A 57,671-nucleotide genomic window follows, 5' to 3' on the forward strand; every position below is an offset into this window, starting at 1 on the left:
CAAGCACCTGGACCACCTATTGGAAGGTGATCTTCCCGCTCATGAAGCCCATGCATGCCACCGTGGCAGTCATCACCGGCCTGGCTGTGTGGAACGACGTCATGACCCCGCTTGTCATCATGGGCGGTTCGGGCGTCAACACGCTGCCGCTTGCGCAGATGAACTTCCAGACCGCATTCTCCACGAACTACAACCTGGCGTTCGCCTCGTACCTGCTGGCCATGCTGCCCATGATCATCTTCTACATCGTGGCTCAGAAGCAGATTATCGGCGGCGTTACCAACGGAGCTGTGAAGTAGTAACGGGGATTGACGAAGCGTTAGGAATACGCTGGATATTCTAGATGCCGCAGCTATACTGATTCAGTTTCTCACCGCTGGCCGGGTCCCGAAAACGGGATCCGGCCAGGTGAGGTGCCGAAAATGCCAACACCCTGCGACAAACAGAAAGCCTGAGGAACCATGCCGCTTGTCTACGATGCAGAGTCCAAGACGTTCACCATCCATACGAGCAACACGACATATCAGATGCAGGTGGACCACCTGGGATATCTGCTCCATCTGTACTACGGGACCCGCAGCGAGGGCCACATGGGCTACCTCGTCACCTACGCCGACCGAAGCGGTATGTGCGCCTCGCCGCACGATGCGGGTACCAGGACCTATTCTCTCGACGTGCTTCCGCAGGAATATCCCTTCCAGGGTACGGGCGACATGCGCTGCCCCATGCTTGAGGTGCGCGACGCCGAGGGGACCTTCGGATGTGACCTGCGCTATGCGCGCCACGAGATCCGCTCCGGCAAATACGGTCTTCCGGGTCTGCCGGCCGTCTATGCCGCAGACGATGAGGCTCAGACCCTCTCCATCACCCTGCGCGACGAGCGCCTGGGACTTGAGGTCGAGCTGCTGTACGGCGTGCTGCCCGCGCTTGACATCATCACCCGCGCTGCGGTGATCACCAACACCGGAGACGCCCGCGTGACGGTGGAGCGGGCGCAGACCGCCTGCCTTGATTTTGTGACCGGCGACTTCGACGTCATTTCCTTCAACGGCCGCCACGCCATGGAGCGGCGCCTCGACCGCCATCCGGTGGGCAACGGCGCCTTTTCGGTCGGTAGCCGCCGCGGCATGTCGTCCAACCAGTACAACCCGGCGATGCTTGTCGTCGACCACGACGCGACCGAGACCTCGGGCCGCTGCTGGTCTATGACCTTCGTCTACAGCGGAGGCTTCGAGGCCCAGGTGGAGCGCGACCAGTTCGAGCAGACCCGCATGCAGATGGGCCTCTCTTCGAACATGTTCTCCTATCCGCTTGAGCCTGGTGAGCAGCTCGTTGCCCCCGAGGTCATCCTTACTTATTCCAACGCCGGTATGGAGCGCGTGTCGCACAACTTGCATCGCTGCATTCGCAAGCATGTGTGCCGCGGTCCCTGGCGCGACAGCCCTCGTCCCATTCTCATCAACAGCTGGGAGGCTGCCTACTTCGACTTCACCGGCGACTCGCTGGTTCGTCTTGCCGCGAAGGCCGCCGAGCTGGGCCTTGACATGTTGGTCATGGACGACGGCTGGTTTGGCAACCGCATCGACGACTTCCGTGCGCTTGGCGACTGGACGGTGAACGAAGAGAAGCTGGGCGGCTCGCTTCACGACCTCGTGCAGCGCATCAACGACCTGGGGCTCAAGTTTGGCATCTGGGTCGAGCCCGAGATGGTGAGCGAGGACAGCGACCTGTATCGGGCGCACCCCGACTGGGCGCTGGCCGTGCCGGGCAAGGAGCCGGTGCTCGGCCGCGACCAGCTGGTGCTCGACCTGTCGCGCAAGGAGGTGCGCGACAACCTGTTCGAGCAGCTGTGCGCGGTGTTTGACCAGGCCAATATCGAGTATGTGAAGTGGGACTACAACCGCAGCATCGTGGATGTGTACTCCCACGTCGCAAGCGACCAGGGCAAGGTTGTCTACGATTACATGCTGGGTCTTTACGACCTGCTTGAGCGCCTGGTGCAGCGCTATCCCAACATCCTCTTTGAGGGATGCTCGGCGGGCGGTGGCCGCTTTGACGCCGGCATGATGTACTACACCCCGCAGATCTGGACGAGCGACAACACCGATGCCGACAACCGCATGACCATCCAGTACGGTACCTCGTTCTGCTATCCGTGCTCGGCCATGGGTGCGCACGTTTCGGCGTGCCCCAACGAGATCAACGGTCGCGACGTGCCGCTGGGCGCACGCGGTCTTGTGGCCATGTCGGGCGGCGGCTTCGGCTACGAGCTTGACCTGCAGGAGCTGCCCGACCGCGCCTGCGACATCATCAGGGGCCAGGTCGAGATGTATCGCGAGATCGAACCGCTCGTGCGCGAGGGCCTCTTCTATCGACTGACCACTCCCAAGGACGACATCGTTTCGTGGGAGTTCGCATCGGAGGACGCCTCGAAGGTCATGGTCTGCGCCATTGTCATGAAGGTGGAAGGCTACGGCGAGGCGGAGTACGTGGTTCCGCGCGGCCTGACGCCCGGCGCCATGTATCGCGAGCTTGGGTCGGGGAAGGCCTATGCTGCCGACGCTCTTATGGATATGGGTCTGCCCCTGCCTGTCTCGTGCGCGCCATACGCAAACCGCCTGTACCGATTTGAACGAATCGACTGACGTTCGCCGAGCTCTCGGCGAAGAAAGGAAGTCACGATGGACCGTACGTGGTTCTCGGGTCCCGAGGATGGCATCGCGGCGCTGGTCGCCTATGCCTTGGAGCGGGGCCTGATCGGAAAAAGCGATGTCACCTATGCGTCCAATGGAATGCTTGATGCATTGATGTATGAGCCATCTGGCTCCTTTGTTCCCAAGCAAGCGATCGGTCGTTTCCTTGCGACGTCGTCGGGACCCGCGCTTGAAGAGATCCTCGCCTGTCTGCTGGACGACGCGGTCGAGCGCGGTGTCATCGACGGCGGCATCGCCAGCCGCGACCTGCTCGACACCCGCTTGATGGGCTGCGTCACGCCCCGTCCCAGCGAGGTGGTGCGCGAGTTCCGCGACCGGCTGCGCGTGTCGCCCGAGAAGGCGACCGACTATCTGTACCAGCTCGCCCTCGACTCCGACTACATTCGCACCTATCGCATTGCGAAGGACCGCAAGTGGACGACCTCGACGCGCTACGGCGATCTGGACATCACCATCAACCTCTCGAAGCCGGAGAAGGATCCCAAGGCCATCGCGGCCGCTCTGGAAAAGAAGGGCGGGGACGATCCGTATCCGCGCTGCCAGCTGTGCCGCGAAAACGAGGGCTATGCAGGTCGCCTGGACCATCCGGCCCGCGAGACCATTCGCCTCATGCCGCTGCGCCTTGCCGGCGGTGAGCGCTGGTACCTGCAGTACAGCCCTTACGTCTACTACAACGAGCACTGCATCGTGCTCTCGGAGCACCATGTGCCCATGAAGATCGACCGCACCACGTTCGTGCGCCTGCTCGACTTCGTCGATCAGTTCCCGCACTATATGCTCGGCTCCAACGCCGACCTGCCGATCGTGGGCGGATCGATTCTCACCCACGAGCACTATCAGGGCGGGCGCTACACCTTCGCCATGGCCAAGGCGCAGCTGCGCGAAGAGCTGAGCTTCCCCGGCTTCGAGAACGTGCATGCCGGCATTGTGAACTGGCCCATGTCCGTTATCCGCCTGGACGCCGAGACGCCGACGCCGCTCGTGAAGCTTGCCGACAAGATTCTCACCGCTTGGCGCTCCTACAGCGACGAGTCGGTCGGGGTGCTGGCCGAGACCGACGGCGTGCCGCACAACACCATCACGCCTATCGCTCGTCGTCGCGGCAAGCTGTACGAGCTCGACTTGGTGCTGCGCAACAACCGCACGACCGACGAGTATCCGCTTGGCATCTTCCATCCGCATCAGGAGCTTCACCATATTAAGAAGGAGAACATCGGCCTCATCGAGGTCATGGGTCTTGCTGTGCTGCCGGCGCGTCTGCTGGGCGAGATGCAGCGGCTGCGTGAGGTCATCCTGGCTGGTGAGGACCCGGCGTCCGTTCCCGAGGTCGCGAGCCACGCTGCCTGGACGGCTCAGATCTTGGAGAAGTATCCGCAGTATGCGCCGGAGAACGTGGCAAAGATTTCCAAGGCAGACGCCGACGCGCTCGATGGCGTGCTGCAGGAGGAAATCGGCCAGGTCTTCGCCCAGGTCCTCGAGCAGTGTGCGGTCTTTGCCGACACCAAGGAAGGGCGTCGTGCATTCGCTCGATTCATCGCGAGTATTCAGTAACAGGGGAGGAAACGATGGGTAACGAGGAGAGCGTCATGCTCCCGCTGGTCTACGGCAAAGCCGCTGACAAGGCGCGGGAGCGTCTGAAAAAGATTGAAAGCTGGTATCACGAGCTGTACGGCGAGGCGGACGTTGAGTTCTATTCCGCGCCGGGCCGTACCGAGATCATCGGCAACCATACCGACCACAACGGTGGCAAGATTCTGGCAGCAAGCATCACGATGGACACCGTAGGCTGCGCCGCTCGTCGAGAGGACGGCCAGGTTCACATCATGAGCGAGGGCTACGACGACGAAGTGGTTATTGACCTTGCCACGGTGAACGACACGCCGCATTGCCAGGGGACGCTGTCGCTCGTGGCCGGCATGCTCGTGGCCGCGCGCGAGATGGGCTACGAGATCGGCGGGTTCAACGCGACGGTTTCCTCCGAGGTCATCCCCTCGGCGGGTGTGAGCTCGTCCGCGTCGTTCGAGATGCTCGTCTGCTGCATCATCGATCACCTGTTCAACGGCGACTCCATTCCGTGTGCCGACTACGCGCGCATCGGACAGTACGCCGAGAACCATTTCTGGGACAAGGCATCCGGCCTCATGGACCAGATGGCCTGCGCCGTGGGCGGTACCATTCTGCTGGATTTCTCGAAGGGCGTAAGCTATCGCAAGGTTGACTTCTCCTACGACGCACTTGGGTTTGACCTGGTGATCGTAAACACCGGCAAGGGTCATGCCGACCTCTCGGCCGAATATTCTGCGGTGCCGGGCGAGATGCGCGCCGTCGCCGCTGCGCTGGGCGTCAAGAACCTGTGCGAGACAAACGAGGCTGCGCTGCTGGACAACCTGAACGCCGTTCGCGAGCAGGTGGGCAACGACCGCGCCATTCTGCGCGCGCTGCATTACTTCGAAGAGTGTGGTCGCGTAAACAGGGCTGTTCGTGCGCTTGAAGCGGGCGACAAGGCGAAGGTGCTCGACATGATCGAGGCTTCGGGCAACTCGTCGTGGAAGTGGCTGCAGAACGCCTATGTGGCAAGCGACCCCAGCGAGCAGTCGATTCCGCTTGCCCTGGCGCTGACGGAGATCTTCCTGCATCGTGTTGGCTCCGGCGTATGCCGCCTGCATGGCGGCGGCTTCGCTGGCGTCATCATGTGTGCCGTCCCCAAGGACAAGACCGATGAGTACGTCGCCTATATGGCTTCGTACTTCGGTGCCGACAATGTGTATCGCACCGGCATTCGCCAGACCGGAGCGGTGTGCCTGGGTAGCTTATAGGCTACGTCTGGTCATGAGCGCGCGGCGATTCGTCGTCGCACGAGCATGGACATGGCGGCGCGTCGGGGAAGTGGACCCTCGGCGCGCCGCTTCTTGTTAAAAAGAGTCCAGCAACTACCTTTGACTACGTTTAGGCCTGATTTTGGCCCCAAACTTAGTCAAAGGTAGTTGCTGGACTGAAATCGGCTATCGCGGCCGGCCGTCTCGCGTGGCTATCGCGGCCGGCTGTGTCGAGCGGCCGTCGCGGCTGGCTGCCCCGTGCGGCCGTCACCTACAGCTGCCCCGCGCAGCTATCGCATGCGGCCGGCGCCCGCGGCTGTCACCTGTGGCTGGCCCGCGCAGCTATCGAATCTCGTCGATGTGCAGCAGGCCGCGACGCTGGTCGGACGAGGGAAGTTCGTCGTCGGGAATATCGATGATGTGCGCACCGCAGACGTTCACGATGGTGGTGCCGCACGGATGGGTGCGCGTGCGGGCGATGCGGCCGTATGCCAAATGAATGTGGCCGTGGAGCATGAAGCGCGGTTTGAGACGTGTGACCAGGGGCTCGAACGCCTCGAAGCCGCGATGGGGCAGGTCGTCCAGATCTCCATAGCCGCGGATGGGGGCGTGGGTCACCAGAATATCGACGCCGCCGGTTGACTGGGCGAGCAACGCCATGCGTGCCGCTCGCCATCGCATCTCCTGTTCGCTGAACCCGTACACGGTGTTGTTGTACTTCAGCGATCCGCCCAGCCCCATGATGTGCAGCCCGCGGAACGTGCGCAGGCTGTTCTCTATCGAGATGCAGCCCTCCGGTTTGTGTCGAGCATAGTCGGTGTCGTGGTTGCCCGGCACATAGATAAGAGGCACGTTGGCGAGCGTCACGATGTGTTCGAGATAGCTCGCCGGCAGGTCTCCACACGAAATGATAAGGTCGACGCCCTTCATGCGCTCGCGATCGTAGTAGGTGGTGAGCCACCGTTCCTCAACGTCCGAGATGCCTAGGATTCTCATTACACTGTCCTCGCGGATCCTGTCACTACCACGGTGGGGTCAAGCGGAATCACGCCTGCGACCTCGACCTTTTCCAGACCATCTTCGGAGAGTTCCTTTTGCTCGGGCAGCCTGCCAACGACGTTTTCGTTGAGCCAGCGCATACGTACGATTTCCTCGCTGGAGAGCTTTTCGTCGCCCTCCTCCTGGACGACGCCCGTCTGGCTCACGAGCTTGCCGGTGAAGGGGTCGATGCGCCCCGTGAGGATCGATTGGCGAATAACCTCGTTGAGCACGCGCTGCCCATGAGGGAGGTCTTCGGATAGCTTGACGTCCAGCACGCCGGTGCGCATGCCCCACCAGTAGTTGAGGGCTTTGTTGGGGCGCATATGGCTTTCGCGCACCCATGCGTCGTTGCGGATGGATTGGATGATGAGCTCGTAGTAGCGTCCCCACATCCATACGGGTTCGGCGAGGTGGGTGGTGCTTCCGTCGTCCTCGACGCGATACAGGCCCCAAGCCTCGTCGGGACGGGACGGCACGGGGTAGTCGCGCGCCGAGACGATGCGAACCCCTTCCTCGCGCAGCTCGCGTTTCCAGTCGTAGTCTTTGGCGGTGAACCATTTAAGGTAGATGGTCGCCTTGGGGTCGATCATGGACGCTCCGATGGCGAATGCGTTGATTTCGGAGACGGTGCTAAAGACCGGCGTCTCGGCGACATATCCCACTTTGTGGTTGTCGGCCATGGCGGCCGCAAGCGCCCCCAGCAGGAATTTCGCCTCGTACATGCGTCCGTAGAACGTGCGGACGGCGCTGTGGGACAAGCTGACCGAGCAGTTGATGACCGCGACGTCGGGATGCGCCACGGCGGCGCGCAGGGCTTGCGTCATCTGGGTGGGATGGATGGTCACAATGAGGTCGCAGTCGGCTTCGACGGCGGATTCCACCGCCCAGTCAAACTCGTCGTCGGCTTTGCAGTCGGGGAAGGTCATGGTTTTTACTGTCGCGCCCAGCCGATTCTCGAGTTTGACGCGCGCCTTGTCATGCAGCGCTTCCCAGCCGTCGATGACCGGGTTGCCCTCATAGATGAACGCAACCGAGAACGGCTTGGCCAAAACGGCGCCCTTGTAGAGCGTCTTAAGCTCGGGCAACAGCTTGGGCTTGGAGGGGGTGGGGTTTTCCAGGTAGTCGATGGCGTCCGGTTTGGAGGAAACCACGAACTCGCTCCAGATGCGCTGCACCTTCTCGTCGACATCTTGCTGGCTTGCGAGAGCAAGGTCGTCCAGGTTGTAGATCTTCAGATAGGTGAGCAGGCCTTCACCGATTGCCATGTCGAGGTATGTTCCGCCGAAGCGCCTCCAGGCGGAGGAGAACATATAGAACACCGTGGCAAGCGACCGTACCTTTTCTTCGGGCCAGGGCTTGTCGAGCGTCTCACCGAGGGCGGCCGCGAGCTTGGCGTACCGGCCCTCCTCGTCGAAAAGGATGCCATAGACGGGAGCGACGGAGTAAAACCTCGTGAACTCCTGGTAGATGTGGTAGCTCTTGGAATCCGACGGCATGGGCACGACACGCGTGATGCTGGCAAGGATCGAGGGCATGTTGAGATACCGCATCACCGAGACGCGCTTGTTGCCTTCCTGCACGTAAAAGCGCTGCAGGAACTCATAGACGATGATGGGATCCCGCAGGCCCTCTTCTCGCTGGGAGTCGATGAGATCGCTCCATTTGCTGGCAAACTCCGAGGTCGCTTCGGGCAGCGGCATGAAGCCGCTCGAAAACATGTTTTGGCGGCCGCGGGTCTTCGTGCCGGCGATAAGGGACATGTCGATCTCGGCGAGGCCTATGGGGATTTCTCCCTGGGAGCCTTCGCCCTTGAGGATGTCGTCGAGTGCCGGGGGATACGGATAGCGGCCGGCCGAGACATCGCGTTGGAGTTGTTTGATGCCTGCTTTGCGTGCCTTGCGGTAATCCTCCAGCATGGAACCTCCTCTTGGTCGAGCCCTTCGGGACGTTGGGCAGGCCGCAGCATCGGGGTGCTACGGGATGCTGTGCCCATCGTACAGAATCGGGCTACAAGGATGTGTGAGGTTTGCCACGATTCGGCAAATGGTGACATCTTCTACAGCGGTATCAGGTTAATAAGACGCATTCAATCATGAGACATACCGTAAAGATTGCTCTGTGAGTGCCGTTGCGTGATGGGGAGCAGCGGGGCTCGCTGCCCGCGCGATTGAAGTCCTCGATTTGGACGTTTTGAGCCTCTAAAACGTCCAAATCTAGGACTTCACCGGTGCGTCTCACAATGGGCGAGCGCATCGTCCGGCACATCGCGCTAACGGGCGGCCTCATCGTCCGGCATGCCGTACCAACGCAAATCTATTCACGCCGTAAATAAGGTATTGAAGAAAAAACTGGCGGAGGAGGAGGGATTCGAGGTGCCGCTTCGCGTCACCATCCGCTGCGACCGCTGCGCGGTCTTGCGTGCTGCGCTGGATAACGCTCAACGCGTTTTCTCAGCTCCGCACCTTCTCAGGATTCGAATTCCTCCTGCAAATAGCAGGTAGGGGCTCCGGTCCCAGGTGATTTGATTATAGAAAGAAAAAACTGGCGGAGGAGGAGGGATTCGAACCCTCGTACCCGGGAACGCCGGGTAAACGGTTTTCGAGACCGCCGCATTCAACCACTCTGCCACCCCTCCGCATTGGGGTGAACGGCGCGCCTTCTTGGAAAGGGCGCGCCGTCGGTAAGCAACTGGCGGAGAGTCAGGGATTTGAACCCTGGAGACGCTTTTGACGCCTACACGATTTCCAATCGTGCTCCTTCGGCCACTCGGACAACTCTCCGTTAAAGCACAGAAATTGTACCGTATCTTGCCGACAATGCAAACGCGATTTTTTCTGCCTGGAACATTCTTGGTTGATTGCGGGTGTTTTGTGGATGCGAAGCGGACCATGTCCCCGCGCGCTGCTTCCAAGTCGATTACTTAAGGCCGTCTTACGTCGCGCGAAAGCCCTGCTTAATACCGACCGATCAGCTCCGCGGCCTCGAAGGAGGCCGGTACACTCAGGTACAGGTAGACAAGGAGGGAGCATATGAACAAAGACCAATCGGCGTGCTCGGGCGTTGCTGCCGAGCCGTGGAGCTCCCGGCAAACATGTTTCAGCGGTGGGCACAACATGGACGGCGCGGATGCCCTCCAGGCGCCCGATGCGCTGGAGCTTGCGATTTCCCATGCGTTTTGGGAAGCGCGCGATCTGCTGAATCGTGACGGCGCGCTCATGCCGTTTACTGTCCTATGTACAGCGGGCGGCATGGAGGTGGCGGATCATCCAGCCGCGACGAGCGACGAGGTGTACGAGGCGGTAAAGAACCTGCTTGCGCGCGTAGATCCCGACGCATATGTGCTGTGCTACGACGGAACACTGAATGCCGACGGATGCACCACCGATGCTGTGGTCTGCGAGGCCGCGCGTCGCACGGACGCCGAGGCGCACTTGCTGGCGTTGCCGTATACAATCGGCGACAATGGCTACACGTTCGAGAATGCTTGTGTAACGGTTGGTACGACGCGGCAGCTTCAGTGGCGTCCGGCTTCACCGGCGTCGACGTTTGGCGTTCTTTCGGCCGCGGCGTTGCTGATCGCCTAGTACATAACACGATGTTCGGATTGTCGAGTGAGGAGAGGACATGCTTTCTCAGCAGTTGGGATTCACCTCGTCGTGGCGCATGTTGACGCGCGACAAGGGTTGGATCAAGCCGGTGCTCATCTTGGCTTTGGTGGGATGGATTCCTATTCTGGGACAGATGGCGGTGCTAGGGTTCGCCTATGAATGGGCGCGTCTGACCGCATGGGGCATCGACGCCGCGCCCAAGCAGCGCGGCGTGGACGTTGGCAAGGTGCTGGGCACGGGTGCCCGGACATTCATACTATTTGTGACGCTGTCCATTGTGATGAGCCTCGTGGTGGGCATCCTGACCGCCGGCGCCGTGACGGTTGCCTATGCTCCGCTTACCGTGGGCTTCAACATCTTTGAGTGGGCGACGCGAGACGTTGGCCTTCTGGGTGTGATCCTCGGTCTGTTCATGGGAACGTTCTGCCAGATCGCAATGCTGCGTGCCACGCTCTACGACAGCTTCGGCGCTGGCTGGCGGCTGGACCGCCTGTGCCAGATGATCGTCCGAGACTTCGGGGGCTTTCTCAGGGTGTTTGTGACCTCACTGATCGCAGGTGCGGTCGTGGGCGTGTGCATGGGCATCTTCTACCTGATTGCCGGTCTTTTTGCCGCGGGCGGCATCATGATGGTGTTCTCGGGCTCCGGCGCAGGGTGGTATCTGCACGGCGGCCTTGAGCATCTTATCTACCAGCTCTTCTCGCTGGGTCCCTCGTTCATGCTCATCATCGTGATTCTGTTCATTGCGGCCATCTATGCATGTGCGCTGGTGACCGTGGCGATGGAGCTGGTGAGCGTGAATGCGTGCGGGCAGTGGTTTACCCGCTTTGCCGTCGATCGTTGGGGCGTCTCGTCCGACCCGCTGCCGGACGGTGTGCCGATGTGGTCTGGTTGGAATCCGCTTGCACCCGATGGCGGTAGTGGTCCCGCGCAGGCTGCAGCGACGCCGACGATGCCAGCGGATGCGCCTTCGGGTCAGAACGGTGCTTCGGCGGCGACTGCCGCGTCTGCGCCCGCTGCGACTGCTGCACCCGCGCCCGCGACGGCCGCGCCCGCTGCGCCGTCCCCTGCGGATGTTCCCAGCGATTGGTCCCCAGCGGCCTATGCGGCGGCCTCGGCTAACAATCCGGCACCTGCTGCGGGGGCGGAGCCGCCTCAGGTTCACACTGATGACGCTGCGTCGTCTGAGGCGGATGAGACCGCTGCGGATTCTGCCTCGTCGGATGATGTGGGGCCCGTTGTTGCGGAGGTTCCGTCCGATGAGGGAAACGACCAGGGTCCCATCTCGGCGAGTTAAGCCTCCTCGGCTGTGGTGCTTCGGTTGTAGCTGGTGCCTAAGCGGTTCAGCGATTCATCCATAGCCGCACCGCGCTCGTGGCGGCTCGCTCAGATAGATACAGTGCAAGATGAATGGATAACCCTCTGCTGGGAACAGCCCGGCAGAGGGTTTTGCTATGCGACAGCTGTTGGCGAGGTACAAAACTGAGCGTCGGCGACCGCCGTTTTCTCCGACGCTCAGTTTCGTTTCAAAATCTGGGCTGATTCTGGAACATTACTGAGCGTTGACGAAGCGTCAGTACGTGCCAGCGGCAGATGTAACCGATGCGCAACGACCGCACACCCAGGCGGCAAGTGGAACCTGGCACAAAGGCTATTCGTCCTTTTCCAACAAGCTAACTTTTGTGACTTTTGGCACGTTACCCTGTTTCCTCTTTTGTTGACGCCGATCGAAAGGGGACAGCATGGAATTGGTGGGTGGACAGCGGGTTGCAGATGATCGACCGGATAAGGATGAGCGTCGAAAAGAGAAGATGTACGGGTATGCACGAGTTTCGTCGCGCGACCAGAATCTTGCTCGGCAAATAGATGCGCTTCGCTCGTACGGCGTGGAGCAGCGTCGCATTTTCACTGACAAGGCAAGTGGCAAGGATTTTCAGCGGCCGAGCTACCAGCGGCTCGTGCGTCGGCTTCATCGCGGCGATACCCTCGTGGTTAAGAGCATCGATCGGTTAGGTCGCAACTACGATGAGATACTTGAGGAATGGCGGCATATAACTAAGGTTGCGCAGGTGCACATCGTCGTCATTGACATGCCTTTGCTTGACACCCGCTGCACGCGCGATGGCTTGACCGGTGCTTTTATCGCGGACATGGTGCTACAGCTTCTAAGTTACATTGCGCAGGTAGAGCGCGAAAACATTCACCAGCGTCAGGCTGAGGGTATCGCTGCGGCGCGGGCTCGCGGGGTGCGGTTTGGGCGCCCGCGTGCCAAGCGCCCCGAGATGTTCGAACAAGTTTGCCGTGCATATCAGGAGGGGCGCATCTCGGGAACTGCCGCCGCTGAAGCATGCGGCATACCGCGGTCTACGTTCTTGCGTTGGGCGAACGAGGAGCGACCGTTCACAGATTAAAAATGAGCGTGGGGGTGTCCAAAATGTAGACATTTCGGACGGAGGCACCCTTTCTTCGCAGGCTCCAAAAACCGCAGCTCAAAGCCTGACAAACATGCACGTTGAATTTAAGCAGAGCCTGATCAAAATGTCTGCTTTCCGGGCGACAGCTCACTGGCTTCATGCACGCCGCTTGCGCCGGACCACTCGACAAAAGCGGTGGTCACACGGTTCAAACGACGTGGAAATGGAGAGGTGACTTGCTGTGAGACGAAGGGGATGGAGAATCGCTGCGATACTCTGCGCGTTCGTGACGATGCTCCTTGCATGGGGCGCTCCCGCACATGCGTGGGCGGATGAGTTGATGGTTGGTGAAGGCACCGAGTATTCTGAGTTAAAGGATGCAGTTGCTGCGGCAAAAGACGGAGACACAATCACGCTTACTGGGAATGCGACGCTTCCTACGACGAGTTTTTCGGCGGGTAAAACGCTGGTCATCGACGGGGCCGGCTTTACGATTGACGCGGATCAAGCGTATCTGAATATTGCCGGTAATGTTACTTTCAGGAACTGTACGGTGAATTTCCACGGCGTTCCCAACGGACACTGGATGTACATCTACATGGCATCAAACGGTAGCCTGACGTTTGAAGATGCCACTGTAACCATTGACGGTTCGGAGGCCGCCGATAATACGACTGCTATGTATTTTCCGGAGCCTAATACTCCGCCTGCTGACTTTGCTGCGAACAATACGACGCTTACCATTAAGAATTGCAGGGGAAATGGCATCAGCTGGGGCGGTTCGACGAGCGTGCGCAGGAACACTCTGTCGTTTACGAACAGCAATGTCACCATTCAAAATTGCGCCGAAAAGAACACCAACGGCGGCGGTGGCATCATCGGTACATTTGATGTCACGGTTACCGGCGGTTCTTTGAGCGTTTTGGGCAATAAGAGCTATGGTTCGAATGGCTCAAACTATACTATCTCCGGCGCCGTGGTGACTTATAACGACAACGGGACCCACGGGCTGTCTGCGACGGACCTTGTCATAAAAGATGGATCAAGGGTGTCTGCAGATAATAACGGTTACTATGGCGTTTACGCTAACGGTGCGTTCCTGGTCGATGGAACCTCTTCTTTGACCGTGACGCGGAATTCGAGTCGGTATGACTGTGCCGGCCTCAAGCTCACCTCCGGTGTGACCGACGGTCACGTGGAGAAGGGTGCGACCGTCACCATCACCGACAATTACTGCAGCGGCCTTTCCAACAACGGCAAGGTCGTCTTCGACGAGGGATCGCACCTCACCATCACGGGCAACATGAACGACAAGGGCACGACGAGCAACGGCGGCGGCATCTATAACAGCGGCGCCTCGGCCAACCTCACGATTCCGTCCGATACCGTGATCTACAACAACCATGCCAAGACCGCAGGCGACGACATCTTCAACAACACGACGTCCACCATCACATTCCCCGAGGTCGGCTCCGATTGGAAGCTTGACGGCAAGGGCATCGGCGGCATCAAAGATGATTGCGAGGACGCTATCGACGGCTGGTACGATGACTCCGCAGATGCTCGCTGGGAGGCGCACGCCGCTGACTGGAGCAAGAATCACGTTGAGCTGTTTGATTCTTCTACCACGGGGGTGACCGGCCTTACGACACTTAAGGCTGCGCATGGTCTTATCCCCTTTGATCCTGGTGAGGAGAATCCCAACTGGGATAAATCCAAGTCGAAGACTGCCACTAATCTTAACCAGGACTTTGAGTCCGACGTGACGCTCTCGCTTCCTTCTGCGAATCAGGAGCTCGTCTCGGATATTGTGTTCGTTATCGATGAGTCGAGCTGCAGCGAGCCTGTGAAGGAGGAAGTCGCCTCGTTGCTGTCCAACCTCTATGGTCGCATCGAAGACACTGACGCGACGATTAAGGTTGGAGCAGTTCAGTTCCGCGGTGAGGTGACCAAATTCCCGCTCGCTGCGTTGTCTGAAAAGACCAAGGACGACATTGCCGCTTTCATGGGTGATCGTCCTGACGTTGCGGGCTCAAACATGAGCGCTGGTCTTATCGCTGGCGAGAAGATGCTCGACGCTGATACCAGCGTCGACGCAGACCGTAAGTACCTCATCCTGGTGAGCGACGGCATCACCTATATCTGGGATGACGAGAACACGGACACCCAGGAGAACTACGGAATCAACTTTGCGAATGGGGATGCGCCCAACACCCCGATGGTTGCAGGCCCCGATGGCTGGGACGTCAAGTATGGCTCCAAGAAATATCCTGACGATTGGGACGTGTGGCTCCAGAGCGTGTCGGGAAGCGTTGACGAGACGATTGCCGGCAAGAAGAGTGACTACGACCGCGATGGATCTCAGGCCGATAAGCCCTTCGTGAGCTACGACGAGAAGGATGAGTATCTTTCTACGGTTGATGTCGCGCTGTACAAGTCCTATCAGGAGTACCGTCAGATTTCCGGTAAGTACCACACCTATGCCGTGACGGCTGGTGTCGAGGGTGAGATGGCCGACTTCCCCTACGGTCCTTCCTTCATGAGGTGGCTTGCCAACGGCGAGGACGTTTCCTTCAACTCCATCGAAAAGGACATTTACTACTTGCTCGACAAGGGTTCCTCGGTTACCGACGTCATCGGCTACGGCCAGTATGACGACGGCAGCGCCTACGACTTTTCGTTCATCGATGACGCGGGTCGTCTGAAGCTGACCGTTGGCGATGAAACCCTGTCCGCGACGAAGCTCGACGGCAGCCTTCCTGAGAACGCTACGAGTGGCTATACCTTTGGGAAAAAGCAGGAGGACGGCAACTACGACTACGAGCTCTACTACTACGCCAAGGGCCAGGACGGTATCTCCGACGAGTGCTTCGTCTGGAAGATTAATGTTCCGGTGAGCAACTTCGCCCCCGTCCAGCTGACCTACGGTGTCAGGCTCAACGACCCGAAGACCGCCGAGGGAACTTACGGCATCTATGACGCGGACGGCGACGAGAACAACGCCAACCTGTTGACCAACGTCTCCGCGACGCTCCATCCGGTCGATACGAACGGAAATGAGGGGAATCCTGAGGAGTTCCTCAAGCCTACGGTGAGCTATAAGGTTTCAAATCCGACCCCACCGACGACGCCCGGCCAGTCTGATAAGACCACCCCGGATATTGACGTCGACAAGAAGCTGAATGGGCGCGAGCTCAAAGCCGGGGAGTTCAAATTCAAGATTGAATACACCGGCACCTCGTCCGCCGTTAAGCCTAAGGTCATTTATGGCACCAATTCGGCCGATGGCTCGGTGATATTCGATGACGGGTTCGTTTTCAATGATTCTGGCTCCTTCACTTTTACAGTCAGCGAAGTTCTACCTGCCGATGACGATCAGACTCAGGCCGGTGTGCAGCACGATGGCGTTACTTACGACGAAACGACTTACACCATCACGGCAAACGTTGAAGTAGAAGGTAACAAGTACGTCGTAAAGAGTTGGAGCGGTGACACCGACATTACGTTTACCAACGTTGCTGAATCCGACGAGCCGAGCAACCCGGGTACGGAAGAGCCGGAGAATCCCAATACTCCCTCTGAGCCGGAGACTCCAACTGGCCCTGATACGCCGACCAGCCCGGAAACGCCTGAGAACCCCGAAACCCCTACCAAGCCGGTCAAGACCGAGGAAACGCTGCCGAGCACAGGCGACATTGCCCTCGGTGTTGTCTCGGCGGTTGCAGGCGTGGGAATCGTCTGCCTCGGCATCTCCTTCGCGCTTAAGAAGCGGAGCGAGTAGATGGGTGCGGCCACTCCCTCTGTTCAGGGATTCCTACCAGAGCAGATGGTTCGGTTGAACGGACGCCATGCGTTCGTCCACGAGCGCGTTCTCGCGTTCATCGTGCACGAGACTCAGGAGCGCGGGTCGGTGACGTTTTGTAAGGGAGACCTGGCAAAGCGCCTTGGCTGTTGCGACCGCTCCGTCGATCGCGCTCTTACGCGCCTGCGCCGCGAGGGGGACATTGTGTCGACTCCGGTATACGGTGAGTCGGGCGCGCAGCTGGGGAACACGTATCGGGCCACAAAGGACGGCATTAAACATGCCGGAATCTACGAGCGCAAGATGAAGCTCGACCTTCAGCGCTCATAGGCCCACAACGTGCCGAGCAAATCTACATAGGGGTAAGCCTCGATGGACCCGGTCGCATAGCGGCCGGGTCCAGTCATATGTGTGCAGCAAGTAATGCTGAGAACTGCAGGCCCTATCTAAGCAACCCGGGCAATTCGACAAGCCTCGGGTCGCATCCATGCCATCAAACCCCATGCCTATGGTGACACTGTGGAAGTATTCGAAGAAAGTTCCGCTTAAAGGAGTAGTTTCTAATACCAAGCAACGCAATGACCTGCGAAAATTCGGCCGCGGTAAGAAACAGGGGAGATTCGAGCAAGATTCTTGTAAGAACGGGCGCAGGTTTCGGTAAGACCCACATGCGACGATGGTTTTGGCGGCTATGGGCACCGATGCTTTGGCGCCTGAACGGCCGCAGACATGGCCAGGTGGAGGCCGAAATGTGGAGGTCATGATGGGCTGCAACGTTTTCTTGAGAAAGCCGGGTCAAAACGGTATAGTTGCTGAGTCCTTTCCTGCTTCAGGCGCACCTTCACGACCTGAAGCCGTATGTCCGGAGGAGGTGACCACATGAAGGCCTATGAACTGCTGTTCTTCGTCAACCCTTCCCTCGACCCCGAGACCCGTCTCGCCGTCATGAAGCGTATCGACACCACGATCGCTGAGGGCAATGGCAAGGTTGACAACGTTGACGAGTGGGGCAAGCGCAAGCTCGCCTACGAGATCAACGGTCTCACCGAAGGTGACTACACCCTCATCAACTTCCACGCAGATCCCACCCAGATCGCCGAGCTCGATCGCGTCCTGCGCATCACCGATGCTGTGGAGCGTCACATGATCGTTCGTCGCGACGACAAGGAGTAATCGAACGCGTCGGAGGGGGCGCCCAGCGCCCCGGCATGCTTATGCATGCAGTAGGTTTGAGAGGTAGTGAGCCACATGAGCATCAACCGAGTGAACATTTCGGGCAATCTCACACGCGATCCCGAGCTGCGCATGACAAGCGGCGGCACCCAGGTGCTTTCGTTTGGCGTGGCGGTCAACGACCGTCGTCGCAACCCGCAGACGGGTGACTGGGAGGACTATCCCAACTTCGTGGACTGCACCATGTTTGGCACCCGCGCTGAGGCCGTGAACCGCTTTCTGAGCAAGGGCTCCAAGGTCGCCATCGAGGGCAAACTTCGCTACAGCTCCTGGGAGCGCGATGGCCAGCGCCGCAGCAAGCTCGAGGTCATCGTCGATGAGATCGAGTTCATGAGCCGCGGTCAGCAGTCGTCGGATGGTGGCTATAGCCAGGCACCCGCCTCGGCCCCGCGCCAGTATGCTTCCCAGCCACAACCTGCGGCGCCCGTCCAGGCTCCGCCTGCGGTGGACGTCTACGATGAGGACATCCCGTTCTAGGGACGTCAGACTTCAGTGAAGGGCGCAGCGACATGTCGCCGCGCCGCAAGAAAGGTATTTTGACATGGCTAATGATTATTCAGCACGTCAGCCGCGTCGTAAGTACTGCCAGTTCTGCAAGGAGGGCACTGAGTACATCGACTACAAGGATACTCAGCTCCTCCGTAAGTACATGACCGACCGCGGCAAGATCAAGCCCCGTCGTGTCACTGGCGCTTGCACGCAGCACCAGCACGATATCGCGAACGCCATCAAGCGCGCTCGTGAGATGGCCCTGCTGCCGTACACCGTCCCCGTGGTTTCCTCCCGCGGCGGCCGTGACCGCGGCTAACAGACTGCACGCACGTTTCAGATGATTCAGGGCCACCAGAACACACCGGGAACCGAGCTGGCGCCTGTGAAGCCTCCACAGGCCGGCGGCAACGCGTCGCCGCTGTGGTACGTGGGCGTCGCTCTTTCGGTCCTGGTGATCGGGTGGTATCCGTTTCTGGGCGTCATGCTGCTTGCCGGTGTGACGCGCATCTTGGTCGATCGTTCCGGCCCGCGCGCATTTGTGGGTGCGGTGCTGGTGGCGATAGCAACCGTCGTCATCCTTTCGGTGACGTTTGGGCTGTCGTCGGGCTTGGTGGCGGTGCCGCCGCTGCTCACCACCTTGTTGCTCGTGGCATGTATGTGCCGCGGGGCAGCAGGTGTGACGAGCGTGAGCACCGTCGTGGCGGTAGGCACGCTGGCAAGTTTGGCGATTGACGCGTTCACCTTGTCGGGACAGGGCTATTCCGTTGCCGATGTCACCTGCGGGCTCCTCATGGAGACCGTGCGGGCGTCGGCGGGAAACGGTATCGACGCCAACATGGTGGTAGCTACCGTGGAGCCCGTGGTAACGGCCCTCTGGCCGTTGGTCTACGTTATGACGGTCATGGTGAACGTGCTGGGGGCCGGCGTGGGGGCGCTTGTTGCCGCTCCGCGCGTGAACGGCGTCCGTCACCTTCCGCAGATTGCGCGCTTCGACGCGCCGCTGTGGTCGGTCGGCGTGCTCGCCTTATCGGTTCTGGGGCTGGGAGCATCGTTTGCTGGCATTCCCTACGCAAACGTTGTGCTCACGGTCTCGGCTACGGTACTCATGAGCGTTCGCTTCATCTTTGCGGCGCAGGGGCTGGGAGTGCTCTCCGACAAGCTCTCGCGCCTTCGCATGGGATGTATGCTGCGCCCGCTGATCATCTGTTTCGCAGTCTGGGTCGAGGCGATGTCTTTTATCCTGAGCATCGTCGGTCTCATCGACGTGTGGGCCAACTTCCGCAAGCTTCCACGGGGTGGCACAGACGCAGAGACACATAGGTAATCAAAGCGCCGCACACGCGGTGCGTTCGAAGGAGATCTCATGAAAGTCGTTCTTCTTGGTGAGATCAAGGGCAAGGGTGGCGAGGGTGACGTCGTCGACGTCGCTCAGGGTTACGCCGAGAACTACCTCTTCCCGAAGAAGCTCGCCGTTGCGGCTACCAAGGGCAACCTGAAGCAGCTTGAGGAGCGCCGCAACAACATCGAGAAGCGCGAGGCCGTCCGTCTGGCCGACGCCAACGCGCTCAAGGAGACCCTCGAGGGCAAGCAGGTCACCGTCGACGTCAAGGTTGGCGACGAGGGCGTTCTGTTTGGTTCGGTCACCGCTGCCATGGTCGCCGATGCGGTCAAGGAGCAGTTGGGCGTCGAGATCGACCGCAAGCGCGTCGAGCTCGGTAAGCCCATCAAGGTCGCCGGTGCCCACGAGGTTGCCATCTCGCTCTATCGCGACATCCGCACCACCGTCGTCGTGCTCGTGGGCGTGAAGCCCGAGGAGCTCGCCGCCGAGGAGGAGGCCGCTGAGCCCGAGGCCGAGGAGGCCACGACCGAGGAGACCGCCGAGTAACTCGCGGTTCTTCCGTATCATGCCTTGTGCATATATAAGCCCTGCGCTTGCAGCGTGGGGCTTTTTTCATAGGTGCCCACGCCGTGCCAGGGCCCAAACGGTTGGAAGAACTGGTTTCTGCAAAGACGCTTCGCCCTTCATGTGCGGGTGGACCCATGGACGGCTCTTGGTATCAGTAATAGTGGGTTGCTAAAAGCTCATCAGAAACTCGTTTCGGTTTTATGCAGTTGTTTTCAGATTTCCCGAGTAGACCTTCCTTTCAAGCCCCCGAATCCAGGGGTTTTGTCGTCGAAATCGGGCGTCTACTCGGGAATTCCCGAACTAACTGCATAAAACCGAAACGAGTTTCTCCCGACGGCGAAGATTGAGGGAGCCGGTGCGCGATTAGACGCGTTTCAAAGTCCTATAACCTGCTTTCGGCGGCGCCCCATCAACCTTTGTTGTCCCCTTTACCGCAGCGACGCGCGCGCTGGGCGAAAGGTTGGCTTGCGCACCGACGCCAAGGGGTAGTCTCGACAGTAATGTATGAGTTTGTGCGCGCACGGCGCGGCACGCAGCTCAATGCGGAGACGGTTCTCGTCCCAAGAACACAGCGGCACGCCGTGCGCCCCAACCGAAGGAGGTTGCCATGGGTGCACCCGAGACTGCCAAAGTGAGGAACGTCGTCTTGGTTGGCCAGGGAGGAGTAGGAAAGACCTCTCTGGCAGAAGCGATGTTGCATCTTTCAGGCAAAACTGCCCGCCTGGGTGGCCACGCGGGCACCAAGCCCACGCTTGACTATGACTCCGAGGAGGTCAAGCGCGGCGTTTCTATTTCCACCTCCATCGCGCCGATTGACTGGAAAGACCACCGCATCAACGTTCTCGATGCACCGTGCTACCCCGACTTCATCGGCGATGCCTATGCAGCCATGAGCGTGTGCGAGACCGCGCTGTTTGTGGTCGACGCCGCCGATGGCCCCCAGCCCACGACCGTCAAGCTGTGGTATGCGGCAGAGGACCTGCGCCTCGCTCGCGCCGTTTTCATCAACCGCATCGACAAGGAAAACGCCGACTACGACACCACCATGGAGCTGCTGCGCGAGCGCTTTGGCATGCGTTTGGGTGCCGTGACCCTGCCGTGGGGTACGGGTGACGACTTCGAGGGTGTCATCGATATCGTGCGCATGAAGGCTCGTCACTGCGAAGGTGTGAAGCAGACCGAGTACGACATCCCCGAAGAGTATCGTGCTGCCGCCGAGGCCGCCCGCGAGACGCTCTGCGAGCTTGTTGCCGAGGCCGATGACGACCTGATGGAAAAGTATCTCGAGGGCGAGACCCTCACGCAGGACGAGGTCGAGAACCTGCTGGGCAAGGCCATCGCGCAGCGCCTGTTCGTGCCGGTGTTCGTGGGTTCATGCACCAAGGAGCTCGGCGTGCACTCCGTCATGGACGACATCGTCACGTACTTCCCAAGCCCGACGGACTACGGCGAGATGCCGCTTGTCGATGGCGACACGCTGAAGATCTCGGCCGACGACGATCGACCCGTCGCCTTTGTGTTCAAGACCCTGAACGACCCGCAGCAGGGCCGCATCTCCTTTATCAAGGTCCTTACCGGCACGCTGACCCCGGGTATCGAGCTTGTCAACGCGCGCACCCGCAAGGGCGAGCGCCTGGCTCACCTGTACGTCATGTGCGGCCGCGAGATGACCGAGGTCGGCAAGGCCGCTGCCGGCGACATCATCGTCACCACAAAGATCGCTGCCGACACTGGTGACACCCTGTCTGTCTCCGGCAAGGTCGAGGCGGCGGCGTTCCAGTTCCCCAACTCACAGTACCGCATCGCCATCGAGGCCGAGAACCGCGGTGACGAAGAGAAACTCTACACGTTTGTCGAGCGCGCGTGCGACGCCGACCCCACCATGCATATCGACCGCGACGAGGAGACCGGCCAGACGATCATCTCCGCCGTGGGAGAGGCGCAGGTGTCGGTGCTGCTCAACCGTCTTGAAGAGCGCACGAAGGTCAAGGCCCACAGCGTGCCGATCAAGATTCCCTATCGCGAGACCATTCGCCGCGTCGCAAGCGCCCAGGGTCGCCACAAGAAGCAGACGGGCGGCGCCGGACAGTTTGGCGACTGCTGGCTGCGCGTCGAGCCGCTGACCGACGGGACGGATTACGAGTTCGTGGACGAGGTCGTGGGCGGACACATTCCGCGCGCCCTCATCCCTGCGGTGGACAAGGGCGTCCAGGAGACCATGAAGGGCGGCGTCATCGCCGGGTTCCCGCTTACGGGCATTCGTGTCGCGGTGTACGACGGTTCGTATCATCCGGTCGACTCCAACGAGATGGCGTTCCGCACGGCCGCGCGCATCGGTCTGCAGAAGGCCTGCGCCGACGCAAGCCCCGTGGTGCTTGAGCCCATGGAGAACATCACCGTGACGATTCCGGAGAGCTACGCCGGTGCCGTCATGGGCGATGTCTCAGCGAGCCGCGGCCGCGTGACCGGCATGGACACCAACGAGCGCGGCGAGACCGTTGTCACCGCTACGGTGCCATATGCCGAGCTCACCGACTACGCCACGCGTCTGCGTTCCATCTCGCGCGGCACCGGTGACTTCACCATGGAGCCCGCGGGCTACGAGCAGGTCCCGCACGACGTGCAGGAGCGCCTGGTCAAGGAGTATCAGGAGGCTCGCGCCGCCGGTAACAAGTAGTGCATGCGTGCCGGGAGATCCAAGCCCTCGGGTTTCCGGGCATGAAGCCTGGGCATCTATATGCCTGTCACAGGGCGGGCCGCGCCCGTCCAAACCTTAGAAAACGGCGCTGCCGGGAAGCGACTCGCCCGGCGGCGCCGTAATCATGAATGGGGCAGCTTCTGCTATGGCATCCCAACGGGCGACGAGCCTCCGTAGCGATAGGTCCGTGCCACGGGGTTTACGGTGCGCCGGCTAAGACGCTGCAGCTCGTGAACGATGCTCGGGGGAATGCACACGCCGTCGTCCGGTTCTTTGCGGGCGTCCATGCGCAGCTCTCGGCCCCCCGCGTCTTCGTCCGTCGTCGCCATCGTTGCAAGGCGGTCGAGGTCGTCCGGTGCGGCTTCGATGCGCACCGTATCGCCAGAAAGGCGTGCCCGCACCTGCTTGAGACCGCAGCCATGCAGATAGTCTTCGCAGGCGCGCACGGCGTCGAGCTTCTCGGCCGAGAGGGCCTCGCCGGTTGCAATGCGTGTCGCAAGGCAGGCACCTGCCGGCATATTCCATATTGGAACGCCCCATCGACGGAGCATCTCGCGCTCCTCCGCCTTGTGCCATCCGGTTTCCATGAGGGGCGACAGCACGCCAAGTTCGCGCAGCGCGCGCATGCCCGGCCGGTCGTCATATGAGTCGTCGGCGTTGCTACCGTCGAACACAACCGAGATTCCGCGAGCCTGCGCTGCTTCCACGATGCGCGAAAATCCTGCGCGTTTGCACTGATAGCAGCGGTCGGGTGCGTTGCGAACGATCTTGTCCTCATCGAAGGGGTCGAAAGGAATCTCGATGAGCGGCAACCCCATGACCGTCTTATCGCTGCTGGTCGGCTCGTTGTGTTCGGTGAGTTCGCGGACCGCCTGCACTTCGGGTGTGCCGGCAAAGGGATTTATGAGATGCATGAGCACCGCCGCGTGCGGAATGGCGCGAGCGCATGCGGCGGCGAGAAACGTGCTGTCAACGCCACCGGAAAACCCAAGGGCCATAGATTCGTAGCCTTGCAGCACCTCATAGAGGCGCGCAAGTTTTTCATCGAGCTGTTCGGTCATGATGCTCCTTGGGAATAATCGTCGGCGCGAACGGCGGCGCCCGTGTTTGGGTTCGTATTCTGGCACAATATGCGGCGGAATCGTATGAAACGAGGCGGCGCGGGTCGTCGCAAGGGGAGGACGGCATGGTCAAGGCGGTCATGTTCGACATGGACGGCACGCTTTTGGACACCGAACGGCTGAGCGTCGAGTCATGGAAGCAGGTGAACGACCGGCTGGGTATCTCCCTTACCGACGAGGTGGTCGAGAGCTTCATCGGTCGCACCCGCGAGGCCGTTATCGACATCATTGCCGGCGTCGTGGGCGATCACGACGAGGCGGAGCGCATCTATGCGCTGCATCGAGATATCGAGAACCAGATTGCCGAGCATGACCTTCAGCTCAAGCCCGGCGCCCGCGAGGCGCTCGATGCGCTGCGCGATGCCGGCGTCTCGGTGGGGCTTGCAACCTCTTCGCGCCTCGAGACGGCGCGTCGCAACTTTACCCGCTTTGGTCTTATGGACCGGTTCTCGACGGTGACCTGCGGCGAGGACGTGACGCACGGCAAGCCCGACCCCGAGATGTACCTGCTTGCGGCGCAGCGCGCCGGGGTTTCGCCTGCCGAGTGCGCTGCGGTGGAGGATTCGCCCAACGGCGTTCGGTCGGCGCATGCGGCGGGCATGCATACGTTTATGGTCCCCGACCGTATTGCCCCCACGCCTGAGATCGAGACGCTCTGCGATGGCGTACTGGAAAGCCTGTTTGACCTTGTACCTGCGTTTGAGCGTCTAGGCTAGGGGGAGCCGTCCGGTGCGATGGTGCTCGCGCGTCGTCCGCCGCCCGGAGCACATCGCTCGCCGCCGCATGCGGCGAGGAGGCGCCGCGGCGCCCAGCCACCTGTGGGTGTGGGGGTGCTGCGACATCCAGCCGCTCGCGCCGCTCCGCGCTGCTACAGGTATGAGCCCAGGTTTGTCTCGGGCACTTGCGGCGAGCGATGTCCCGCCATGCATGCCATGACGCCTTCTGGGTGGGTACTCGACCGGTCGAGCAAAAAGGGCCGGACGAGCTCTACGCGCCGGGAGGGGCGCTCGTCATCCTCTGTGCTCGCAGGGCTTCGACTCCAGACGGACACCCTGCTCACCTGGTTTTCGTGCTCGGGTTCCAACTCTTCCATGAGCAGTTGGATGCCCTTTCGTCCGATCTCGTAGCCGGCGGGCGCGCAGGTGGTAAGCGTCACGCCGGTGCTCCATGCCAGCGGGTTGCCGTCGCAGCCAGCAACACAGATATCCTCGGGAACGGAGAGTCCGCATGCTCGAATGCCGGCAATCGCGCCGGTTGCGAGCACATCGGTGATGCCGATAACAAAGTCAGGACGGCTGTCCTCGTCGCGCTGGGCAAACTGCTGGCCCAGGCCAAACCCGTCCCCCGAGACGTCCCATTCGCCGGCATCGATGATCTCAAGCTGGATGTCGGGATAGGCAGCAAACACGTCGCGAATGCCGGCGACGCGCTGCGCAAGCATGGTGTCGGACGCACACCCGATCACCGCGACATGGGACGCGCCCCGCGCCGCCGCATGCTCTGCAATCAAACGACCCTGCGCCTCGTAGTCCGCCAGCACGTAGGAGCCGTCGTCTTCGCTCGCTGCGTCCAGGTATACGACCGGAAGGGTAGGGTTGGGCAAAGGACTCCATGCTTCGCGCGAGATAGGCTGAAACAAGAGGCCTGCTATCTGCGTTCCCATGAAGTGGCGCAGCAGCTGTTCCTCAAGCGATGCGTCTCGTCCCGATACCGCAAAGATCAGGGTGTACCCGTATTTGAGGGCCTCGTTCTGCGCGCCGCTGATAATCTGCAGACAAAAGCCGTGGTTGAGCTGCGGGAGCACGAGGCCAACGATCTTGTTGTGTCCTCCGGCAAGCATACGTGCGCTCTGGTTGGGCGTGTAACCCAACTCGCGAATGGTCTCTTCGATCAGACGGCGTGTCTCGGGGCGAACCTTTTCGGGGTGGTTGAGCGCGTTGGAGACGGTGCCCAGGCTCACGCCCGCGGCCCGTGCGACGTCGATAATCTTTACCTTTGCCATGACGTTCCCCAATCGTCACCCAGAAAGCAGCATATAGCGTCCATCATATCAGAGATTGAAACGTTTTAATATCGCAGTATGATGCTGTAATCCGAGATTGCAGGCATGCTGGTATCGTGATTTGCATACCAGATATCGCCAGCGACGCGCAGCTTCGGTAGAATGGCCCCTAAGTAACGCCGCCAAAGGCACCGAGAATCGAAGGAGTGTGCGGTATGTGCGGAATCGTGGGCTACACCGGAAAGGACGTTGCGAAAGACATCCTGGTTACCGGGCTCAAGCGGTTGGAGTATCGCGGATACGACTCGGCAGGTGTCGCGTTGGAGCGCGCCGCTGCAGACGGTTCGGTTACTATCGACGTCATCCGGCGCGTTGGAAAGGTCGCGGGCCTGGAATCGGAGCTTGCGCATATTGATGCAAATGCCACTTGCGGCATCGGGCATACCCGTTGGGCCACGCATGGTCGGCCGAGCGTTGCGAATGCGCATCCGCACACCAGCTGCGACGGCAAGATCGCTATCGTGCACAACGGCATCATCGAGAACTTCGCCGAGCTGCGCGAGGCTTTGACGGCGCGCGGCCACGTCTTCACAAGCGACACCGACACCGAGGTGTTTGCGCATCTCATCGAGGAGGCCTATGAGGGCCGTCCGGCTGACCCCGCAACCGGCGCGCCGGCCACACCGGGCACGCATGACCTCATGGCGGCCGTCCGCGAGGCATGCACGCAGGTTGTGGGAGCGTATGGACTCGCTGCCGTATGCGCCGACGAGCCCGGCGTCATTGCTGTGGCGCGCAAGGACAGCCCCATCGTCATCGGCCGCGGCGAGAACGGCAGCTACGTCGCATCCGACGTCATCGCGCTCATCGACGCGACGCGCGATGTCGTGGTGCTCGAGGACGGCCAGTTCGCCAAGCTCACCCCCGAGGGCATCTTCTATACCGACGCCGAGGGCAAGGCCATCGAGCCGGCGGTGACGCATATCGACTGGGATATCGATATGGCCGAGAAGGGCGGCTACCCCGACTTCATGCTCAAGGAGATCTGCGAGCAGCCGCGCGTGGTGCGCGACACCCTGGTGGGACGCATGACGGGCGGCGAGCTCGATATCGACGAGCTCGGCCTCACCATGGAGGAGCTCAACCTCATCGATCGCGTATATGTGATCGCGTGCGGCACAAGCTATCACGCGGGGCTCATTGCCAAGAACCTCATCGAGGCGTGGGCGCGCATCCCCTGTGAGGTCGAGGCGGCAAGCGAGTTTCGCTACCGCAACCCCATCATCACGCCGTCGACGCTTGTGGTGGCCGTAAGCCAGTCGGGCGAGACGGCCGACACGCTGGCCGCCATTCGCGATGCCCGCATCAAGGGTGCCAAGGTCTTTGGCATCACCAATGTTGTGGGTAGCCCGGTGGCGCGCGAGAGCGATGGCGTTATCTATACGAAGGCCAACAAGGAGATCGCCGTTGCCTCGACCAAGAGCTTCATTGGACAGGTGGTGTCGCTTACGCTGCTTGCCCTGCTGCTGGCCCAGGTCAAAGGCAAGCTCACTACGGGGCAGGTGCGGATGCTCTTCCGCGAGCTTGGCGATACGGCAGGGCAGATCCAGTGGATCTTGGATACCCAGACCGACGCCATTCACGAGGCGGCGCTCGCCTGCAAGGATGCGCACTCGGCGCTCTTCGTGGGCCGTGGCATGGGTGCGGCCATCGCACACGAGGGCGCGCTCAAGCTGAAAGAGATCAGCTACCTGCATGCCGAGGCCTATGCCGCCGGCGAGATGAAGCACGGCCCTATCGCGCTCATCGACCCCGGCTTCCCGGTGATTGCCGTGGCGACGCGGAGCCCCGTATACGACAAGACCGTCTCGAACCTCAAAGAGTGCGAGGCGCGCGGCGCGAAGATCATCGTCGTGGCAACCGAAGGCGACGAGGAGATCAAGCAGATCGCCGACCATGTGATCTATATCCCCGAGGTTCGCGACGCCTTTAGCCCCATCACGGCGACGGTGCCTCTGCAATTGCTTGCCCGTGAGGTTGCCCTTATGCGCGGGTGCGACGTCGACCAGCCGCGAAACCTCGCCAAGAGCGTTACCGTGGAGTAGTGGTTCAAAGCCGTCCTGGACCCGTGGTGGGGCAGGGCGGCTTTTCTCTTGGGCATCTATGGTCGGTCGTCCGTCGGTGGAATCCAGGCCTTCCAGATATCCACCTGGTGGCGATAGCGCTCGCCATAGATGCTGTCGCGCTGCCAAATAAGCGTGAAGTCATGGACGATGGAGAAGTCCGGCGGGGTGACATCGACCAGTCCGCCTGCGTCGAGCTCTGTGCGGACTGCTGTGCGATAGAGAAACGAGATTCCCTGGCCCGCGGCAACGCATGCCTTGATGGTCGTAATGCTGCCAAGCTCCACGACATCGGTGAAGTCTCCGAGGCCCAGGTCGCGAACGGCAAGCGCGCGTTCAAGGATCTCGCGGGTGCCCGACCCTTCTTCACGCACGATCAGGCGTTGTCCCAGCAGGTCTGTCACAGATGCAGGCGTGCCAATCGACTCCGCCGCGGCAACCGCGACATAGGGTTCGTGCGAGAGCGCGGCTCCGTCGAAGTGCGTGCGGTCATAGGGGCCTTCGACAATCGCGAAATCAATGTCTCCCTGCTCGAGCTGGTCGATCAGCTCGTGGGTGTTGCCAACCGTCATGGCCAGGTGTGCGGCTGGCTGCTCTTGAAGCTGGCGGCTGAGAATGCTGGGCATGACGTAGTCTGCAACGGTGCGCGTGGCTCCAAAGCGGAGCGCCGTCTCGCCGTCCGCGGCAGCAGCGCGACGCACCTCGTCGGCTATGCGGCTCGCATCGTTTTCAAGGCGGGATACCTGGCGGTAGAGCACGTCTCCCGCTGCCGTGGGAACCGTGGAGCGTCCCCGTTTTACAAAGAGCTGGGCGCCCAAGGTTCGCTCGAGGATTCGAATATGCTGGGAGACGGCGGGCTGTGAGAGATGGAGCGCCTCCGCCGCCTTGGTGAAGCCTCCTTGGCGATAGACCTCGAGAAACGTGTGCATGCGTGGATCGAGCACGGCGCCTTCAATCAATAAGTTCAGATGATATATACATAAGAATATATCATTGTACTTTATGTAATGAGGCAGATAGTATGGGCGCTCAGAGTGGCTGCCGCCGCTTGTTCTTGTCGACGTCATCCCCGAAGTAAGGAGCTCCCGTGTCCCGTTTGCGCCGCCTCTGGAAAGGCCTTCTGTTCAGCCTAGTCATCGCTGTTCCATCCTGGCTACTCGGTAAGCAGTTCGAGGTAATCGGAGGTCCGGTCTTTGCCATTCTCATCGGCATGGTGCTGGCGCTTCTGGTGCCGGAATCCGCCGCCGCCCCGCTCCAGCCGGGCGTGAAGTTCACCTCGAAGAAGATCTTGCAGTATGCGGTCATTTTGCTGGGCTTCGGGCTTAACCTTGCGCAGATAGCGCAGGTCGGGGCCACGTCGTTGCCCATCATCGTGGCGACGATCTCCACTTCGCTCATCATCTCGTTCGTGCTGTGCCGAGCGCTCAACATTCCCGGCAAGATCTCGACGCTTGTAGGCGTTGGATCATCGATCTGCGGCGGCTCGGCCATCGCGGCAACGGCTCCTGTCATCGACGCCGACGACGAAGAGATCGCTCAGGCCATCAGCGTCATCTTTTTGTTCAACGTGATTGCCGCCCTGGTGTTCCCCACGCTTGGCAGCCTTCTGGGGCTGTCCAACGAGGGATTCGGACTTTTCGCCGGCACGGCGGTCAACGACACATCTTCTGTGACCGCGGCAGCAGCGGCGTGGGACGGTATGCATCCGGGCGCCAACACCCTGGACGCGGCGACCATCGTAAAGCTCACGCGCACGCTTGCCATCATTCCCATCACGCTGGTGCTGGCGGTATGGCAGCTGCGTCAGGCTCGCCGTGCCGCGGCAGCAGGGGAGGCGTCTACGTCGGAAGGCACCTTCGACCTCAAGAAGATCTTTCCGTTCTTCATCATCTTCTTTGTCCTCGCGAGCGTTATCACAACGGTGTTCGCCCTGCCCGCCGCGGTGACGGCGCCGCTGAAGGAGCTCAGCAAGTTCTTCATCGTTATGGCGATGGCGGCCATCGGGTTCAATACGAACATCGTGAAGTTGGTGCGCACGGGCGGCAAACCCATCCTCATGGGCTTCGTCTGCTGGGTGGGTATCGCGGTTGTGTCCCTTGCGGCCCAGCATCTGTTGGGCATTTGGTAACACGTTGCTTTGGGGCGCGCCCGGACTTTTGGCGCGCCTCGACCTTTCGGTACGCACGTGCGGCCGGCCGCGCCGACGCGGAAGGATTTCCTACTGCGTGGGAGCATTGGGTATACGCACTACCAAACACGTCGTTTACCTGCGGAAAGCAACCGCTGGGCGCCTTGTGGTTGCCATAACAATCAGCAAAATGCAGCCCTGTAGTTGGTAGCAGGGCACCCGGAGGTCCCGTAAGGTGATGGTGCCGGCAGAGGACCACCCAACAAGCGGCTGGGATGATGCCTCACGCGCTGTTCGCATCGTATACTTGCGAGCAGCAGGCATTTCCAGCCGTCTTGTACGACCGAAGGGCACCACGATGAGTTTCCGCGATAACCTTCAGCACCTGCGCGCGTCGCGCAACATGACCCAGGAGCAACTTGCCATGTTGCTCGGCGTTTCCCGCCAGTCGGTGACAAAGTGGGAAGCCGAAAAGAGCTATCCCGAGATGGATAAGCTGCTCAAGCTTTGTCAGATTTTTGAATGCAGCCTGGACGACCTCGTGCAGGGCGACCTTACCGGCCGCGCTCCCGTTCCCGAAGCGGCTGTTCCCGCAGGCCCGCCCACCGATGTCTGCGGCTACGACGAGCATCAGCGCCGTCTGGCCTGGCAGCTTCCCACCGGAGTGTCGATCATCTTGGCGCTTGTGGGCATCGCATTCCTTTTCGAGGGCCGTTTTCCGCTCATGGGCGGAGACGCCGACGTTCTCATGATCGCCATCATCCTTGTCGGTGTTCTTGCAGGGCTTGCTTTTGTCATTCCTGCCGGCATGGAACATTCGGCGTTCATGAGGGCTCATCCGTATATCGAGGACTTTTACACCGATGAAGACCGCGCCCTCGCTCGTCGGTCAATGGCCCGCGGCACGGTTGCCGGCATCGCATGCATCTTTGTTGGCGTCATCTGCCTCATGGTGCTTGGCGAGTCTCGCGCGACGGAGCGGGAGGGTCTTTGCCTTTTGCTGCTGTGCATCGCGCTTGGCGTGTGGCTCATCGTTCATAACGGCATGCTTCTGGGCCGTACGAACATTGCCGAATATAACAAGAGCGCGGCCGAAGAGCTTGAGATGGATGATCTGGTCAACGCCAAGCTGGACGCCGAGATCAAAGATGCCCTGATCGATCGCAAGCGGTCGAGCGACAAGCTGGGCGCCATCTGCGGATCCATCATGATTGTGGCGACCATCATCGGCTTGGTGCTGCTGTTTGCCCCCGTGCTTACGAACGCCGATCCCGACACCTTTGAACCCCTGGGAACCTCGGCTGCCTGGTTCTGGATCGTGTGGCCCATCGGCGCGCTGATCTGCGGCATCGTTGCTCTGCTGATGAATGCGTTTGGAAAGCATGAATAACGCGCCTGTTGACCGCTTGAAAGACATGAGCGGCAGGCGCATGATGCCCGCATGCTCTTTGCTGCTCGCACCGATGCCGCTCCGTTTCATTTCACGACCGTTCGGCGGGACTCACATCTTCTGAATGTGATGCCGGGTAGCATGGTGTATATGCCGAGCGAATCGAGGGGGTGCGACGATGTGCCGCATGCGCGATGTATTGCGCAACGTGCTGTCGCACCCTGTGTTGCTCATCACGATAATGCTTTCGGCGCTGATATACCTGCTGCCCGCGATGTCGAGTCGATATGGCGGGCTTTCTGCCGGTGCTGTTCAGCCTGCTGCGACCCTGCCGCAGGGAGTTGAACAGGGTCTAGAAGCTACGTACCGTGATTACCTTGCCAATCTCCGACTCATGCAGTCAATTGTGCGCACGCGCGGAAGCGACGCCTCTGTTGAGCGGGCGTGGAAGCATCTTTCCGAGTCGACAACCATGCTTGAGAACGCCTTGTTCGCAGACAGTCCGTCGGAGCGTCTTAGGGCAATCGCCACATACTACGAATATCTTGCCGACCAGCAGGTAAGTGGCGCATCACGTAGCGGCCTGTTATCGAATGCCGCGTTTTTTCGTGCGGTTGCAAACCTTGAACAGCCGGTGTTTTATGACCAGGCCGGCCGTATGCCGGTGGTGGTGTATATCACTTCCAACCAGTATGCGCTTGAGCAATCGCTGGTTTGGGTTGGCGCATGGCGACCGGATGACCAGGGCCTTAACAGAACGTCGGGCTGTTTAGAGTTCTTGCTGTGGATGGTGCCGCTTGCTGTAGCGAGCGTCTTGACGGCGACTGCCTACATGGCTGCAGAGGGCGCGACCCGGTATGCAAGACGTGGCGAGCGGAGCGTCCGGGCGAGCTCCAGCTCTATACTGTCCATAGCGCCTCGCGCTGTCATCTATGGCATGTTGGCGGGGCTGCTCGCTGCCGCGGCGGTGACGGCTCCAGCGGCAGCTTACGTTTATGGTGCGCAGGGTTGGGGAGACTTGGCATATCCTGTCGTGGTCTTTCGCTCATCGGGCAACTTCGTTGTTACGACCGTCGGCATGGTGCTCATGCAGCGCATACTGATGCTCGCAGCGGCGTCAGCTTGCTTTGCCTCCCTCACCGTTGGGCTGCGAACTTTGTTTGGCAGTATTGTTCCGGCATGTTTCGTTTCTGCTGCGGGTTTGGTGCTGGCATCTCAGCCCAGCTGGTATTCCAGGGAAAACCCCGTTCGAGACCTGGCATCTTTGATGCCTGTGTCCTATCTCGATCCATCGCATGCTACAGGCACCCAAACCAGCATGGTGTATTTTGATGCATCGAATACGCTGCCGAGCTTGAACGTCACCACAGGGCTCATGGTGTTTCTTGCCGCGACGATAGCGATTCCAGCTGCGGCGTTGGTTGCCAAGAGGCTGGGGCGCGTCGTAAAACGATGGAGTGCCGGCGATCTTCGCGGTCCGCAGCCATGTTGGCATCAGCCATATGCGGCGCGATGGTTCCGCCTCGCTGCGGGCCTTGTCAAGACCGTTCCTTCCCGTGCGCCGGGCGATCCGCTAGCCCATGGTCCACCGCGGTGTACATATGGTGCGGTGCAACATGAAGCAAGCGGCACGGTCAATGTTTCCAACGACGCTGTCATTTGGTTCCTTTCATACATCTTGTCCAACACAGGGGGTATCTTTCGATGCTTCCTGATGGTTGTTGCGCCTTTTGGGTGGGGCAGGCGCCTCATGCCGTCTCGCGCTCCGCCGAAGCAGGCGGCCGAATCGAGATGTATGAAAGGAGTTGAAAATGAAGCAATCGTTGGTCCAGCCTCGTTTGGCTATGCGATATGCTGCGTGGCTCACACGTCGCCTTCTCGGGTCATGGGCGCTGTGGGCATTGATTGGTTGCATGGGCGTCGGGCTATGCGTGCTGATTGCGCTACCGGGATATGCGTTTCCGGTGGGTTCAATGTATCGCCGGGATACTATGGAGCTCATGGCAACGGACTATGCTGGTCAGTTCGCAGACGGATGGTTCGATGAGCCCTCGGGAAGTCCCGCAGAAGAGCGTGCAAAAGAGGTGGCACGCCGTAACCTTTTGGCATATCAGGACTACCAGAGCGCAACAAACGATCGAGAGCGCCTCAAGGCTGTCGTTGAGCTCATTGACGTGATGGTTGAATATCCATCACGAGATATCCCCCGCGCAATGGTGCTGGCAGAGCAAGATTTCTATAGGCGCGTGATTGCAACGGATGACCCCCGTCTCTACGAATCAACGTCGGATATGCCGGCTCTTGAGCTCCTCGCGTATCGTTGGCAAGACGTTCTGTGGGTCCCCGGCCTGAGTCCGCTTCTAGCCATGATGGAGCCAGCGGATGATGCGGGGGCGTCGTCTGCGGGCCGATTCAGTGTAGAGGCGTATGCGGTTAGCGTGTTGCCAATTGCGATGGCCGTGTTGGGAGCGTATCGCTGGAGAGCTCATCGCCGTCTGCTCGAGTACTCACCGCTTGCTCGGGGGTGGCGCTCTGCAGCAGCGGTGGTCGTGTCTGCGCTTGCCGGATGGTGCTCTCAAGGAATGACCATGCTTCCTACAGCGCTTGTTGCCCTGGTTCGAAACGGGTTGGGGGATCCAGCATGGCCGGTGGTGGTGTGTCGCGGAGCCGAGTTTATGACATACACCGTGGGAGAGGTGCTCATGCGCTCTGCCACTCTCACGCTTCTTGTCGCGGTTGTGTTTGCGTTGTTGTTCGAGGCGTCTCTATCCGTGTTTCGCAGAATGGCCCCAGGAGTTGTCGGCATGGCAGCGCTGATGGTCTTGCCGCTCATGCCTCACTATTACGACGAGTTATCTCCGGTTGGGGGCCTCTTGGCGTGGTTGCCGTCAACCTATTTGTATATTCCTAAGTTTGCCGGCGTGTGGTCGTATCTCATCAGCATATATAGCCCGCTTACATCGGATGTGCTGCTCGACCTACCTCAGGGTGTGCTGGTATTGAGCGCTACTGCGGGGGTACTAGCTGTAGCGGTTATGATAGCGTCGTTGCTGCGATGGGCGCTTGGCTCCCACCATCGAGGGTCGTCCGATGGTTATGGGCGCGGCGGATCTCATGTTGCGAGAAGAGGGCGCCCAGGTGATGTGCGCGGCGATGCTTTGGGCCCACGTACATCAGACTGTGCAAGCCCACGAAGCAAAGCCGATACAAGGGCGAGCGGCTACGTCGGGTCGTTGTTAGTGCTCGCTTGGCAGTTGCGGCTGCTTTGTTCAGGAGGATTGCTTCCGGCGATAATCGTGGGTACTGCTATCGTTTTTATGGCGCCGGGCATTATCTCGTTCCGAAGTGGCATGGACTCCTACACCCCCGACGCCTATATGGCTCGCTATCGCCAGCTGTATCGCTCCCAGTCGGCGGAAGATGCCTCTTCTATAGATTCTGAAGTGCTGAAAAGGGAGTTACAACTGTTGTCCCAGGCGGCATATGCACCCGACGAGCGCTCGTTTGCCCGTGCCGCGCTTACCTATGAAACATGGCGAGCAGAAGCGATGGGGTCGGGAAACCTGCCCGATGCCCTGCCTGCCGATGAAAAGGACGCATCGTTGCGTGTCAAGTTCTATCGCCGGTTGCTTACGCTCAATGAGCCGTACATATACCTTTCAGCGGGGGAAATGCCGCTAGCTGTCTATGTGTCGTTTCTCGTGAGGCTTGTTTCGCCGCTTGCGGCGGTTGTCCCGGCGGGAATTGCCGCTGTGGAGCTTCTGGGATACATGAAGTCGGGTCTGTTTCGCCAAGCGCCTGTTGCGCGGCTGCAGCTCGCGGTGTCAACGGGCATGGCTCTCTTTATGGCTGTAACGCTTGCTCTCGTTCTTGCGGTTGTCGTTGCGATTGCTCCGCCTTTGCTGCGGCACGGAATTGGCGAATGGGGCTATCCCTGTCTTGTCCCCATAGCTATAGGTGAAGGCGTGATGCCGGCTGGGGAGGCGTTGGGAGTTGCCGTCCTATGGGCGTTGACGGCATGTGCCGCAGTGGCGCTTCTTACAGCTGCTGGGGTGTCGCTGCTGTGCCGAGACGGTCGGGTCAATTCTTGGTATGAAAGGGGTGCCCAGCATGCTCTCCATCCATAATCTTTCGCTGTCGTATGGGTCAAGAACGTTGTTCGACGGGGTTTCAGCTGTGATCGAGCCTGGCCGTATCGTCGGCCTCGTTGCTCCCAATGGATACGGCAAGACAACCTTGCTCAAGGCGATTGCCGGTATGGGAGGCGCGCGGATGCGCGGCGTCATCGATGTCGATGATGTTAGGCCGCGGGACGGAAGCTCATTGCGGGCTGCGGCGTTCTATGCTCCCGGCGATGCTTCGTTGCTGTATCCCAGTCTTACGGCATGGGACCATCTTCGCATGGTACAGCATCTATGGCCAACCCGGTTGAATGCTGAAGATGTCGCTCGTAAATGTGGCATCGAATCATTTGCGCGCAAGCGTGTCCGGTCTCTTTCACAAGGTATGAAGCAGCAGCTTTCTCTTGCAATTGCCTATCTTACCGACGCGCGCTATCTGCTGCTAGACGAGCCCATGAATGCTCTCGATCCTACGAACGTTCAGCTCAACTCGCGCATTTTGCGCGGTCTGGCGCGCCGTGGAAAGGGAATCGTCATGAGCTCACACATTCTGGATAACGTCGACCAGATAAGTGACGAGGTGCTCTTCATTTACAACCAGCGTATTGTCTCGGGTGATTTGATACCTGGCGAACGTGCAGCCGATCGATATCGCCGGCTCTACTCAACGGGAGAATAAGAGGGACTTGTATGTGATGGTGACAAAGCGATTTGCACGTTATGCCCGAAGAGGGTCGGTTTTATACAGTATGGGTTACATATCATGCATGGTTTCCCGCCCACCTGCGATGCTGCACCGCCTACCTAAATGACGGCATGGAACGCTGCCGGCACGGGTTTACTAAAACTATCTGGTATATACAGGCCGGCGCCGCGGCATGGGGCGCCCGTAGCGAGGAGGTAATCATGGGACTCAAAGCCGAGGGGGCACTTGATTTCGATTTCGAGGGGTTCCTGGGGTACCTGCGCTCCAAGACTCGCGTATTCATGGACGTTGATGGTGGCGAATACTACGTCACCCATACCGACGGGTACTGGCGCGTACAGGATTGCTCCAAGCTGAACGACAAGGGCCGCTTTACCGATTGCTCCGAGCTCGTGACCACCATGCCCGAGCTTGTCGAACTGCCGTGGCACAACGGCAAGAGCATCCATGATCTGTTCCCCGATGCGACGTTCTATGAGTCTGTCCAGGAAGGATGGTCGCTCTAGGTCCGCATGTCTACAGGGAAGCGATTCAAAGCTGTCTGCTCTCCTTTCTAAACCGCCGGCGCCTCCCCCAGGTGTCGGCGGTTTTCATGTCGTACCAACATCTCCTGTCGTACCGATGCCCCCTGTCGTATCGCCATCTCCAGTCGCGCCGCTGGTTGTCTCCCCGTACCGCGGCGAATCTACGCTCCCGTTTGTTGACTGTAATCCGAAATCGGACTACCATCGGGACCGTGGGTACATGCGGTAATAAGGCGGGAAGGAGGCCCCGTGGGAGACGCACGCATCGAAGAGGACGAGCTCAACGAGCGGAGCGAGCAAGACACCCAGGCATCCTCCCGGTTGCAGCGGGATGCATCCACGGCGCAGACCGCTGCGCATGATGCTGCACAAACCGATGCCGGCCCGCGTGAGCTGGACTACCTCTACAGCGAGATTGAACGGCTCTATCACGTGTTTGCCCATGGCTGTGGCGTTTCGGACTGCGCCTACTGGATGCTCTACGACCTTCAGGTAGGTGGAGGATCGCTTCCGGTTACGACGCTCACCACATCGTGGGCGTACAGCAAGCAGACCATCAATTCGGCGCTCAAGACGCTTGAAGCGCGTGGCTTGGTCACGCTCGACTTCGTGGAAGGCAGTCGCAAAAGCAAGGTCGCGACTTTTACCGACGCGGGGCGTCTTTTTGCCCAAGAGCGCATCATTCCCGCCGTCGAGGCCGAGGACCGTGCGTTCGCAACGCTTTCTATCCAGGAGCGCAAGACGCTTGTCCGCCTGGTCAAACGCTACGTCGACGCCCTTGATGTCGAAATCGGCGCGGCGTCTGAACGCATCGCCCATGCCGATGAACAGCGCAAGGCTGACGTCGTGAAGGCTTCTCGGGGTCTGTGGCCCGAGGGGCGAACCTGTGGCGCTGAATCATAGCGCCGTCCCTTGCCAGCGTGTCCCTTCGCCGGACCGCGTGCCTTATCGTCCCCACACGACGCTTCGTCCCATCGTTCTCGACAACCGTTGAAGGAGTATCCGCCGTATGAGAACGCTGCTGCGCTTCCTCAAGCCTTATCGTCTTCAGACCGCCATCGTACTCGGATCGCTCGCGGTGAATCTGGCGGGCGTGCTGCTTGTGCCCACGATTCTGGCCAATATGATCAACATCGGCATTTCAACCGGCAACTTCGATTACATCGTCACCCAAGGCATGTTCATGCTCGTTGCCGCCTTCGTGTCGGGTGCCGGAGCGTTCGCATGCAATTACTTCTGCGCGGATCTTTCCACAAAGGTGGGGCGCGACATCCGTAACGCGGTCTATGATGCCTCGCTGGCGTTTTCAGGTGGCGACTTCGAGCAGTTTGGAACCGGGTCCATGATCACACGCACGCTCGGCGACGTGAACGTTATCCAGCAGGCCATAACCATGACCATACAGATGATGCTTCCCGTTCCGTTTGCGGCGGTGATCGGTATCGTGCTTGCCTGTTCCATCGACATGCAGATGGGTATCATGCTGGCGTGCTTTGTGGGCGTGGTTGCGATAATCGCCGTGGCGAGCGTGGGCAAGGCTGCGAAGATCTTCCAGAAGCTGCAGCAGTTCATCGACCGCATGAACGTGCGCTTGCGCGAGAGCATCACGGGCGTGCGTGTGATCCGCGCGTTTGGCAAGGAGGAGATGGAGCGTCAGAGCCTCGACGAGGCGTTCAGCTCGTATGCCACCAATGCCATCCGGGTGAACTGGATTTTTGCGACGTTCGACTGCTCGTCTTTCTTCATTATGAACATCGCCGAAGTCGCGACCATTTGGCTGGGAGGAAATCGCGTGGGCGCCCACGCCATGGAGATCGCTTCGATTTCGGCCTGCGTCGAGTATGCGATGCTCATCCTCTTCTTCATCATGATGGCGCAGATTAGTGCGCTTATGCTGCCCCGCGCGCTTGTGTGCCTGGAGCGCTGCCGCCGGGTGATCGACCACGAGCCGTCGATTGCCGACGGTCCCGCTGACCAGCTGGCGATCTCCGATGGCGGTGCTGCTGCGCAGAACGCCGAGGCGCCCGTCGTCGCTCACTTTGGCAACGCGTCCTTCCGCTTTGCCGACGCCGACGAGGACACGCTGCACCATATCAACTTCATGTGCCGTCGCGGCACGACCACGGCTATCATCGGGCCAACGGGTTCGGGCAAGTCGACCATCGCAAAGATGCTGCTACGCTTCCACGACGTCACCGATGGCAGCGTGCGGTTGTGCGGCGTGGACGTACGAGACCTCACGCAGGAGGCGCTGCGCGACCATATCTCCTATGTTCCGCAGAAGGCGTGGCTCTTTAGCGGTACTATCGCCGACAACCTGCGCTACGGTGCGCCCGATGCCACGGACGAGGAGCTCTGGCATGCGCTCGATGTGGCGCAGTCCGGCTTTGTGCGCGAGCTTCCCGACGGCCTTGAGAGCCGGGTGGCGCAAGGCGGCACCAACTTCTCCGGCGGCCAGCGTCAGCGCCTGTCCATTGCGCGCGCCTTGGTCAAGAAGGCCGACCTCTACATCTTCGATGACTCGTTCAGCGCGCTCGACTTTAAGACCGATGCCGCTCTGCGACATGCTCTTGCTCAGGAGGTCTCACACGCCGCGGTGCTCATCATCGCGCAGCGCATCAATACCATCCTCAACGCCGACCAGATCGTTGTGCTCAAAGACGGCTGCATCCAGGGGCTTGGAACCCACGAAGAACTCATGCGCACCTGCGAGGCGTATCGAGAGATTGCACGTTCTCAGCTTCGTGCGGACGAGCTCGAAGCGCTCATGGATGACGCCGCCGAGCCAGACGATGCGGTCGAGGTGTCCGAGAAGCCCGTTGTGGATGCGAAGGGAGGTGAGTAGCCGTGACGATGGAGAAGCACGATACGACCCACATGTCTGCCGAACAGCCCATAAGCGCTGCTGCCAACCAGGTTGCCGAAGGCGCGACGTCCCAGATGCTCGAGCCTGCCCGCCCCGGCGCTCCCGACCCCGAGCCCGAGCAGGAGCTCGAGGTTCCTCGCGACCCGAAGGCGACGCTGCGGCGTCTGTGGTCGGTCTCGACGGGGGAGCACTGGCGCTTTGCGGTGGTCCTGGTCTGCATCGTTTGCTACACCGTTTCCCATATCGCCGCGCCGGCGTACAGCGCCCATGTCATCGACCTGCTGTGGGGAAACATCCAAGAGGCCTTTGCCCGGGGCGAGTCGTTTAGCATCGGCTGGGACACCGGCGGTCGCGAGCTGCTCATCTTCGTGGGTATCTGGACGCTCGCATGGGCGTTCTACACCATTCAGAACTTCACGATGGCAAGCTTTGCGGAGCGCCTGAACCTCAAGCTGCGCCGCCTTATCGCCGAGAAGCTCAATCGCCTTCCGCTCAAGTTCTACGACGCCCATAAACCGGGCGACGTCATGAGCCGCGCCACCAACGACCTCGACAAGGTGTCGGAGGTGCTGCAGCGAGGTCTGCTCTCCATGCTCATTGCCGTGGGGTCGGTTATCGGAGCGGCCATTATGATGGTTCGTCTGAATCTGGTGCTGGCGCTTGTGTTCTTCGTCTTCGCGGCCATCTCGGTTGTTATGACGCGTCTGGTGGCCAAAAAGACGCTCGTGCTTGCCGCCGAGCAGCAGCGTGCGGTCGGCATCTTGACCGGGCATGTCGAAGAGGCCTATTCGGGACGTATCGTCATTAAGGCGTTCAACCAGGAGCAGGCGAGCTCGCACCGCATCCACGAGGCGACTCAGCGTCTGGCAGACACCATGCGCAAGACGGACTTCGTCACGAACGTGGTTGCGCCTATGGTGCGCTGCCTGGTGCGCTTTGCCCAGGTGGTCCTGGCGCTTCTGGGCTGCGGATTCCTTATGCAGGGACAGCTTACCGTGGGTACGCTGCAGGCGTTCTTCCAGTATGTGAACACGGCAGCCGAGCCGCTGACGCAGTTCTCGCTTACCATGAACCAGCTGCAGAGCGCGCTTGCGGCGGTGGAGCGCGTGTTTGGCATCTTGGACGAGCCCGAGATCGACCCCGATCCTGCCGAGCCCGCGCAGGTGGTCCGCCCCGTTCGCGGACGTATCGCTTTCGAGCATGTGCGCTTTGGCTACGACCCCGACCGTCCTCTCATGAAGGACGTGAGCTTTGTGGCCGAGCCGGGGCAGAAGGTAGCCATCGTAGGCGCGACCGGCGCCGGCAAGACCACCCTCATCAACCTGCTCATGCGTTTCTACGAGATCGACGGCGGTCGCATTACGCTCGACGGCGTAGACACCCATGCGATGACCCGTGCAGACCTGCGTCGCAACTTTGGCATGGTACTGCAGGACGCCTGGCTGCGCGAGGGGACCATCGCCGAGAACATCGCGTACGGATGCCCCGATGCCACCAAGGAAGAGATCGTGCAGGCGGCAAAGACCGCGCAGGTCGACTTCTTTGTGCGCACAATGCCGCATGGGTACGAGACGGAGCTCGCCAACGACGCCGAGAACATCAGCCAGGGGCAGCGCCAGCTTCTCACCATCGCCCGCGTGCTTTTGGCTAACCCGGCGATTCTCATTCTGGACGAGGCGACGTCGAGCGTGGACACGCGTACAGAAAAGGCTATCGTCACGGCTATGGAGCGGCTCACGCAGGGCAGGACGAGCTTTGTAATCGCGCACCGCCTCTCGACGATCGTGGATTCCGACCTCATCCTGGTGATGGATCACGGCACGATTATCGAGCAGGGCACCCACGAGCAGCTGCTCGCCGCGGGCGGCGTCTACGCCGATCTGTATAACTCGCAGTTTGCCTAAGTTTGCCCTCGTCCTGGCGAAGGCTTCAACGAAGTCCTCGATTTTGCCATTTCTGGGCTTCAAAACGGCAAAATCGAGGACCTAGATTGCGAGAAAGAGCCTGCGGCGGACGAGAAAGCGTCTGCGGGCGGACGAGAAGGGCTGGCCGCCTCTTGCCCGCCGCGTGCGACACCTCTGCCGAGCTGTCCGGTTCGCAGTCCTAACAAATACCCCCTTGACCCGATCCGTTGGAAGCGTGGGTCAAGGGGGTTTACCTATAGCTAGAGTTTCATCTGCAGGGGCTGCGTCCATCAGCGATTCATGGGGATGCCCTTGCCTTCGTCGGGCGGGCGGGCGCTGGTGAGCTCCGTGTAATCGACCTTGGCAGACGAGGGACGCATCTCGCCGGGCGCGAACCAGTCCAGCGCGCAGTCGATCCAGGCGTTCCAGAACGGCCATTCGTGGGCGCCGATCTCGGGTTCCCAGTACGTCACGTCAAACCCGGCGTCCTTGAGGAGGCCTACCACCTCGCGGTTGTTGTCGCACAGGTTGTCGTGCTCGCCGCAGGCCCCATAGAACTTGGGCTTGGGGAGCGTCGGGTCTTCCTTGAAGCGGTCGATCAGGGTCACGTAGTCCTTATCGGAGCCGATGACCGTATCGAGGTCACCAAAGAAGCGCTCGTAATACTTGCGCTTGCGCGGGCTATGCGACTCCACCGCCTCGAGCACGCGGTCGCGCATGAACGCGCCCGAGAGTGCCACAATCGACCCAAAGCGGTCGGGGCGCAGAAGGCCGTTGATGAGGGCGGTGTACGCGCCGATAGAGATGCCTGCGAGGGCGGTGTCCTCGCGCTTGCGCGACAGTGGGAACAGGCGCCGCGTCACCTCGACGAGCTCTTCGCTGATGAACTTGCCGTGCCATTCGTTGATCTCGGGCTTGTTGAGGTACAGGCCGTCCTCGCCCGAAGGCATGATGACGGCGACGTCGCGCGCCTCGGCGGTTTGCACCACGTGCGTCTTGTCGATCCAGTCGTAGTCGCGGCCAAACAGGCCGTGCAGCAGGTACATCGTGCGGTAGGGACCCTGCCGACGCTTTGCCAGCTTATCGCCATCCATTTTGTCCACCGGGATGACGGCGGTGAGTATCACGTTGCGCTGAAGGTAGCGCGAATAGAAGTCGACCCGGAGCAATGCCATGGTGTTCCTCCTGACTGGCTAAACGGGTGACGTGCGCCTCCCGGAGGAGGCGCAGACAATCTAGTCCTATGGTACCCGAGGAAAGCCGCTCGCTAGGCTGACTTGGATGAGCGGCGGCAGCAGTCGGCGTTCGGCGCTACAGGGGGAGCCAGTCAATAGCCTGCTGGAGCGCCTCGTTCCACAGATGCCAGTCGTGGCCGCCGTTCATCTCGCGATAGGTGACGTCGATGCCGGTGCCACGCATGCGATCGGCAAGGTAGCGGTTTGCGGGCGCCAGCGGGTCCTGGTTGCCGATCGCCATGAACACGCGCGGACGCGGGCGGTCGCAGTACACGATGTCCGCGGCCAGGCGTCCCGGGTCCTTGTCGCTGTCCACCACGTGGTTCAGGTCGCCGAAGGTGGACTCAAGGAAGGGGCGGCTCAGGAAGAACAGGTCATCGGAGATGATGCGATCGAAGCCCTCGACGACCATGGCCGAGGACAGCGAGATGATGGCGCCGAAGTTCTCGCAGTAGTTAAGGCCGTTGCGCAACGCGCCGTAGGCACCCATGGAGACGCCGCCGATGAAGGTGTCCTCGCGGCGCTGGGAGAGCGGGAACATGGCACGGGCAACCTCGACGAGCTCCTGGCCTACGAAGCGTCCGTAATAGTTGTGGGTCTCGGGCTGGTCGAGGTAGAAGGCGTTATAGCCCGACGGCATGATCACGGCGAGGTTGTGGTCCTCGGCGAGGGCGCGGATGCGCGTCTCGGAGATGAAGTCGGTGTGGTTGCCCGTGATGCCATGAAGCAGGAAGAGAGTCTTGAACGGCCCCTTGCGCACGGGGTAGGGCGCGTCCTGCGCGGACTGGTTGTTGTGACGCAGGTTATAGTCGAGCGCCATGGCGTCTCCCACGTTGTCGACGGGAAGAATGACATCGAGGGTCGTGGTGCGCATAAGAGCTGCGGAGAAGTAATCGACGGTGATGCGTGCCAAGGGTTGCTCCTTTCTTGGTTGCCACCCGTGTGGGGCTGGGTGTCGAGATTCCTCTATCGTGAGGCTTCCCGTATTGTAACGTGCGCAGTCCCCGTGCGACGCTCGATGCCGTCTATGTTGCGAGAAGAGGCATCGAACCGCGCTGCTCACTCTCTGCGTGCTCCTGTTGGTTGGATTGGTTTGCCGCCTTTATTGGTTGGTCAGCTTTTCGACGAGCGCGGTAAGTTCGGCGACCTGCTGCTCAAGCTCCTCGATGCGACGACGGTTGCCCCTGATGCCTTCGCGGTTGATGCGCGATTGCTCTTCGACGGGGTCGGGCATGCTCGCGCGGCGACGCTGCTTATCGTAGGTGGCTTCCAGCACGCGGCAGCCGTTCCGCCGCACGATGCGTCCCGGCACGCCCACGACGGTGCAGTCCGAGGGGACGTCTTTGACCACCACGGAGTTGCCGCCGATGCGCACATGGTCGCCGATCGTGATGTTGCCCAGCACCTTTGCGCCCGACCCAACGACGACGCCGTTTCCCAGGGTGGGGTGTCGCTTGCCGCTTTCGTTGCCGGTGCCGCCCAGGGTGACGCCCTGGTAGAGCACGCAGTCGTCGCCCACGATGGTGGTCTCGCCAATGACCACGCCCATGGCATGGTCTATGAACAGGCGGCGGCCCAGCTGCGCGGCGGGATGAATCTCGACACCGGTAAAGAACCTGGTGATCTGTGAGATGACGCGGGCGAGGCCGCGCAGCCCGTGGTTCCAGAGCCAATGTTCGGGGGTGTGCATCCATTTGGCGTGGAGTCCCGGATAAGAAAGGAAGATCACAAACCCGCTCTGTGCGGCCGGGTCGTTTTCCTTTACCGTGCGAATATCCTCTGAGATGGTGGTCACAAAGCTCATGAACAGGGCTTCTTTCTGCGTGGAGCGTCTGGTTTGTTAAGTATAGCGAAATGCTAGGAATTATACAGCGCATAGGGAGACCGTTAAAACTTTAGTGTGGCAAAGAACATCGCCCACGTGCATGGTCGGGGGAGTACAATCACTCGCATGCGTCTTTGTCGGCGCCGCGCGTCGGTTGCAAAGATACAGATGAACGTTATGAGGGGAGTCATTTTATGGCCACGGAGAAGAAAGACATCGACTGGGGTAGCCTCGGTTTCGCGTATCAGCCCACCGACTACAGCTATGTCTGCAACTATAAGAACGGCGCATGGGAGGAGGGCGGCCTTACGACCGACCACACCCTTACCCTGTCCGAGTGCGCCGGCATTTTCCATTACTGCCAGGAGGTCTTCGAGGGCCTCAAGGCATACACCACCAAAAACGGTGACATCGTCTGCTTCCGTCCCGACCTTAACGCCAAGCGCATGGCCGACTCCGCGCGTCGTATCGTGATGCCTCCGTTCCCCGAGGATAAGTTCATCGAGGCCGTCAAGATGGTCGTCAAGGCCAACGAGGCCTGGGTGCCGCCGTTCGGCTCGGGCGCTACGCTCTACGTGCGTCCGTTCATGGTGGCGACCGGCGAGGTCATCGGCGTCGCTCCTGCCGACGAGTACCAGTTCCGCATCCTCGTAACCCCGGTGGGCCCGTATTACTCGGGTGGCGTGAAGCCCGTTGCCGTCAAGGTCCCTGAGTTTGACCGCGCTGCACCGCACGGCACGGGCAACATCAAGGCCGGCCTCAACTATGCTATGTCGCTCTACCCGAGCGTCCAGGCGCATGCCGAGGGCTTTGCCGACAACATGTTCCTCGATCCGCAGACGCACACCTACGTGGAGGAGTCCGGCGGCGCGAACTTCCTGTTCGTCGACAAGGACGGCACGCTTGTAGTGCCGCAGTCCCACACCGACTCCATCCTGCCGTCCATCACGCGTCGTTCGCTGGTGTACGTCGCCGAGCACATGCTGGGCATGAAGGTCGTCGAGCGTCCGGTGCTCTTCTCCGAGGTGACCGACGGCGCGTTCGTCGAGTGCGGCATGTGCGGCACGGCTGCGGTCATCAGCCCGGTGGGCAAGGTCGTGAACGGCGACCAGGAGACCGTCTTTGGCGAGAGCGGCATGGACCATGTTGGTCCCGTCATGAAGAAGCTGCGCGAGACCCTGACCGGCATCCAGGACGGCGAGGTCGAGGGCCCCGAGGGCTGGGTCGTCAAGATCGCGTAGCGTAACGCGTCTTCGCTTAAGGCGCGAGCGCGCCGCGCTGCAACGCGGCTCTGTGATGCCGCGGCACCGGCCGTGTGACGCGCCCGTGGACGAGCAGGGGTTTGTGCACCGACCCGCGCGCCACGTCCCGCCCGCACGTTGCACCTCGTGCTGATTCAAGGAGGCTCCGGATGCTTCCTGCAGGGTTGTTCGAGCGATGTGCTCGATGCCCGACAGGAAGCTCCGGAGCCTTTTTGTGTTGAGATGTCGGCAGGGACGCAGGGGCGTGTGGATGCCGGGGCGGCACGCGTGCGCTGGTATAATCGACGGCTGATTAACGTGCTTCCAAGGAAGGCGAGGACCCATTGGACGGCATCTCGGCAAGTATCGTGATTCCTGTCTACAACAGCGCCGCATATTTGGAGCGCTGTCTGACATCCGCGCTCAATCAGACGAGGTCCGATTTCGAGGTTATCTGCGTCGACAACGGATCTACCGACGAGTCGCCGGCAATACTGCAAAAGATAGCGCAATCGGACAGGCGAGTTCGCGTGTTTGAGGAGCGCCGGCCGGGCGTATCGTGTGCGCGCAACACGGGTATGGAGCATGCTCGGGGGGAGTACATCCTCTTTATGGACTCGGATGACGCGGTCGAGCCGACGCTGGTCGAGCGAGCGCTCGATGCTGCCCATGAGCACGATGCCCAGCTGGTGATTTACTCGCTCGATGAGTGCTACGAGGACCCTCAAGTCTCGTTCCCCTGGGCTCGATGCCCGCACGATGAGTGCTACGAGCATACCTTTGCTACACGTGACCTGGACTTCCCCGCTATGTTCGCTGTTACGCCCAACGTGTGGCGCATTGCGTTTCGGGCTTCGTATCTGCGCGAGCTTGGGCTTGCGTATCCAGAGGAACTGCGCTCTTCCGAGGACCTTGTGTTCGTATATCGGGCCATGTTGCCGGCCGAGCGCGTGATCCTCATCCCCGACGTGCTGTATCACTACCGCAAGGACAATGCAGGAAGTCTGACGCGAAACGACCGCAAGGCTGCGGGAGTCACGGCGCTACGCATGCTGTTCGACGCGTTTGCGCCGTATCATGACGACCGCTGGTTTCAGTACCAGTTTGTGAACCTGTTGCTCGACACCTTTCAATACCAACTATGGAGCAGCGCGAATAGCGACGAGTATTTAACGCTATATAGGAGTCTCATTTCCGACTGGTGGCAATATATTGAAGTTCATGACGCGCTGATTGATCAGGCTTATCGCACTTTTTATCAACGTGCGAAGGGGGGAGATCCGCTTAATCATCTATTTGAGATCTTGATAGATTTTCGTAGAGACTTCGAATACTTCAAGGTCCAAGATGGTTTCGACAACAAGATGAGGCGTGTTGTCGAGGAGCAGGAGCGTCAGAAGAGCGACGAGCTCGCATGGATTACGTCATCGCGTTCTTGGAGATTGGCTAAAAAGCTGGCATCTCTTGCAAAGCCAGTTCACATCTTGATAGACCGTTTGAAGGGCAGGAGCTAATGTACGCTCGGATTGCTGTGATCGGTGATACGCGATTGGGGGAAGCCGGCTTCTCGTGCCGAATCGCCGAGGCCCTGAAACGCGCCGGGCATGCCGTCACGCTCTGTTCGGCCAATGCGCCGAATGCCCCTCTGGTGATTGAGGCGTCGCAGAGGGGGTTCCGTCCTTCTATCGTGTTTGTTGAGCAGCGCATGCTGCTGTCGAATAAGCCCATATATCAGGCAGTGCAGAAGCTTGGACTGCCTACGGTGCAGTTTGGCGACGGTGTCCATGTCGAAATGTCCGACGCCGCGGAATCATCGACGTTGGCTGGGACCTATAGGGACGATGCGTATATACAGGCCTGCTGCTCTTTACCCGATGGTACTCGTCCTCATGCGGTGATTGTGCCGCATGGGCTCGATGACCGTGTCGAAGGTCTGCTGCGTAGGCTGGAGCGAGAGGCGTCGCTTTCCGTCGAGAGATATGCTCCACTTCGAGGCGCCGCACCCCTCGACCTGAATTTGGGCGTTGCTGCAGCCATCGGTCGGTCGGCAAAGTTGTGCTTGCTTTTCGATGGGCAGTGGCGGATGTCCGCACAAGATGTCGCCATGCGGATTTCGGAGGGCTGCGTCGTCCTCGTCGAGAGATCTCTCGCTGACACCTGGGACGGCTCATTGGGCGATGCGGTCGTGTTGTTCGATGAGGGGGATTTGGTCGAGACGGTCTCCGGGTTGCTTGCAAGCACGTCTCGATATAAGGCGTGTCTACAACGGCAACGCGTCTGGCTTGATGCATTGCCGCTCTTGGATGACGCGCTCGAAGATATGTTCGCCAATGACAGCTTGTGCAAGGCTGCCGCAACGCTTGAGCACCCGTCTCGTGATGTTGTTGTATACGGATGGCTGGGCATGCAGAATTTCGGTGACGACCTGTTGCTTCAGGTTGTTGCCGACCATGTTGAATCGCGTTTTCCGGAGGCGGTGGTTCGGGTCATCGGAGGGGATTCCGAGCGAATCAAGACGGAGTTCGGGTTCGATGCAGTTCGTGCGAACGAGCATTATCGGATGTTTAATATGGTGCGCCGCGCGAGTTGTGTGGTGTTCTGCGGTGGTCTCATTTTTGACGATCCTTTCGCATTTACTCCGGGAGACATTGAGCTGTTCGTAGAGCCGTATATGGATCCCGCCTGCCAGGCGGGGGTCTGCCTCATGGCATGGCGATTCGGGGTCCCGGCGTTGTATCTAGGCGCGGGTCTTGGCCCCATTGCCAAGCCGGCTGCGCGCGCCGCGCTGCGCTATATCGGCCTTGCTGGAGCGCGCCTGCTGTTGCGCGACCAGGACAGCGTGAAGCTTGCGCTTGATTGCGGCTATCCGTCCGAACAGGTTGCGGCCTATGCCGACCTGGTTTTGTCTGCACGCGACACCGTTTTGAACCGGGCATCTGATAACCTCCCTAGCGGCCTTGAGCCGGGTCGCTATTTCACCGTTGTGCTGCGCGATTGGCCGCTCAATCCTCCCGGGTTCGAGCGCGCGCTCGCAGCTGAGCTCGACCGTATCGCCAGCCAGACGGGCCTTACCATCGCATTTGTTCCGTTCGACCCCGATGATGTGCACATTCATCATCGCGTTGCCGACGCCATGCAAACCGCCCAGGTTGTTGAGGTCAAGACGCGTCTGTCGATGCCGGATATGCTTGCGGTGGTCAAGCATTCGGCCATGGCAGTTGCCATGCGCCTTCATTGCTCGATCCTCCATCACGTGCTGGGCAAGCCTGCTATCGGTCTTGATTACAACGAAAAGGTTGGGTCTCATTTTCGCGAGATGGAACGCGGCGATTACCTGGTCTCCCTTGATGAAGTTGCCGACCGGCTTTCCGGCGCTGCACTTCGCGCGTGGAACGATCCGGAGGCAACGAAGGCCGAGATTGAAGAGGGGCTCGACGCGCTGAGGCCTAAGGTCGAGGCGGCGTTCCAGGAGCTGTTCTGTGCCATAGAGGCGCATGAGCCGGCTCCTGAAGAGCCGGAGGTGTACTATCCGAGAGCTCGGTCGCAGGCCGCCGTCGATCTGGAGGCGTCCCGCGCCCATGAGCAGGAGCTTGCGTCGCGTGTCGAGGCCCTTGAAGGGGAGCTCTCCGCCGCACGGGCGCGCATAGCCGATCTTGAGCAATCGACGAGCTATCGTTTGGGACATGCTCTGGTGAAGGTTCCGCACGCACTCTTTAAGCGTACGTAAGAAATCGGGGGCCCTGTGGCCCTCGATGCGCTTCTGGTAGCTGTTTGCCGTTCGTTCCGGCCTGGCAAGTTAGAACTTGACGTGTGGCGCCTCACGCGCCGCCTCGGCCGCCTCAAAGCCCGTGCGCTCCTTGAACTGGAAGATGCCGGCAAAGATGTTGCCGGGGAACGTCTGGATGGCGTTGTTGTAGTTGAGTACGCAGTCATTGTAGCTCTGACGGGCATACGAAATCTTGTTCTCGGTGTCCTCGAGCGAGGTCTGCAGCTGCATGAAGTTCGAGTTCGCCTTAAGATCGGGGTATGCCTCGGCCACGGCAAACAGCTGACGCAGCGCGCCGGTGAGCATGTTGTCCGCCGCCATCTTATCTTCCGGCGTGCTCGCGGCGTTCATGGCGTTGCGAGCCGTAACGACGGCGTCGAGGGTCGCGCGCTCGTGTGCGGCGTAGCCCTTGACGGTCTCGACCAGGTTGGGAATCAGGTCGCCTCGACGCTGCAGCTGGGTGTCGATGTTCTGCCACGCATTGTCGATGCGGTTGCGCAGCGTGACCATGTTGTTGTACAGACCAGCAATGGCCACGATAACGATGAAGACGATGACGATGCCGACGATGATGGGAATCATGGGAGGTTCCTTTCCGGTAGGTTCACACCGCATAGGCGGGCTCGCCGCGTCCGCTATATGTCGCCTGGCGGAGAGAGGGGGATTCGAACCCCCGAGACGCTTGCGCGCCTAACGGTTTTCAAGACCGCCGCATTCAACCGCTCTGCCATCTCTCCGTGTTTGGTAATGATAGCATCGAATCACAGCTACGGAGCGCGCGAGGACGCCTTGCGCGGCGGATGCAGACAGGAGGGCGGCTCGCCATGACGGATCGGTTGGCCGGGGAACAGCCTGCTGAGAGCAGGGACCAATCCGCTGCGGACGAGCGCTTCATGCGCGAGGCCATAGCGGAAGCCCAGGCTGCCGCGTGCGAGGGAGAGGTTCCCATCGGGGCTGTTGTGGTGTGCGAGGGCAAGGTTATCGCCCGTGCGCACAACCGGCGCGAGCTGGACGAGGACCCCTCTGCCCATGCAGAATTTGCCGCGATGGTTGCCGCTGCCCGTGCCTTGGGGCGGTGGCGACTCACGGGGTGCACCGTCTACGTGACGCTCGAGCCCTGCTGTATGTGTGCGGGCCTCATGGTGAACGGACGTATCGACCGCTGTGTCTATGGCGCGGCAGATCCCAAGGGCGGGGCGCTCGGAACCCTGTATGACCTGGCCGATGACGCTCGGCTCAATCATCGCTTTACGGTTACCGCGGGAGTCCTGGAACACGAGTGTGCCGAGTTGTTGCGCGCGTTCTTCAGCTCGCTTCGTACAGGCGCTTCCGAGGCGCCTGCGGAAGAGGGCGGAGTGCGTGCCGCCTCGACCCACAGCTCCAAACAGGGATTGGCGGCGTGCCAGGCGGCAAACGCGGTGCCTGCGGCGGCCGTGCGGTCTTGCCGCCCTGCATCCCGCCGCGTTCGCCGCGTGTTATTGGCCGTCGACTCGTTTAAGGGCTCGGCGTCAAGCGCCCAGGTCGAGACCTGGCTTGCGGAAGGCATGCGGCGTGGCGATTCCGCCCTCGACGTGGTTGCCCTGCCGGTGGGGGACGGCGGCGAAGGTACCGCCGAGGCGCTTTGTGATGCGCTCGGCGCGCATCCTCGCTCCGCGCGGGCCCACGACCTCATGGGCCAGGAGATCGAAGCGTCCTATCTTGCGTTTGAAAAGGAAGCGGAGGCACCTGGCTACGCGTCGGCTGGTGCGTTTATCGAGGTCGCCTCGGTTGCGGGGCTCACGCAATCGTCCGGGTCTCCCGCTGCGGCGCTGGCCGCTTCGACCTACGGGGTGGGCGAACTTGTTCTCGACGCCGTGTCGAGGGGTGCCACGACCGTATATCTCGGCTTGGGTGGCAGCGCCACAAGTGACGGTGGCTCGGGTATGCTCGCGGCCCTGGGCGCCCGCCTAACCGATGCAGATGGTCGGCCGATTCGCCCTGGCCTTGAAGGGTTGGCCGATGTGGCGCACATCGAGCTTGAACCGGCGAACGAAGCGCTGCGTTCGGTGCGTCTTGTCGCGCTCTGCGACGTGACCAATCCGCTCGTGGGCCCGCGCGGCGCCGTGCGGGTCTTTGGGCCACAAAAGGGGCTCCCCACCGATGCCGTGGGCGATCTTGACCGGCATATGATTCGCTTCGGTGCGCTGCTTGACGCGTCATGTCGTGCCACTCTCAACCCACCGTTCAGGTCGCTTCCCGGGGTACCGGGGGCAGGCGCCGCCGGCGGGCTGGGTGCGGCGGTGTTGGCGCTTGGCGGAAGCGTTGTCTCGGGCGTCGATGAGGTGCTTGACCTTGTCGGCTTCGATCGAGCGCTCGCTAAGGCGGATGTCGTGGTGACCGGCGAGGGCATGCTCGACGAGCAGAGCGCATCCGGCAAGACGCCTCTGGGCGTTGCCCGCCGCGCACGAGCTGCCGGCGTTCCCGTCATTGCGGTGGTGGGCGGCCGTGAAGACCGTCTCGATGACATATACCGGGGCGGCATCGATGTGGTGCTGCCCATCATCCGTCGACCCATGTCGCTCAGCGAGGCGCTTCAGCCGGACGAGACGCGCGAAAACGTGGTCTGCGCTGGTGAGACGGTGGCCCGGCTGTTGCGCCTGTAGGCAGGTGCCGCCGAAGCCAAAACGGTCGTCGGCCAAGGAACCGTTTGGGTTCTGCGGCAATTTGCACGCTCAAGGCCCTGTTTTGGCCTGTTGAGCGTGTGAATTGCCACAGAACAACTTTCGGCTGCGTGAATCCATTGCCGTCGACCGCGTGAAACCGTCGGCTGCGCACATTTGTCACCGTCGGCCGCGTGCATCCGTCGGGCATCGAACGTGTGGATTGCCGCAATTTTGCCATGCCTTCCCGCATAGGCTCTCGACGCGCGGCGAAGAACCGGGTACCATACAGGGGTCGCCTCAGGCGACTGGTTACGCCTTGTGCGTTCGATGGGTTCGGGTGACGATATGTTCCGAACCTGGTCAGGTCCGGGAGGAAGCAGCCATAAGGAGCCTCTGACGGGCACCCGGATCCATCGAGGGCACAGGGCGTTTTTCTATCTATTGGCCACCGTAACACCGTGGGGCCAAGGTTCAGCTGCGGGTTTACAGGCGACGCGTCCACAACAATTGCCATACCTTTACAATCGTCGCAGGTGGTCGGCGGTATTATTAACGGGCAACCGTACGTTGTCCGCTCCACGTTGCGACGCGTCTCCCCGCATGGATCTCGGGGGCATGTGCCGCACAATTTGACGAGGTCAAAGGCATGTTCAAGCTTTTCAAGCGATTCGCCGGGGCTTACCGGCGCTATTTCATCATCGGCCCTGCCAGCAAGCTGCTCGAAGTCTTTTTCGACCTGCTCACACCTCTGGTGATCGCCCGGATGATCGATGAGGGCGTGACGTCGCGCGATGTGCCCGAGGTCGTGCGCTACGGCGTCTTGCTGCTGGTCATGGCGGTTGTTGGACTGTGCTTCACCCTCGTGTGCCAGAAGATGGCGGCGCTCGCATCGCAGGGTATGGGTACCGACATCCGCCGGGAGCTCTATCGCTCCATCAACCGGCTCTCCCATGCCGAGCTCGATCGATTCGGAACCCCTTCGCTCATCACACGCATCACAAACGACGTCAACCAGGTGCAGCTTGCCGTCGCGCTCGGCGTGCGTCAGCTCATCCGGTGGCCGTTTTTGGCGATCGGTTCCATGGTGGCGGCGCTGCTCATCGACCTCAAGCTGGGCGTTATCTTCCTCATCTCGACGCCGCTCATCGGCATCGTGTTCTGGGTGGTCATGGCCAAATGCGTGCCGTACTATCGCCAGATGCAGCAAAAGCTCGACCGCATTGCCCTCATCACCCGGGAAGGCCTTTCCGGCGCTCGCGTTATCCGCGCATTCGTGCGAGAGGAGCACGAGCGGGAGCGGTTTCGCGCCGCGGCCTACGACCAGGCGCAGACGGCCATCGCGGTGGGCAAGCTTTCGTCCGTGCTCAACCCGGTCACCTTCCTGGTGATGAACCTCGGCGTGTGCGCGATCCTGTGGGCGGGCGGCATCCAGGTGAACGTAGGGGACCTCACCCAGGGCGAGGTCATGGCCTTCGTGAACTACATGACCCAGACGCTGCTTTCCATTGTCTATGTGGCCAACCTTGTGGTGGTGTTCACCAAGGCCAGCGCAAGCGCCACCCGCGTGAACGAGGTTCTTGAGTGCGAACCCAGCGTCAGCGACGAGGGGAATGCCCCGGTCGACCTTGCGCCCGTTGCAGCCGCCTTGGAGCAGACCCGCGCAGACGGTGCCGACGCGTCTGCGATTCCCGCTCTGCGCATGAGCGGAGCCTGCTATGCGTTCGCCGGTTCCTCGACGAACGCCGTCGACCATGCCGACATCACGCTGCTGCCCGGACAGACGCTTGGCGTCATAGGCGGTACGGGTTCGGGCAAGTCCACCCTTGTGTCGCTCATTCCGCGACTTTACGACACGACGGCCGGCTCGGTGGACGTCATGGGAACCGATGTGCGCTTGTGGCCGCTGCGCCAGCTGCGCCAGGTTGTGGGCATGGTGCCGCAGAAGGCGTCGCTGGTCTCGGGCACCATCCGCTCCAATCTGTGTTGGCGCGATGCCCAGGCGTCGGACGAAGAGCTCTGGCATGCCCTCGAGTGCGCCCAGGCTGCGGAGTTCGTTCGCAAGCTGCCCCAGGGCCTCGACAGCCCGGTCGAGGCAGGCGGCAAGAACTTCTCGGGAGGCCAGCGCCAGCGCCTGACCATCGCCCGCGCCTTGGTCGGCTCGCCCGCCCTGCTTATCCTGGACGACTCCGCCTCTGCGCTCGACTTCAAGACTGACGCAGCCCTGCGTCGGGCTATTCGCACGCTGTCGCATACCAGATCTGCTGGCCTGCCGCTCACCACGGTTATCGTGTCACAGCGCGTCTCGTCGGTGCGCGACGCCGACATCATCTGCGTGATGCGCCACGGAGAGATCGTGGGGCAGGGCACGCACGATGAGCTTCTGGCCACGTGTCCGATCTATCAGGAAATCTGCCTCTCACAGCTCAAACGTGAAGAGCTGGGGGCTGCAGGGGAAGGAGGTGCCCGATGAGCAACCCGTATCAGTCGGTGGGATCTGTCGCCACGGTGGCGTCGAGCATCTCGGGCAACAACGGCCTTGACTCCATGGGAGACGGCCCCGAAGGCCGCGTGCCCCAGATGCCGACAGGCGAGGTGGCCCGCAGGCTCCTCTCCTACGTGCGCCCGCATATGGGTTCTTTTGTGGTCTCGTTCGTGTCCGCCGCCATCTCGGTGGTGCTGCAGCTCTACGTTCCCATCCTGACCGGCCAGGGAATCGACCTGATCGTCTCGGCCGGACAGGTCGATTTTGGTGCGCTCATACCGCTGCTCGAACGGTTGGCGCTCGTTATCGTGGGGGCTGCGGCCTTCCAGTGGCTGCAGGGATATTGCGTCAGCCGTCTGTCGTACGAAACGGTGCGGGACATGCGCGTCGAGGCAAACGACAAGCTGTTTCGCATGCCGCTGTCCTTCGTGGACTCGCATGCGCACGGGGATCTCATCTCGCGCGTCGTGAACGATGTCGACCAGGTGGGGGACGGCCTGCTGCAAGGCTTTACACAGCTGTTTACCGGCGTCGTCACGATTGTCGGCACGCTTGTCTTCATGCTGTCGATCTCGGTGCCCATGGCCGTGGTGGTGGTGCTTGTGACCCCGCTTTCGGTGATCGTGGCATCGCTTATCGCCAAGCTGTCCAACCATAGCTTCGCCTCCCAGCAGCGCATCCAGGGACAGCTGGGAGGATACGTCGAGGAGCTGGTTGGCAGCCAGAAGCTCGTGGACACCTTCGCCTATGGCGACCGTGCGCAGGAGGGATTCGACAGCATCAACGGGGAGCTCTATACGGCAGGCGAGCGTGCTCAGTTCTTAAGTTCGCTGTCCAATCCTGGCACCCGCTTCGTGAACAACGTGATCTATGCCGTCGTGGCGATCATCGGCTGCATGTGCGTTATTACCGGCGTGCCCGCGCCGCTCACCGTGGGCCAGGTCCAGACCTTTTTGTCCTATGCGAATCAATACACCAAGCCGTTCAACGAGATAACCAGCGTCATTACGCAGATCCAGACCGCGTTTGCCAGCGCGCGTCGCCTGTTTGCCCTGCTCGACGCGGCCGAGGAGGAGCCTGACCCCGCTGACGCCCACGAGCTTGCACATCCTAAGGGCGACGTGCAGATCGACCACGTCGACTTCTCGTACGTAAAGGACCGTCCGCTGCTGCAAGACATCTGCGTCCATGCCCGCCCTGGCATGAGGTTCGCGCTTGTGGGGCCAACAGGGTGCGGCAAGACGACCCTCATCAATCTGCTGCTGCGCTTCTACGATGTCGATGCGGGCGACATCCGCCTGGACGGCGAGTCCATCGCGCGTCTCACGCGGTCTAGCCTGCGCCGTGCCTTCGGTATGGTGCTCCAGGATACCTGGCTTTTCGAGGGCACGGTGCACGACAACATAGCCTACGGCCGTCCTGATGCCACGCGCGAAGAGGTCGAGGCGGCGGCGCGCCGGGCACACGCCCACGCGTTCATCGAGGCGCTGCCCAAGGGATACGACACCGTGATTCCCGAGGATGGAGGGACCTTCTCGCAGGGCCAGAAGCAGCTGCTGTGCATCGCCCGCGTCATGCTCACCAATCCTGCGATCCTGCTGCTGGACGAAGCTACAAGCTCCATCGACACGCGTACCGAGCTGCAGGTTCAGGCGGCGTTTGACGAGATGATCGCGGGTCGCACGAGCTTCATCGTGGCACATCGCCTGTCGACGATTCGCAACGCCGACTGCATCCTGGTCATGCGCGACGGCAAGATCATCGAGCGCGGCGGACACGACGAGCTCCTTGCGCGCGGCGGCGCCTACGCCGAGCTCTACAACAGCCAGTTCGCTACGTCGGAGTGACGCGCCGCGGCTGCCGTTTACCTGTGGTCATCGATTTCACGCAAGGGCCCTGCCACAGGGGGACGGGTGCGGTTGGCCATTGGGGACGGGTACGGTTGGCAAAGGGGCTGCCTGCCCCTTTGCCAACCGTACCCGTCCCCAATGGCCAACCGCACCCGTCCCCCGTGGCAGGCCCTGCCTCTTTTTGGACAAGGTTCCCAAAAAGTGCTTGCACTGTGTATAGGTGTGTATATACTGTACTTATCGAGTATATACAGTATGCTCGGTGCGGACACGGTCTTAGACGTCGGGCTGCGTCCGCGCTGCGCCCGGGGACGCCCAGACGCAGCAATCCCAGCAGGGGACGCCCTGTCGGGCGGCAGAAAGGACACCGGATACGTGGAACTCATCATCTCCAATTCGAGCAACAAGCCCATCTACGAGCAGATCGTCGACCAAATCAAGGGCATGGTCCTCTCGGGAGAGCTGGCCGAGGGCGAACAGCTTCCCAGCATCCGCTCCCTGGCAAACAGCCTGCGCGTAAGCGCCATCACTACGAAGCGCGCCTATGCAGACCTCGAAGCTGCGGGGTTTATCGAGACGGTCCAGGGCAAAGGCAGCTTTGTGGCGGGCGGCAACACGGAGCTTATCCGCGAGGAACAGCTGCGCCAGGTCGAGGGGCTCATGGGCCAGGCCATCGCATCGGGTCGCGCCATGGGGCTGTCCGACGATGAGCTGGTGGAGATGTTTACGCTCGAACTTGAGTGAGCGGTTCTAGGTACGGTCGCCGGTCATCGGACAGGGCGACAGACACAGGAGTGACGACCAATGACGATTGCAACCGACCGCGCTCAAAACGCCGCTATCGACGCGACGTCCCTCATCGAGGCGCGCGGTCTCACCAAACACTACAACGGCTTCTCGCTGCATGACGTCTCGTTCACCGTGGAGGAGGGGGAGATTGTAGGCTTCGTCGGCAAGAACGGGGCTGGCAAATCGACCACCATCAAGGCGCTCTTGGGGCTTATCGCCCTCGACGGCGGCG

The 57,671-nt window shown here is 60.8% G+C and carries 43 protein-coding genes, 3 tRNA genes and 1 other RNA gene (2 of these 47 running past the window's edge); 35 read left to right on the plus strand and 12 right to left on the minus strand.

Annotated features, from left to right (window positions below; translation table 11 throughout):
- The 4 genes from B5F33_RS02605 to B5F33_RS02620 all read left to right on the plus strand — a co-directional run.
- Positions 1 to 299: the 3' end of a carbohydrate ABC transporter permease gene (locus B5F33_RS02605; RefSeq protein ID WP_087410237.1), read on the plus strand. The gene continues 547 nt to the left of window position 1, outside the view; the window shows 299 of its 846 coding nt (coding positions 548-846); its start codon lies beyond the left edge, outside the window; it ends in the stop codon at positions 297 to 299.
- A gap of 162 nt (positions 300 to 461) precedes the next feature.
- Complete coding sequence (locus B5F33_RS02610) at positions 462 to 2,645, plus strand: alpha-galactosidase (RefSeq protein ID WP_087410238.1); 2,184 nt, start codon at positions 462 to 464, stop codon at positions 2,643 to 2,645.
- A gap of 36 nt (positions 2,646 to 2,681) precedes the next feature.
- Positions 2,682 to 4,265: a UDP-glucose--hexose-1-phosphate uridylyltransferase gene (locus B5F33_RS02615; protein ID WP_087410239.1), complete on the plus strand. Its 1,584-nt coding sequence runs from the start codon at positions 2,682 to 2,684 to the stop codon at positions 4,263 to 4,265.
- Positions 4,266 to 4,279: 14 nt separating this feature from the next.
- The gene (locus B5F33_RS02620; protein WP_087410240.1) at positions 4,280 to 5,530 is read left to right on the plus strand and encodes a galactokinase family protein; all 1,251 of its coding nucleotides are present in this window, start codon (positions 4,280 to 4,282) and stop codon (positions 5,528 to 5,530) included.
- Between the two features lie 342 nt (positions 5,531 to 5,872).
- Here the strand turns inward: B5F33_RS02620 and B5F33_RS02625 are convergent, their stop codons facing one another.
- From B5F33_RS02625 to B5F33_RS02640, 4 genes are all read right to left on the minus strand, one after another.
- The gene (locus B5F33_RS02625; protein WP_087410241.1) at positions 5,873 to 6,526 is read right to left on the minus strand and encodes a metallophosphoesterase; all 654 of its coding nucleotides are present in this window, start codon (positions 6,524 to 6,526) and stop codon (positions 5,873 to 5,875) included.
- The gene (locus tag B5F33_RS02630; protein WP_087410242.1) at positions 6,526 to 8,487 is read right to left on the minus strand and encodes a BMP family ABC transporter substrate-binding protein; all 1,962 of its coding nucleotides are present in this window, start codon (positions 8,485 to 8,487) and stop codon (positions 6,526 to 6,528) included. Before B5F33_RS02630 ends, B5F33_RS02625 begins: the two co-directional genes overlap by 1 nt.
- Before the next feature lie 626 nt (positions 8,488 to 9,113).
- A tRNA-Ser gene (locus tag B5F33_RS02635) sits at positions 9,114 to 9,206 on the minus strand.
- A 54-nt stretch (positions 9,207 to 9,260) separates the two neighbouring features.
- Positions 9,261 to 9,351: transfer RNA gene (locus tag B5F33_RS02640), tRNA-Ser, on the minus strand.
- Positions 9,352 to 9,600: 249 nt separating this feature from the next.
- Between B5F33_RS02640 and B5F33_RS02645 the strand changes: the two genes are divergently transcribed.
- From B5F33_RS02645 to B5F33_RS02695, 11 genes are all read left to right on the plus strand, one after another.
- Entirely contained in the window at positions 9,601 to 10,155 is a 555-nt protein-coding gene (locus B5F33_RS02645; RefSeq protein ID WP_087410243.1) for a hypothetical protein, read from the plus strand.
- A gap of 40 nt (positions 10,156 to 10,195) precedes the next feature.
- A complete protein-coding gene (locus B5F33_RS02650) occupies positions 10,196 to 11,476 on the plus strand; it encodes a DUF4013 domain-containing protein (protein ID WP_087410244.1) in 1,281 nt (426 codons plus the stop codon).
- Positions 11,477 to 11,990: 514 nt separating this feature from the next.
- Positions 11,991 to 12,590, plus strand: a complete 600-nt coding sequence (locus B5F33_RS02655) for a recombinase family protein (RefSeq protein WP_087410305.1) — start codon at positions 11,991 to 11,993, stop codon at positions 12,588 to 12,590.
- A gap of 556 nt (positions 12,591 to 13,146) precedes the next feature.
- Positions 13,147 to 16,374 (plus strand): FctA domain-containing protein, encoded by a 3,228-nt coding sequence (locus B5F33_RS02660; RefSeq protein ID WP_158095289.1) that lies wholly within the window; start codon positions 13,147 to 13,149, stop codon positions 16,372 to 16,374.
- Positions 16,375 to 16,725 (plus strand): MarR family transcriptional regulator, encoded by a 351-nt coding sequence (locus B5F33_RS02665; RefSeq protein ID WP_239284683.1) that lies wholly within the window; start codon positions 16,375 to 16,377, stop codon positions 16,723 to 16,725.
- A 549-nt stretch (positions 16,726 to 17,274) separates the two neighbouring features.
- A complete protein-coding gene (gene rpsF, locus B5F33_RS02670; protein ID WP_087410247.1) occupies positions 17,275 to 17,568 on the plus strand; it encodes a 30S ribosomal protein S6 in 294 nt (97 codons plus the stop codon).
- Between the two features lie 75 nt (positions 17,569 to 17,643).
- The gene (gene ssb, locus B5F33_RS02675; protein ID WP_087410248.1) at positions 17,644 to 18,105 is read left to right on the plus strand and encodes a single-stranded DNA-binding protein; all 462 of its coding nucleotides are present in this window, start codon (positions 17,644 to 17,646) and stop codon (positions 18,103 to 18,105) included.
- Between the two features lie 64 nt (positions 18,106 to 18,169).
- Positions 18,170 to 18,436, plus strand: a complete 267-nt coding sequence (rpsR, locus tag B5F33_RS02680) for a 30S ribosomal protein S18 (protein ID WP_087410249.1) — start codon at positions 18,170 to 18,172, stop codon at positions 18,434 to 18,436.
- A gap of 66 nt (positions 18,437 to 18,502) precedes the next feature.
- On the plus strand, positions 18,503 to 19,444 hold the full coding sequence (locus B5F33_RS02685; RefSeq protein WP_158095290.1) for a DUF2232 domain-containing protein: 942 nt from the start codon (positions 18,503 to 18,505) through the stop codon (positions 19,442 to 19,444).
- Positions 19,445 to 19,483: 39 nt separating this feature from the next.
- Positions 19,484 to 20,005 (plus strand): 50S ribosomal protein L9, encoded by a 522-nt coding sequence (gene rplI, locus B5F33_RS02690; protein ID WP_087410251.1) that lies wholly within the window; start codon positions 19,484 to 19,486, stop codon positions 20,003 to 20,005.
- Positions 20,006 to 20,633: 628 nt separating this feature from the next.
- Positions 20,634 to 22,703, plus strand: coding sequence for an elongation factor G (locus tag B5F33_RS02695; RefSeq protein WP_087410252.1), 2,070 nt, complete (start codon positions 20,634 to 20,636; stop codon positions 22,701 to 22,703).
- 164 nt (positions 22,704 to 22,867) lie between these two features.
- Here B5F33_RS02695 and B5F33_RS02700 read toward each other — a convergent pair whose 3' ends face one another.
- Positions 22,868 to 23,785: an ATP-dependent sacrificial sulfur transferase LarE gene (locus B5F33_RS02700; protein ID WP_087410253.1), complete on the minus strand. Its 918-nt coding sequence runs from the start codon at positions 23,783 to 23,785 to the stop codon at positions 22,868 to 22,870.
- A 125-nt stretch (positions 23,786 to 23,910) separates the two neighbouring features.
- Here B5F33_RS02700 and B5F33_RS02705 point away from each other — a divergent pair, with 125 nt between their 5' ends.
- Positions 23,911 to 24,561, plus strand: coding sequence for an HAD family phosphatase (locus tag B5F33_RS02705; RefSeq protein ID WP_087410254.1), 651 nt, complete (start codon positions 23,911 to 23,913; stop codon positions 24,559 to 24,561).
- Positions 24,562 to 24,713: 152 nt separating this feature from the next.
- On the opposite strand, the gene B5F33_RS02710 is transcribed toward B5F33_RS02705, so the two are convergent.
- The gene (locus B5F33_RS02710; RefSeq protein WP_087410255.1) at positions 24,714 to 25,847 is read right to left on the minus strand and encodes a LacI family DNA-binding transcriptional regulator; all 1,134 of its coding nucleotides are present in this window, start codon (positions 25,845 to 25,847) and stop codon (positions 24,714 to 24,716) included.
- A gap of 215 nt (positions 25,848 to 26,062) precedes the next feature.
- Between B5F33_RS02710 and glmS the strand changes: the two genes are divergently transcribed.
- On the plus strand, positions 26,063 to 27,952 hold the full coding sequence (gene glmS, locus B5F33_RS02715) for a glutamine--fructose-6-phosphate transaminase (isomerizing) (RefSeq protein ID WP_087410256.1): 1,890 nt from the start codon (positions 26,063 to 26,065) through the stop codon (positions 27,950 to 27,952).
- Positions 27,953 to 28,008: 56 nt separating this feature from the next.
- Here glmS and B5F33_RS02720 read toward each other — a convergent pair whose 3' ends face one another.
- The gene (locus B5F33_RS02720; RefSeq protein ID WP_087410257.1) at positions 28,009 to 28,914 is read right to left on the minus strand and encodes a LysR substrate-binding domain-containing protein; all 906 of its coding nucleotides are present in this window, start codon (positions 28,912 to 28,914) and stop codon (positions 28,009 to 28,011) included.
- Between the two features lie 143 nt (positions 28,915 to 29,057).
- On the opposite strand from B5F33_RS02720, the gene B5F33_RS02725 reads away from it, so the two are divergent.
- The 9 genes from B5F33_RS02725 to B5F33_RS02760 all read left to right on the plus strand — a co-directional run bounded on the left by B5F33_RS02725 (position 29,058) and on the right by B5F33_RS02760 (position 41,609).
- Positions 29,058 to 30,098, plus strand: a complete 1,041-nt coding sequence (locus tag B5F33_RS02725; RefSeq protein ID WP_087410258.1) for a YeiH family protein — start codon at positions 29,058 to 29,060, stop codon at positions 30,096 to 30,098.
- Between the two features lie 358 nt (positions 30,099 to 30,456).
- Positions 30,457 to 31,488, plus strand: coding sequence for a helix-turn-helix transcriptional regulator (locus B5F33_RS02730; protein ID WP_087410259.1), 1,032 nt, complete (start codon positions 30,457 to 30,459; stop codon positions 31,486 to 31,488).
- 178 nt (positions 31,489 to 31,666) lie between these two features.
- Complete coding sequence (locus B5F33_RS10765; RefSeq protein WP_158095291.1) at positions 31,667 to 33,535, plus strand: hypothetical protein; 1,869 nt, start codon at positions 31,667 to 31,669, stop codon at positions 33,533 to 33,535.
- Positions 33,489 to 35,615: a hypothetical protein gene (locus B5F33_RS02735; protein WP_143757926.1), complete on the plus strand. Its 2,127-nt coding sequence runs from the start codon at positions 33,489 to 33,491 to the stop codon at positions 35,613 to 35,615. The genes B5F33_RS10765 and B5F33_RS02735 overlap by 47 nt, the downstream gene beginning before the upstream one ends.
- Positions 35,599 to 36,288 carry an ABC transporter ATP-binding protein gene (locus B5F33_RS02740; protein ID WP_158095292.1) on the plus strand — a complete coding sequence of 230 codons (690 nt, stop codon included), beginning with the start codon at positions 35,599 to 35,601 and terminating at the stop codon, positions 36,286 to 36,288. The genes B5F33_RS02735 and B5F33_RS02740 overlap by 17 nt, the downstream gene beginning before the upstream one ends.
- A gap of 227 nt (positions 36,289 to 36,515) precedes the next feature.
- Positions 36,516 to 36,821, plus strand: a complete 306-nt coding sequence (locus tag B5F33_RS02745; RefSeq protein ID WP_087410262.1) for a CDP-alcohol phosphatidyltransferase — start codon at positions 36,516 to 36,518, stop codon at positions 36,819 to 36,821.
- A gap of 267 nt (positions 36,822 to 37,088) precedes the next feature.
- Positions 37,089 to 37,742, plus strand: coding sequence for a hypothetical protein (locus B5F33_RS02750; RefSeq protein WP_204214359.1), 654 nt, complete (start codon positions 37,089 to 37,091; stop codon positions 37,740 to 37,742).
- Between the two features lie 106 nt (positions 37,743 to 37,848).
- Entirely contained in the window at positions 37,849 to 39,684 is a 1,836-nt protein-coding gene (locus B5F33_RS02755; RefSeq protein ID WP_087410263.1) for an ABC transporter ATP-binding protein, read from the plus strand.
- 95 nt (positions 39,685 to 39,779) lie between these two features.
- Positions 39,780 to 41,609: an ABC transporter ATP-binding protein gene (locus tag B5F33_RS02760; protein ID WP_239284699.1), complete on the plus strand. Its 1,830-nt coding sequence runs from the start codon at positions 39,780 to 39,782 to the stop codon at positions 41,607 to 41,609.
- Positions 41,610 to 41,899: 290 nt separating this feature from the next.
- On the opposite strand, the gene B5F33_RS02765 is transcribed toward B5F33_RS02760, so the two are convergent.
- The 3 genes from B5F33_RS02765 to cysE all read right to left on the minus strand — a co-directional run bounded on the left by B5F33_RS02765 (position 41,900) and on the right by cysE (position 44,648).
- Positions 41,900 to 42,784 (minus strand): alpha/beta hydrolase-fold protein, encoded by an 885-nt coding sequence (locus B5F33_RS02765; RefSeq protein WP_087410264.1) that lies wholly within the window; start codon positions 42,782 to 42,784, stop codon positions 41,900 to 41,902.
- 136 nt (positions 42,785 to 42,920) lie between these two features.
- A complete protein-coding gene (locus B5F33_RS02770) occupies positions 42,921 to 43,757 on the minus strand; it encodes an alpha/beta hydrolase-fold protein (RefSeq protein WP_087410265.1) in 837 nt (278 codons plus the stop codon).
- A gap of 189 nt (positions 43,758 to 43,946) precedes the next feature.
- Positions 43,947 to 44,648 carry a serine O-acetyltransferase gene (gene cysE, locus B5F33_RS02775; RefSeq protein ID WP_087410266.1) on the minus strand — a complete coding sequence of 234 codons (702 nt, stop codon included), beginning with the start codon at positions 44,646 to 44,648 and terminating at the stop codon, positions 43,947 to 43,949.
- Positions 44,649 to 44,863: 215 nt separating this feature from the next.
- Between cysE and B5F33_RS02780 the strand changes: the two genes are divergently transcribed.
- The 3 genes from B5F33_RS02780 to B5F33_RS02790 all read left to right on the plus strand — a co-directional run bounded on the left by B5F33_RS02780 (position 44,864) and on the right by B5F33_RS02790 (position 49,637).
- Positions 44,864 to 45,910, plus strand: coding sequence for a branched-chain amino acid aminotransferase (locus tag B5F33_RS02780; protein ID WP_087410267.1), 1,047 nt, complete (start codon positions 44,864 to 44,866; stop codon positions 45,908 to 45,910).
- A 344-nt stretch (positions 45,911 to 46,254) separates the two neighbouring features.
- Positions 46,255 to 47,424 carry a glycosyltransferase family 2 protein gene (locus B5F33_RS02785; protein WP_087410268.1) on the plus strand — a complete coding sequence of 390 codons (1,170 nt, stop codon included), beginning with the start codon at positions 46,255 to 46,257 and terminating at the stop codon, positions 47,422 to 47,424.
- Positions 47,424 to 49,637, plus strand: coding sequence for a polysaccharide pyruvyl transferase family protein (locus tag B5F33_RS02790; RefSeq protein ID WP_087410269.1), 2,214 nt, complete (start codon positions 47,424 to 47,426; stop codon positions 49,635 to 49,637). Before B5F33_RS02785 ends, B5F33_RS02790 begins: the two co-directional genes overlap by 1 nt.
- Before the next feature lie 69 nt (positions 49,638 to 49,706).
- Here B5F33_RS02790 and B5F33_RS02795 read toward each other — a convergent pair whose 3' ends face one another.
- Both B5F33_RS02795 and B5F33_RS02800 read right to left on the minus strand, forming a co-directional pair.
- Positions 49,707 to 50,258: a LemA family protein gene (locus B5F33_RS02795; protein ID WP_087410270.1), complete on the minus strand. Its 552-nt coding sequence runs from the start codon at positions 50,256 to 50,258 to the stop codon at positions 49,707 to 49,709.
- A 65-nt stretch (positions 50,259 to 50,323) separates the two neighbouring features.
- Positions 50,324 to 50,413: transfer RNA gene (locus B5F33_RS02800), tRNA-Ser, on the minus strand.
- 87 nt (positions 50,414 to 50,500) lie between these two features.
- Here B5F33_RS02800 and tadA point away from each other — a divergent pair.
- The 6 genes from tadA to B5F33_RS02830 all read left to right on the plus strand — a co-directional run.
- Positions 50,501 to 52,318 carry a tRNA adenosine(34) deaminase TadA gene (gene tadA, locus B5F33_RS02805; RefSeq protein ID WP_087410271.1) on the plus strand — a complete coding sequence of 606 codons (1,818 nt, stop codon included), beginning with the start codon at positions 50,501 to 50,503 and terminating at the stop codon, positions 52,316 to 52,318.
- Positions 52,319 to 52,642: 324 nt separating this feature from the next.
- Positions 52,643 to 52,738, plus strand: an RNA gene (gene ffs, locus B5F33_RS02810) — signal recognition particle sRNA small type.
- Between the two features lie 226 nt (positions 52,739 to 52,964).
- Entirely contained in the window at positions 52,965 to 54,788 is a 1,824-nt protein-coding gene (locus B5F33_RS02815; RefSeq protein WP_087410272.1) for an ABC transporter ATP-binding protein, read from the plus strand.
- Positions 54,785 to 56,647 (plus strand): ABC transporter ATP-binding protein, encoded by a 1,863-nt coding sequence (locus B5F33_RS02820; protein WP_087410273.1) that lies wholly within the window; start codon positions 54,785 to 54,787, stop codon positions 56,645 to 56,647. Before B5F33_RS02815 ends, B5F33_RS02820 begins: the two co-directional genes overlap by 4 nt.
- A 378-nt stretch (positions 56,648 to 57,025) precedes the next feature.
- A complete protein-coding gene (locus tag B5F33_RS02825; RefSeq protein WP_087410274.1) occupies positions 57,026 to 57,394 on the plus strand; it encodes a GntR family transcriptional regulator in 369 nt (122 codons plus the stop codon).
- Between the two features lie 60 nt (positions 57,395 to 57,454).
- Positions 57,455 to 57,671, plus strand: the 5' portion of a protein-coding gene (locus tag B5F33_RS02830) for an ABC transporter ATP-binding protein (protein ID WP_087410275.1). The gene runs 713 nt beyond the window's last position; the window shows 217 of its 930 coding nt (coding positions 1-217); the start codon lies at positions 57,455 to 57,457; its stop codon lies off the right edge, out of view.

It is taken from the genome of Collinsella sp. An2, from assembly GCF_002160065.1.
GTDB lineage: Bacteria > Actinomycetota > Coriobacteriia > Coriobacteriales > Coriobacteriaceae > Limicola.

Coding starts and splice junctions, on each gene's coding strand:
- B5F33_RS02610 (WP_087410238.1), top strand. CDS start 462: ATGCCGCTTGTCTACGATGCAGAGTCCAAGACGTTCACCATCCATACG.
- B5F33_RS02615 (WP_087410239.1), top strand. CDS start 2,682: ATGGACCGTACGTGGTTCTCGGGTCCCGAGGATGGCATCGCGGCGCTG.
- B5F33_RS02620 (WP_087410240.1), top strand. CDS start 4,280: ATGGGTAACGAGGAGAGCGTCATGCTCCCGCTGGTCTACGGCAAAGCC.
- B5F33_RS02625 (WP_087410241.1), bottom strand. CDS start 6,526: ATGAGAATCCTAGGCATCTCGGACGTTGAGGAACGGTGGCTCACCACC.
- B5F33_RS02630 (WP_087410242.1), bottom strand. CDS start 8,487: ATGCTGGAGGATTACCGCAAGGCACGCAAAGCAGGCATCAAACAACTC.
- B5F33_RS02645 (WP_087410243.1), top strand. CDS start 9,601: ATGAACAAAGACCAATCGGCGTGCTCGGGCGTTGCTGCCGAGCCGTGG.
- B5F33_RS02650 (WP_087410244.1), top strand. CDS start 10,196: ATGCTTTCTCAGCAGTTGGGATTCACCTCGTCGTGGCGCATGTTGACG.
- B5F33_RS02655 (WP_087410305.1), top strand. CDS start 11,991: ATGTACGGGTATGCACGAGTTTCGTCGCGCGACCAGAATCTTGCTCGG.
- B5F33_RS02665 (WP_239284683.1), top strand. CDS start 16,375: ATGGGTGCGGCCACTCCCTCTGTTCAGGGATTCCTACCAGAGCAGATG.
- rpsF (WP_087410247.1), top strand. CDS start 17,275: ATGAAGGCCTATGAACTGCTGTTCTTCGTCAACCCTTCCCTCGACCCC.
- ssb (WP_087410248.1), top strand. CDS start 17,644: ATGAGCATCAACCGAGTGAACATTTCGGGCAATCTCACACGCGATCCC.
- rpsR (WP_087410249.1), top strand. CDS start 18,170: ATGGCTAATGATTATTCAGCACGTCAGCCGCGTCGTAAGTACTGCCAG.
- rplI (WP_087410251.1), top strand. CDS start 19,484: ATGAAAGTCGTTCTTCTTGGTGAGATCAAGGGCAAGGGTGGCGAGGGT.
- B5F33_RS02695 (WP_087410252.1), top strand. CDS start 20,634: ATGGGTGCACCCGAGACTGCCAAAGTGAGGAACGTCGTCTTGGTTGGC.
- B5F33_RS02700 (WP_087410253.1), bottom strand. CDS start 23,785: ATGACCGAACAGCTCGATGAAAAACTTGCGCGCCTCTATGAGGTGCTG.
- B5F33_RS02705 (WP_087410254.1), top strand. CDS start 23,911: ATGGTCAAGGCGGTCATGTTCGACATGGACGGCACGCTTTTGGACACC.
- B5F33_RS02710 (WP_087410255.1), bottom strand. CDS start 25,847: ATGGCAAAGGTAAAGATTATCGACGTCGCACGGGCCGCGGGCGTGAGC.
- glmS (WP_087410256.1), top strand. CDS start 26,063: ATGTGCGGAATCGTGGGCTACACCGGAAAGGACGTTGCGAAAGACATC.
- B5F33_RS02730 (WP_087410259.1), top strand. CDS start 30,457: ATGAGTTTCCGCGATAACCTTCAGCACCTGCGCGCGTCGCGCAACATG.
- B5F33_RS10765 (WP_158095291.1), top strand. CDS start 31,667: ATGTGCCGCATGCGCGATGTATTGCGCAACGTGCTGTCGCACCCTGTG.
- B5F33_RS02735 (WP_143757926.1), top strand. CDS start 33,489: ATGGCAACGGACTATGCTGGTCAGTTCGCAGACGGATGGTTCGATGAG.
- B5F33_RS02740 (WP_158095292.1), top strand. CDS start 35,599: ATGCTCTCCATCCATAATCTTTCGCTGTCGTATGGGTCAAGAACGTTG.
- B5F33_RS02745 (WP_087410262.1), top strand. CDS start 36,516: ATGGGACTCAAAGCCGAGGGGGCACTTGATTTCGATTTCGAGGGGTTC.
- B5F33_RS02755 (WP_087410263.1), top strand. CDS start 37,849: ATGAGAACGCTGCTGCGCTTCCTCAAGCCTTATCGTCTTCAGACCGCC.
- B5F33_RS02760 (WP_239284699.1), top strand. CDS start 39,780: ATGCTCGAGCCTGCCCGCCCCGGCGCTCCCGACCCCGAGCCCGAGCAG.
- B5F33_RS02765 (WP_087410264.1), bottom strand. CDS start 42,784: ATGGCATTGCTCCGGGTCGACTTCTATTCGCGCTACCTTCAGCGCAAC.
- cysE (WP_087410266.1), bottom strand. CDS start 44,648: ATGAGCTTTGTGACCACCATCTCAGAGGATATTCGCACGGTAAAGGAA.
- B5F33_RS02780 (WP_087410267.1), top strand. CDS start 44,864: ATGGCCACGGAGAAGAAAGACATCGACTGGGGTAGCCTCGGTTTCGCG.
- B5F33_RS02790 (WP_087410269.1), top strand. CDS start 47,424: ATGTACGCTCGGATTGCTGTGATCGGTGATACGCGATTGGGGGAAGCC.
- B5F33_RS02795 (WP_087410270.1), bottom strand. CDS start 50,258: ATGATTCCCATCATCGTCGGCATCGTCATCGTCTTCATCGTTATCGTG.
- tadA (WP_087410271.1), top strand. CDS start 50,501: ATGACGGATCGGTTGGCCGGGGAACAGCCTGCTGAGAGCAGGGACCAA.
- B5F33_RS02815 (WP_087410272.1), top strand. CDS start 52,965: ATGTTCAAGCTTTTCAAGCGATTCGCCGGGGCTTACCGGCGCTATTTC.
- B5F33_RS02820 (WP_087410273.1), top strand. CDS start 54,785: ATGAGCAACCCGTATCAGTCGGTGGGATCTGTCGCCACGGTGGCGTCG.